Origin of the sequence: Streptomyces sp. NPDC048297, from assembly GCF_043201585.1 — a bacterium.
Classification (GTDB): domain Bacteria; phylum Actinomycetota; class Actinomycetes; order Streptomycetales; family Streptomycetaceae; genus Streptomyces.
Genome location: NZ_JBICZA010000013.1, coordinates 140,905 through 197,504, shown reverse-complemented (window position 1 = coordinate 197,504; position 56,600 = coordinate 140,905). Strand labels below are relative to the sequence as shown.

Here is a 56,600-nt window from a genome sequence, read left to right as displayed (position 1 = left end):
CGTTCGAGCTCCCGCACCTCCTCCTCGGCGTACTCCTCCAGCTCGCGTCGCCAGCGTCGTACCGCGATGCCGATGCGGTGCTCGGCGCTCTCCAGGGAGGGATCCCGTTCGGAGAGTCCCGGGGCGCCGGCGGCCGGTTCGCGCCGCCAGGCCTCGTCGATCCGCTCGTCGGCGGCGGTGACGGCGCACAGCAGCAGCGCGGCCAGGCTCCCCACGAGGGCGTCGAGCAGTTCGCCCGCGCTGCAGTCCAGCGGATAGGCGCGCCAGCGTTTGAGGGCGTCCCCGGCGAGCACGGCCCCGGACTGCAGCCGGCCTCGTACGCGCGCGTGCTCGCTGTCGTAGGCGCCGTCGACGGCGGAGGTGAGGCGGAGGGCGGCCGCGTACTGGGCGGCGGCTGCGCTGGCCAGCTCGGGCATGCGGGTTTTCAGCGAGTCCAGGATGCCGTACGCGGTCCGGGCCATGACGTGCTGGCGGGACGCGGGGTCCTGGGCGTGCTGCACGAGCCAGGTGCGCAGGGGTGCCACGGCGGTCAAGGGGAGCAGGCCGCCGCCCCAGGCCGACTCGGGCAGCTCGGGCACGGTGAAGCGGGGCAGGTCGCCGAGGCCCGCCTTGGTGAGCAGGGCGGCGTACTGGCGCGAGACCTCCGAGACGACCTGGTGGGGCACCCGGTCGAGGACGGTCACCAGGGTGGCCCGGTACTCCTTGGCGGTGCGCAGCATGTACCAGGGCACGGCGTCGGCGTAGCGGGAGGCCGTCGTCACCATGACCCAGATGTCGGCGGCGCCGAGCAGCTGGGCGGCGAGGACACGGTTCTCGGCGACCAGGGAGTCGATGTCGGGGGCGTCGAGCAGGGCGAGCCCGCGCGGCACGCTGTCGGCGGTCTCGACGCGCAGCACGCGCGCGGGATCCTCACCGGGGAGCGGAAGGTCGTCGCCGCGCTCCCGGTGGGGCACCCAGGCGCGGGTGAGGTCCGGGAGCACGCGCATGCCGCTGAACCAGTGATGATCCTCCGGATGGCAGACCAGCACCGGCGTCCGGGTCGTCGGACGGAGCACGCCCGCCTCGCTGACCCGCCGTCCCACCAGGGAGTTCACCAGGGTCGACTTCCCGGCGCCGGTGGATCCGCCCACGACGGCCAGCAGCGGGGCCTCGGGCGAGCGCAGCCTGGGGACCAGGTAGTCGTCGAGCTGAGCGAGCAGTTCGTCGCGGTTGGCACGCGCGCGCGGGGCTCCCGCGAGCGGCAGCGGAAAGCGTGCGGCGGCGACACGGTCGCGCAGCGCGGAGAGTGTGTCGAGCAGCTGAGGCCGTACGTCCAAGGTCACCACATGCGAAGAATGCCCAATTTTAGGGGAATTCTGAAGCATATAGACATGTCTGCGCGCCGACGGAACAGAAGGGATGGAAGGGACGACCGGGACGCGGGCACAGCTCAGGCATAACGAGTGCACAACACCCGGTGCGTCGGACGCCAAAAGCGGTGCGCGATTCGTACCTGCCTGCGATTATCGGGACCGCTTCACCGAACCTCCACACCGAGCCACGGAGGCGAAGCGACCGGGCCAGGGAACGGTGAGCTTTATCCTTGTCCCGCACCAGGCCCCCGTAGCTCAGTGGATAGAGCAGGTGCCTTCTAAGCACTTGGCCGCAGGTTCGAGTCCTGCCGGGGGCGCCCACTCCTCATCCTCCTTCGGGAGGGCTTTTTTGCTGCTCAGGGCAGGTGCGGCAGCACGCGGCAGAGCGCCGGACTCCCCCGACGATCATGGGGAGGCTCCGCAGGCCCGGATCGGGCCGCCTCGTCGCCATGGAAGCAGCCCTGGCCGTCCACCACCCCGCGCCCAACCCCGCCGGATCGCCGCCGATCGCAGCGGGTCCCCCGAACAGAGGCCGCGCATCGTTACCGAAGGCATTGGGCCGTTCGAAGGAGTCGGGGCGGCGAGATCGCCGAGCGTGCCACGGGGCGTCAGCCGCTTCGTTTCCTGCTCGCGGCATGGTTCGGAGCCTGGGCGGGCGGGCGCCAGGGCCGCTCCCCCGGTGTCGATGGCCCATACAAGGGAGAGTTACGGATATATCCGTCCTTTGTAACGCGAATCCTTTCGCGGGCCTGGTGCCGTGGCGGAGGGCCACAGTGTGGGGCCTCGGCACCCAGCCGGGAAATCAGGATCACGCGCCCGGCCTCAACCAGGGGCGGGGCGCACGAACGTGAGGTGACAGATTCATGTCTGTTTCTCGTACGACGGTCCGTCTGATCGCCGCCTTTGTGGCTTCGGGCGCCCTCGTCGGCGCGGCCGCCATGCCGGCCCTGGCAGCCGGAGGCGACCATGACCGTGACAACGGGAGGAGTTACTCACACAGCCGCTGGGACGGCCACCGCCACGACAGTCACTTCGGCGACTGGGATCGGGACCGGGGTCGGGACCGGGACCGCGACCGGGACCGGGACCGCGGCTGGTACCGGGATCGGGACCAGGACCGGCGCCACGGCTGGTACAGCGACCGGTACCGGGACGACCACCGCTACCCCGGCCACCGCCACCTCGGCCACCGCTAGTCCGCCTCGGCGGCTGGGCCGTCACGCGGAGGGCGACCAGACCCTCTGCCACCCGTCGCCATAGTCGGCACAGCCGTCTCACCCCGCCGGAGGGCCGAAGACCATTGCTCGTGGTCTTCGGCCCTCCGGCCATGTGACGCGATCAGGCGGAGAGAACCGGTCTGACATGCCATTCGAGGGCCCGCATCGAAGACACCATGCTCGCTCAGGCGGTCACGCGTGAGGTCAGCCGAACCCCTGCCGATACGCGTGCCGGTCGGGGAGGGATCCCGGCAGTGGACGAGCCGAACCGTCCAGCGCCGGGTGCTGCTGGTGATCCACAACGTCACCTCGGCCGGGCGCCTGCTGGATCTACTGCCGCTGTTCCACGACGGCTTTCGCGTCCAACTGCTGGTCACATCGACCGGGTCCTCCGCGTTCCAGGACGGCGTGCGCGAGCTCATTGCCGAGCTGGAGCTTCCCGAGTCGCCATGGGAGCAGGCACTTTCGAAACTTCCCTTCCTGGCACGAAACATGCGGTGGGTGACCCGGGCGCGGCCCTCACTACAGTCACCCCCAGGTGGGACAGGTGGGCCAGGTGGAACAGGTGGGCCAGGTGAGGCAGGAGGGAGACGACGTGCGGCTTCGTTGTGTGGTGCTGGACGACTTCCAGGGGGTGGCCACCGAGGTGGCCGACTGGACGGTGCTCGGGGACCGGGTGGAGGTCGTCGCGCTGCGCGGGCACCTCGACGGCGAGGACGCCCTCGCCGCGGCGCTCGCCGACTACGACATCGTCGTCACCCTGCGCGAACGCGTCCCCTTCCCGGGCTCGTTGATCGCCCGGCTCCCCCGGCTGAAGCTGCTGATCGCCTCCGGGACGCGCAACAGCGTCATCGACTACGACGCCGCCGAGGCGCACGGCGTCACCGTGTGCGGTACGGCGAGCGCGTCGACGCCTCCGGTGGAGCTGACCTGGGCGCTGCTGCTGGGCCTGGCCCGGGGGATCGTCGAGGAGAGCAACGCGCTGCGCTCCGGCGGGCCCTGGCAGTCCACCGTCGGCGCCGACCTGCACGGCCGCCGGCTCGGTCTGCTCGGGCTCGGGAAGATCGGCAGCCGGGTGGCGCGGGTCGGGCTCGCCTTCGGCATGCGCGTCAGCGCCTGGAGCCGGAACCTCACCGAGGAGCGGGCGCGGGAGGTGGGCGTGGAACTCGCCCGCAGCAAGGAGGAGTTGCTGGCCGGCAGTGACTTCGTCTCCGTCCACCTGGCCCTCGGCGACCGCACCCGGGGCCTCGTCGGCGCCGCCGAACTCGCCCTGATGAAGCCGACCGCCTACCTGGTCAACACCTCCCGGGCCGCGATCGTGGATCAGGACGCCCTGCTGGCCGCGCTGCGCGAGGGCCGCATCGCGGGCGCCGGCGTCGACGTCTTCGACACCGAGCCGCTGCCCGCCGGCGACCCCGTGCGCACCGCACCGCGCCTGCTCGCCACACCCCACCTCGGCTATGTCTCACGCGGCAACTACGCGACGTACTACGGCCAGGCGGTGGAGGACATCCAGGCCTGGCTCGCGGGCTCCCCGGTACGACGGCTGCCCTGAACCGTTGCCCTGGCCCGTTGCCCTGATCCTCCGCCCGATCCGCTGGGCCCTGCCCGCCGCCCCGGTCCGTGCGCGTACGGCCAGGTGGGGGACCCGATCCGGTGTGCCGCGCGTGGAAAGGGTGATCCGGGCGCGATCACCGTGACCAGCCCCGTACTGCGCCGTTGAACGGGAAGTGCGGCGAGCGGGTCCTGCCGCCGGTACGTCCCGAGCAACAAGCAAGAAGGAGAACGTGATGTCTCGCATCGCGAAGGCAGCCGTCGTCGCCCTCGGCACGGGCGCCGTGGTGATCGGTGGGGCCGGGCTGGCCCTGGCCGACAGCGGCGCCGCGGGTGTGGCCGCCGGTTCGCCCGGCGTGCTGTCCGGCAACCTGCTCGAGGTCCCGGTCCACGTCCCCGTCAACGTGTGCGGGAACACCGTCGACGTGATCGGCCTGCTGAACCCGGCCTTCGGCGAGCAGTGCGCCAACCAGGGCGACGGCCTGAGCACCCCCGGCACTCCCGGTACCCCCGGCACCACCGACAACCCGGGTACCCCGGGCGGCTACGGCGACAGCGGCTTCAGCGGGTACGGCAACTGAACAGCCCCGCGGACGTGGGAAGGGCCCCGGCACCTCGTGGTGCCGGGGCCTTCCCACGTCCACCGGCCACGCCCAGGGTCCGCCGGCCGCGTCCGGCGGACCGGGCGTACCGGATCGGCCGTACCGGATCGGGCGTACCGGCTCAGGCCTACCGGCTCAGGCGTACCGGTAGATCCCGCTCACGTTCTCCAGCGAGTCCGGGGTGACGCCCCACGGTGGCAGCTTCTCGTGGCGGGCGACGACCCGCCGGTGCTGCGCGTCGCCGGGCCCGGGGGGCTCGGCGGGCAGGTAGCGGTGGCTGCTGTGGGCGCGCTGCCACCGGGACCACTGCAGGTCGAGGAAGGCGTGATGCAGCCAGAACACCGGGTCGTTGACAGACGCTCCGCCGAGCATCACGCCACCGACCCAGCGGTGCACCCGGTTGTGGTTGCGCCAGGAGGCGCTGCCGCTGCCCGTGCCCCAGCCCTCCAGCTTGTTGCGGAAGCCGCGCGTGACCGTGGAGTTCCAGGGGGCGACGTCGTAGACGGGATCGTCCAGGGCCCCTTGCAGTTCGCTCCTGGTGGGCAGGGCGAGGGGGGCGGCGGCGCGGCCCAGGTCGCGGGTGAGGAACCTGCCGTCCGTGATCCCGGTCTTGATGGGCCAGTGCCCGGCCGCGTAGGCGAACGGACCGGTCGTCACCTGCCGGTCGGAGCGACGCCCGTTGCCGCCGAGCAGGTCCTTCGTCCAGGGCACGGACGTCGTCCTGCGGTCCCGGGTCCAGTCCCAGTACGGCACCGTCACCGAGGAGTCCACGCGCCGCAGGGCCCGCTCCAGCTCCAGCACGAAACGGCGGTGCCAGGGCAGGAAGGAGGGGGTCATATGGGCGGTGCGCAGGCCGTTCTCGCCGTCGGCGGTGTAGTAGTCGATGTGCATGCGCACGAACTCGTCGTACTCACCGCGCCGTTTCAGCTCCAGCAGAGCGTTCACGAACCGCCGGCGCTCGGAGGCGGTGAGCGTGCTGACGTTCTTACGCACGTACGCCATACCCACCCCCCGCGCTCCCGGTCACGGACTCGTCCATGCGCATGCCGGCGTGCCCGCCCATCGGCTGTCCGTCCATCGGTTGCCCGTCCATCGGCTGGCCACCCATCGGCTCCCCGCCGACCGGGCCGGGCGCGAGGTCGAGCAGCCGCTGGCCGGGGCCGATCTCGTCGACGGCCGCCCGTGTCGCCTCCAGCGGCGTCCGGTACGACGTGTAGTGGTCGATCATGCTCATCCAGCTGCCGTCCGCCCGGCGCATCAGGTGCAGCAGGCGGCCGTCGACGGTGATCTCCCAGTCGCCGTCGACCCGCTTGCGGCCCGCGACCGGCACCAGGTAGCCCTGGATACGGCGGCCCCGGTAGACCTCGTCGAAGGAGGTGCCCCCCGGTCCGTACGACGACACGGGCAGGGGGCGGGAGGCGGCGACGACCGGCGCGAGCGCCAGGGCCGCGACGGAGGCCAGCAGCCCTCGCGCCACCTCCCTCCGTGACACCGACGCTCTCCCGAGCCCCGCTCTGACCTGCCGCTTCGCGCCCACCGCCACACCATCGGCACCGACGACCATCACTCACTCCTCGTCCGGGATCAGATGTCCGTACCGGTAACCGCCGCACCGCGGTCGGGGTCACCACCGGGAGGGCCATCCGGTGGTACGACGGCTCTGTGCGCGAGGTCCGCTAGAGGCCCGGCCCCATGACCAGGTCGGCGGCCGGGACCGTCCGCAGGACGGGGGCGATGACGCCGGCCTGGGGGAGCTTGAGGTCCGGGAGTCCGAAGTTGTCGCCCCTCGGCCGGGTGAGCGGGGCGTCCACGGCCAGTCCCGGGGCGAGGGCGTGCAGGTCGGAGGCGGGGGCGTCGAAGCCGACGTGGTCGAAGCCGTCCCCGAGGACGTGCGGCAGCGGTGCCCGCAGATGGGCGCCCGGCAGCGCACCGTTCAGCGGCACCTGGGGCAGCGTGCGGTCGGGAAGGAGCCGGCCGGTGACGAAGCGGGGGCCTTCGGGGGCGCCCGGCGACAGCAGCGGCACCTCCAGACCGGCCTCGGGCACCTCCATGTGCAGGGACCGGGAGACGCCCTCCAGCGGCACGGGAACGGGGACCGTGCCGACCGCGGCTGCGGGGGTGGCTGCGGCACCCACGGCGGCCGCGACGCCCGTGACGACGGCGGCAAGGGTTCCTCGGGTGGTCGACTTCATGTCAGGTACGGTCCCTTTCAGGATGCGGGAATTCGACGTCCGTACCGCGTAACGAGCCGGAAAACGCCGTCAGCACACAATTCGCCCGACTGCAGCAATAGTCAGCTCACCGAAAGCCTGATCTTCGGCGGTCGGCTCGTCCAGAAGTCCCACCAGCGGGTGAGCACCAGCAGCAGCCCGAACTCCCTGCCGCCGGCCAGGGCTCCGGGCATCAGCCGCGCAGGCTGCGGGCCGGCAGGATCACGTGCGCGGCGGCGGTCAGGGTCTCCTCGGCCCCCGCGAAGTCGGCGAGGGCGGCTGCCTCGACGGGGCGGCCGGGGGCGGCCTCGGGCCAGGCGCGGGTGGTGAAGACGAGGTAGGCGTAGCCGCGTCGGGCGACCGCGGCGAGCCACTCCGGCGGCGCGTCGGCCTGCGCGACGAACTGCGGCATGTTGACGACGGCCTGGCCGGCCTCGACGAGCAGGGTGACGGGCAGGCTGGGCCTGGCGGTGCCGTCGACCGGGTTGCCGCCGACCGGCAGCCCGTTGTCCGCCAGCATCTGGTGGACCGCGGCCGCGGTGGCCTCGGGCCCGCCCTCGGTGTCCCCGAGGGAGTAGGCGAGCAGATACGGCATGTCGGTGCCGTCGGGGGCCTCGCCGCTCCAGGCCAGGACGACGAGGGTGCCCAGGGAGGCGGCGCGGACGGCGGGGCGGGCTTCGCTTGAGGTTGAGGTCACCGCGCGACCCTATCGACGGGCCGTGCCGCGACCGGGGGGCTTCTCACCCTTCCGGACGAGTGCCGGGGGGCGCTCCACACGATCGAGCGAAGCGGGGTCGAACACGCCGGGGGCCGGTGCCGCGGTGTGCGGGGGCGACGGTGCGCGGGCCGCAGTGCGCGGGGACGGCGGTGTGCGAGGACGGCGGTGTGCGAGGACGGCGGTGTGCGAGGACGGCGGTGTGCGGGGCCGCGATGTACGGGGCCGCGGTGTCAGCTCTGCAGGGGCAGGCCGCCGAGCAGCGGGTTGTGCTGGTTCAGGGCGGTGGTGGCGCCCTTGACCGTGCTGAGGACGGAGTCCTTGTTCTCGGTGTCGAGCGCGTCGGACTGGTGCTGCAGCGGCATCACGTCGCGCACGGTGAGGCCACCCGAGGTGAGGCGGTTGACGCCTCCGTTGAGGCTCATCGGCGCCACGTCGGTGGTGTTGTAGGCGAACGCGGGCGCGGCGACGCCGGCGAGGGCCACGGAACCGGCAACGACAGCGGCGGCCTTCAGGGACTTCATCATGTTCCTTTCTTCGGCAACTCACGTCACCCCAGAGATTTCTGACGCCCCGTTCAACGACTTTCCGCCGGGCCGGAAACCCCGGCCGGGAGAAGACATATGAGATCCCTTCGGGTGAGCGGTTTCTCCGCGCCGGGCAAGCGAACCGGCCGCCCGCCCGCTGACGAAGCGCGGGCGGACGGCCGGCCGAAGGGTTGCGTCCCGAGGTCAGTCGGTGACGCAGGTGCTGCCGAACCCCGGGTTCAGCAGACCGATGACGTCCACGGTGTCGCCGCAGAGGTTGATCGGAACGTGCACCGGGATCTGAACGGCGTTGCCCGACAGCACGCCCGGCGAGTGGGTGGCGAGGCCGGAGGCGCCGGAGTCGGCGGAGGCCATACCGGCACCGCCGGCGACGGCCGCGACGGCGGCGGAGGTCAGGACCAGACCCTTCGCGAAACGCGACATGGAGAGGTGCTCCTTGGAATCGACACAAACATCGGGCGAATGCCCGGCGTTGTTGTCAACGCGGCGTTCTCCCCGGGGTTGTGCGGCCAATGGAGTGATCTCCCCGGGGGCGACCTTCACATTTCCGACACACTTGCGCCGAATCCACCCATTGGTACATCTGGTCACTAATGTTGCCGACCTCTCCCGTACGTGCGAAAGGCACCGCCGGCCATGCGCAATTCCCTGGACCCGCTGCCACGTACGACGGTGAGCGCCGGCCTCGCCACCGGTCCCGCCGGGCTCTGCGCCCCCGGCGGCGACCGGGGCGGCGGCCGGAACCGGGACCGGAACCGGGATCGGGACCGGAACCGGGACCGGAACCGGGACCGGGATCGGGACCGGAACCGGGACCGGGATCGGGACCGGGGCCGCGCGGGCGATCCGCGCACGCTCCGGCCCGCACACGGCGACCGCACCCCTCTCGCACCGGGCGCCACCCCCCGTCCCACGGACGGCGTACGCCCCACCACGATCGGTGCGGCGGAGCGCGTAGGGGCCCGGCGGATTCCGGGCTACGTCCATGCGTCCGGCCGGGTCCCGGATATGTCCGATCTTCGTCCGGGCCGGCGAGGCGGCGGTGACCAGCCGGGCTCGCGGCTCGTTTCCCACGCGGACCCGGCAGGGCCCGGCGCACCCCGCGCCGTCGCGGACGCCGCGAGCATCGCGGACATCACGAACGTCGCGGACGCCGTGGACGCCGCCGCGCAGTGAGGCGCGTTCCCGGCCGCCGCGCCGAGCGGCCCCTGCCGGTCCCGCGCGCCCCCTGTCGTCCCGAGCGCCCCGTGAGCGAGGTAACCCGCGAATGCACCAGCCAGTACCCGAATTCCGGCCACGGGTCCTGCACCTCGCGCAGCCCGTCGACGGCGGAGTCGCCCGGGTCGTACTGGATCTCGCGCGGGCCCAGCTGGCGGCCGGTCTGCGGGTGACGGCCGGCTGCCCAGGCGGCGAACTGGCCGCAGGCCTGCGTGAGTTGGGAGCCGACGTACGGGAATGGCGGGCCGACCGTTCGCCGGGTCCCGGTCTGCCGGGCGAGGTACGGCGGCTCGCGCGTCTGGTCGACGCGGTACGGCCCGAACTGGTGCACGCGCACAGCGCCAAGGCCGGGCTGGCGGCCCGGCTCGCCGTGCGCGGACGGATCCCGACCGTGTTCCAGCCGCACGCGTGGTCGTTCGAGGCGGTCGACGGGACCACGGCCGCACTCGCCCTGCGCTGGGAGCGGTGGGGGGCGCGCTGGGCGCACCGGGTGGTGTGCGTCAGCGAGGCCGAGCGCGCGACGGGTCTGCGCGCCGGTGTGCGCGCCTCGTACACCGTCGTCCCCAACGGAATCGACCTCACCCGCTTCCCCCCCTTCTCGCCCTTCTCGCCCTTCTCGCCCTTCTCGCCCTTCTCGCCCTTCTCCCCCGCCCCCGTCCGCCGCTGCCTCCCACCGGAGTTCGCCGCCGCCCCGCTGGTCGTGTGTGTCGGGCGGCTGTGCCGGCAGAAGGGGCAGGACGTGCTGCTGCGGGCCTGGGAGCAGGTGTTGCGCACGGTTCCGGACGCGCGGCTCGTGCTGGTCGGCGACGGGCCCGACCGGGACGCGCTGCGCCGACAGGCCCACCCCGACGTGCTGTTCACCGGCGCGGTCGCCGATCCGCTGCCCTGGTACCGGGCCGCCGACCTGGTGGCGCTGCCCTCGCGCTGGGAGGGCATGGCGCTCGCCCCGCTGGAGGCGCTGGCCTGTGGACGGCCCGTCGTCCTCAGCGATGTGGGCGGCGCCCGCGAGAGTCTGCCGCCGGCCCTCGCGGCGCGCTGCCTGGTCCCGCCGCAGGACGCCGCGGCGCTGGCCGGGGTGGTCGCCGCCCTGCTGTCCGACGCACCGCTGCGCGCGGCCCTCGGCGAACAAGGCCGCCGGTACGTCCTGTCCACGCACGACGTGCGGCACACCGCCGCGAGGATCGCGGACCTCTACCGCGAACTCCTCGCCGCCCGGCCCTCCGTGCCAACGCCCGCGCCCGTACCCGTACCCATGCCCGCGCCCATGCCCACGCCCGCGCCCATGCCCTCCGAGTGCAGGGAGTCCACCGAGTGCAGGGAGTCCACCCCCTCGTGACCGCGGAAAGCACCGCCCCCTCCCCCGGCGCGCAGCCCCTGGATCCCGGATTCCCGCCCGTCTCGGTCCTGCCGGCCCGCCCCGAACGCGGCTTCCGGTTCCCGCTGCGCCGGCCGCCCGCGCGGCCCGCCTCGCCGTTGCCGCTGCTCGCCGCCGACCTGGGCGCCGCGCTGGTCGGCGCCACGGCCCTGGACGAGGCCGCGCACCGCCCGCTCCAGGTCGCCGCGCTGCTGGGCGTGGCGCTGGTGCTGCGTCCGCGGGCCGGGCGGGCGCTGCCCGGTGTGCTCGACGAACTGCCCGCCGTCTGCGGCCGGACCGCGGTCGCCTGGCTGGCGCTCGCCGCGCTGCTCGCCGCCCACGATCCGGCCGTCGCCCTGTCCGCCGGCACCCTGTTGCTCGGCTGGGCGCTGCACGCGGCGGCGGCCTGCGCGGGCCGCGGTGCCGTGCGCCGGCACCGCCGGGCCACGCAGGTGCGGCGCCCCCGCACGGCGCTGGTCGTGGGCCCGGCGGCGACCGCCCAGCGGGTGGCGGCGGCGCTGCTCAGGGATCCGCGCTGCGGGGTGCGTCCGGTGGGCGTGGTCACGGACCGCCCGGTCGGCAGCGGCGGGCTGCCCGTGCTCACCACCGGCGAGGAGGTGGAGCGGGCGCTCATCCAGAACGGGGTGCGGGCGGTGCTCACCGTCACCTCCGACGTACGCGCCGAGAAGGGGCCGCTGCTGCGGGCGCTCGTCGAGTCGGGCTGCACGGTGTGGGAGGTGGACGCGGACTGTCCGGCGTACGAGATGCGCGACCAGCTCGCCGGGTTCTCCGTCCGGCATCTCGATCTGGGCTCCGGGCGGCGCGGCGGCCTCGGTAAGCGGCTGCTGGACGTGGTGGTGTCCGGGATCCTGCTCGTCCTGGCGAGTCCGGTGCTGCTGGTGTGCGCGGTGGTGCTCCGGCTCACCGGCGGGCCGGGGGTCGTCTTCCGGCAGGAGCGCATCGGCGAGGGCGGGCGCCCCTTCACGCTGCTGAAGTTCCGCACCCACCGCCCGGTCGACGAGCACGAGGCGGCGACCCGGTGGAGCGTGGCGGGCGAGCGGGAGATGAGCCGCTTCTGCCGCCTCCTGCGCACGGCCTCGCTGGACGAACTGCCCCAGCTGTGGAACGTCTTCCGGGGCGACATGAGCCTGGTCGGACCGCGCCCCGAACGCCCTTATTTTGTACGGCAGTTCAGCCAGGCCTATCCGGGATACGCGGCCCGGCACCGCATGCGGGCCGGCATCACCGGCCTCGCCCAGGTCAACGGACTGCGCGGCGACACCTCCATCGAGGACCGCGCCCGCTACGACAACGCCTACATCGACACCTGGTCGCTGTGGCAGGACGTCTGCATCCTGCTGCGCACGGCGGCCGCGCTCGTACGGTCCACGGGGAGCTGACCGATGAGCCTGCCCCTGCCCCTGCCCCTGCACCTGCCCCTGGACCGGCACCGGCCGTTCAGGCCGTCCCCGGTACTGGCCGTGGTCGCGGTGGTCGCGCTTCTGGCGCTGCCCGTCTCCCCCGCCGGGGACGGCGGCGCGGGCCCGGCCGACGCGATGTCCGCCCTGGTCGTCGTGTTCTGCGTGGTACGACTGCTGCGCGCGCGCCGGCGTCCGCTGACCCCGGCCGCCGCCGTGATCCTCGGCCTGCCCGTGGCCGGGTTCGCGCTCGCCGCGATGGGCGCGGTGTCGCCGGCCGAGGGGATCGCGGGCCTCGGCCGCTATCTGCAGGTCTTCGTCCTGGTGCCGGGCGCGGTGCTGCTCCTGGTCCGCGACCGGCGTGACTTCCGGCTGCTGGCCTGGTCGTTCGTGGGGCTCGCGCTGTGGCAGGGGGCGATCGGCGTCGAGCAGTACCTCACGCGCACCGGGGCGTCGTACCAGGGTGAGGACATCCGCGCGGTCGGCACGTTCGGCGCGCAGGACGTGATGGGCATGGCGACGGTGGTGTCGCTCGGGCTGCTCTGTGCGACGGGGCTGGCGCTTGGCCGCTCCGCGAAAGCCGCTCCCGAAAATTCCGGGGAGTCAGGGAAGACCGGGGAGTCAGAGAAGACCGGGGAGTCAGAGAAGACCGGGGAGTCAGAGAAGACCGGGGAGTCAGAGAAGACCGGGGAGTCAGAGAAGACCGGGGAGTCAGAGAAGTCCGGGGAGTCAGGGAAGTTCGGGAAGTCGCCGGCCCGGGAGCGCGCGGTCGCGACCGCCTGCGCACTCGCCCTTCTGCTGCCGCTGGCCCTGTCGTTCAGCCGGGGCGCCTGGATCGCCACCGCCGTCGCCCTCGTCCTGCAACTGGCGCTGTCCGGACCGCGCCGGGCGCTGAAGGTGGGCGCGGCCGTGGTGGCGGCGGGTGTGGTCCTGGTGGGGGGTCTCGGGGTGGGTACGGCGATGCTTCAGGAGCGGATCGACAGCATCACCCGGGTCGCCGACGCCCCCGACCAGTCCGTCACCGACCGGTACACCATGTGGGCGGCGGCCACCGACATGTGGCGGCAGCACCCGCTCACCGGCGTCGGATTGAAGGGCTTCCCCGAGTACCGGGACGGGCACGCCTCGCTCGCGCTGTCCTCGGGCAGCGACACCGAGGGCGCCGGCGCGGCCTTCCGCAGGCAGCCGTTGCTGTCCCCGCACAACATGTACCTGCTGGTCCTCAGCGAGCAGGGGCTGATCGGACTGCTGTGCCTCGCGGGCGGCTGGCTCGCGCTGCTCGTGTGCGCGCTGCGGGGGCTTCGGCGGGGCCGCCGCTCGGGCCGGGGCCGGGAGTGCGCCCTGGTCGGCTGCGGCCTGCTGGTCTGGCTGCTGGTCGACTTCGCCTACGCCGACATCGGCGGCCCGTCGACGGTCCTGACGGGGGTCGCCCTCGGGCTGGTGGCGTGGTGGTCCCTGGTGGGCACCGAGGAGGCCGCGGCCCGATGACACTGCCCCCCACCCCCCGCCACGCCACCGGCCCGGACACCGAAACGGCCACCGGCCCGAGCCCCGGCCTGGATACCGGCACCGACACCGCTACTGGAACCGGTGCCAGTACCAGTGCCGGCACCACCCCCCGCCGGGCGGACGACACCGCCGAGCACACCCCCCTCACCCCCCGCTTCCTCGCCAGGGCCACCCTCCTCACCGCCTCCCTGACCGTCGCGGGGGCGCTGCTCGGGCTGGTCCGGGACCAGTCGCTGGCGCGGCTGTTCGGGGCCGGACGGGACACCGACGCGTTCCTGGTCGCCTGGACCGTGCCGGAGTTCGCGGCCACGCTGCTGATCGAGGAAGGGCTGGCGTTCGCGCTGATCCCGGCGTTCAGCAAGGCCCTGGCCCGCCGTTCCCAGGGCGCGTCCGGCGACCCCGTACGGTCCCTGGTGGCCGTCACCCTGCCCCGGCTGGCGCTGGCGTTCACCGCCGTGGGCGCGCTGGTCGCCGTGGCCGCGCCGCGGCTCGTCGGGGTGCTCGCACCCGGTCTGCCGGATCCCGCGCTCGCCGTGGACTGCACCCGGCTCACCGCGACCTGCGTGCTCAGCTTCGGTCTCGCCGGATACGGCAGCGCGGCCCTGCGCGCCCACCGCCGCTATCTGGCACCGGCCGCGATCTACGTCGTCTACAACGTCGGCATCGTCACGGCGATGTTCGCCCTGGGCGGCGCCTGGGGTGTGCGGTCGGCCGCGTTCGGGGTCGCGGCGGGCGGGATCCTGATGGTCCTGACCCAGCTTCCGTCTCTCGTACGGCAGTTGTGCACCAGGCCACCGGCCGCTCCCACCCGGCCGACCACCGACACCGAGACCAATGCCAGCACCAGCTCGGACATCGGCACCAGCACCGGCACCGACACACAGCCGCTGAACATCCTCCTCATGGCGTCCGTGGTGCTGTTCGCGCTGTGCCGGCAGGCGCAGGTGCTCGTCGAGCGGTTCCTCGCCTCCAGCCTGCCCGCCGGGGCCATCTCGCACCTGAACTACGCCCAGAAGATCGCGCAGATCCCGATGACGCTGTCCACGATGCTGTGCACGGTCACCTTCCCGGTGGTGGCGCGGGCCCTGGCCGAGGGCGACACCGAGCGGGCCCGCGCCCGCGTGGAGCGGGACCTCGCGGTGGCCTCCGGTGTGGTGCTGCTCGGCACCGCGGCGGTCCTGGCCTGCGCCCCGCAGATCGTCGAACTCCTCTTTCAGCGGGGCGCGTTCACCGCACGAGACACCGCCGCGACGGCGGGCGTGATACGGGTGTACGCGCTCGGTCTGCTCGGCCAGACCCTGACCGGCGTCCTGGTCCGCTCCTACTTCTCGGCGGGCCGCGCCACCTGGTACCCGCTCGGCGCCATGGCCGCCGGCATCGTCGTGACCTGCTGGATCGGCGCCGGCACGGTCGGCTCCTGGGGAGTCACCGGGATCGCCGCCGCGAACGCCGCCGGCATCACGCTCACCGCCGCGCTGCTGCTGTGCGGCATGCGCTCGGCCCGGCACGGCAGGCCGCGCGGGGTGCCCGTCCGCACCGGGCACGTACTGCGCGAGCTGAGCCGCCCGCTGTGCGCGGCGGTGGCGGCCACGGCTGCCGGGACGCTCGCCGCGAGCGGGCCCGCCGCGCCCTCCGCGCCCGTCGCCTCTCTCGCCGCCGGAGGCCTCACCGTGACCGTCGTGTTCGTCCTGCTCGGCTGGGCCCTGGGCGCCCAGGGCTTCGCACCCGCTCTCCGTTCCGTACGCACCCGCACCCGGAGGCTCGCCCATGCCGTCTTCCGCTGAGCCGTTCAAACCCGCACAGCCGCCCGCACAACCGTCCGCACAACCGTCCGCACAACCGTCCGTACAGCCGTCCGTACAGCCATCCGTACAGCCGTCGGCGCAGCCCTCCGCGGAGTCGTCCGCGGTGCCCGGCCCCCGTACCGGCCCTCTCACCGCCCCCCGCACCGGCTCCCCCAGCCGCCCGCCCCGGCCCGGCCCCGCCCCGTGGATCGCCATGTACCACTCGGTCGGCGACTGCGCCGACGACCCGTACCGCGTCACGGTCTCCCCCGCCCGCCTGGAGCTGCAGTTGCGCTGGCTGCGCGGGCGGGGCCTGAGAGGGGTGTCCGTCGCGGAGCTGCTCGCCGCCCGCGCCCGGGGCGCGGGACGCCGTCTGGTGGGGCTCACCTTCGACGACGGCTACGCCGACTTCGTCACCGACGCCCTTCCCCTGCTGGCCCGTTGGGACTGCACGGCCACCCTGTTCGTCCTGCCCGGCCGGCTGGGCGGCGACAACGCCTGGGACCCGCTGGGCCCCCGCAAACCGCTGCTCACCGCCGACGGCATCCGGCGCGCCGCCCGCGCCGGCATGGAGATCGGCTCGCACGGCCTCACCCACGTCGACCTGACCCGAGCCGACGACACCGCGCTGCACGCCGAGACCGCCGGCAGCCGCGCCCTGCTGGAGGAGCTGACGGGCACCGCGGTCACCGGCTTCTGCTACCCGTACGGCACCGTCGACCGGCGCGCCCGGGACGCCGTACGGGCCGCCGGTTACGCCTACGCCTGCGCCATCGACCCCGGCGGGCTGAGCAGCCCGCACGTCCTGCCCCGTGTGTACGTCGGGCAGAACGACACCGCCGTACGCCTGCTCCTGAAGTACCGGCTGCACCGGCTGCGCCGCCGTCCCGTCGCGGGGCTGCGATGAGGGCCCTGCACGTCATCACCGGGCTCGGGGTGGGCGGCGCCGAGCAGCAACTGCGGCTGCTGCTGCGGCATCTGCCCCTGACGTGCGACGTGGTGACGCTCACCGACCCCGGGCCGGTCGCCGACGGGCTGGCCGCCGACGGGGTACGGGTGACACACCTCGGCATGGCCGGCAACCGCGACCTGACCGCACTGCCCCGGCTGGCCCGGCTGATCCGGCGCGGCCACTACGACCTCGTGCACACCCACCTCTACCGGGCCTGCCTGTACGGCCGGATCGCGGCCCGGCTCGCCGGGGTCCGCGCGGTCGTCGCCACCGAACACTCCCTCGGCGACTTGCAGATGGAGGGCCGGCCGCTCGGCGCGGGCGTGCGCGCGCTGTACCTGGCCGGGGAGCGGCTGGGCCGGACCACGGTCGCGGTCTCGCCCACGGTCGCCGAGCGCCTCGCCCGCTGGGGCGTGCCCGGCCCGCGCATCACGGTCGTACCGAACGGCATCGACCTCGCCCGGTTCCGCTTCGATCCGGCGCTGCGGCTGCGCACGCGGGCCGTACTCGGGCTGCCCGAGGACGCGTTCGTCATCGGCGGTGTCGGCCGGCTGGCCCCCGGCAAGCGCTTCGACGTCCTGCTCGACGCGCTCGCCCGCCTCCCGCGCGAGTGCCGGCTGCTGCTGGTCGGCGGGGGCCCCGAGGAGAGCGCGCTGCGGCGTGGCGCGGTGGCGGCCGGGGTCGCCGACCGGGTGGTGTTCGCCGGCGAGCGGCCGTACGCCGGCGACGGCTCGTCCGGCCCCGACCTGCCCGCGCTGACGTCCGCGATGGACGTGCTCGCCTCGCCGTCGCCTGAGGAGGCCTTCGGCCTGGCCGTCGTCGAGGCGCTGGCCGCCGGGCTTCCGGTGCGCTACACCTCCTGCCCCGCCCTCCAGGACCTGCCGCCCGAGGCCGCCCCGGACAACCCGGCAGCCCCGGACGCCCTGCGCGTCCCGTGCGACCCCGGCGCGTACGCCGCCGCGCTGGCCGGGGTCCGGGCCGCCGGGCCCGGCCCGCGCGCCGCCCCGCAGGCGGCCCGTCACTACTGCATCACCCGTAGCGCCGCCCGGCTCATGGACGTCTACGCCACGGCGCTGGCCCATCCGGCTCCTTCGTCCCGTTCCCCGCAGAAAGCCGTCCCGTCATGACCGACAACACCAACCGGCGCCGCCGCACCTCCCGTCTCGCGGGCGTCCGAGCCCTCCCTCCCTGGTCGCTGGTGGCGGCCGGCGTCCTCGCGGGCGGAGTGCTGGGCTGCGCGTACGGCGTGCTGACACCGCCGACGTACACGGCCACCAGCTATGTCATCGCCGTACCCACCGACCGGTCCGACACCGCCTCCGCGCTCGGCTTCGCACAGGCCTACGGCCGGGTCGCCACCGACCTGGCGGTGCTCGGCGACGCCCAGGCGCGGGCGGGCGTACCGGTGGCCACCCTGCGCGACAGCGTCCGCACGGCCACCTCGCCGGACGCCCCGATGGTCGCCGTCTCCGCCACCTCCGCGCACCCCGGCCGGGCCGCCGACATGGCCAACGCGGTCGCCGGTTCCCTGACCCGGCGCGCCGACGCCGCCAAGGCCGGCACCCGCGTCGAACTCCTGTCGTTCTCGCCCGCCGTGCGGCCGACCACGCCGACGTCGGCCTCGGCGGGCGTGACCACCCTGGTCGGGGCGAGCGCGGGCGGGCTGCTCGGCGCTCTGGTGCTGCTGGTACGGCCGGGACGCCGCCCGCAGGACGAGCCCGTGCGCGCGGCCTCGGTACCGGGCCCCACCCTCGCCGCCGACGCACACCGTTCGCGGTGACCGCCACGTACGCGGCGCGCACCAGGGCGCGCACCGGACAGTCCGCGCCGTCCGCACCCGCCGGCCGGCACGGCACCGGACTCGGCACCGGGCTCGGCACAGGACTCGTCACCGGACTCGTCACCGAATGCGTCACCGACGAGGCGGCCTTCGCCGCGCTGGCCCCGGCCTGGGGCCGGCTGTACCGGCGGTGCGCCTCGGCGACCCCGTTCCAGACTCACGCCTGGCTGCACTCGTGGTGGCAGTCGTACGGCGAGCGGGGGCGGCTGCGGCTGCTCCTGGTGCGCTCGGGCGGCGACCTGGTCGCGGCGGCCCCGCTGATGCGGGCGCGCGGCCCGCTGCCCGCGCTGGTGCCGCTGGGCGGCCCGATCTCCGACTACGGCGACGTCCTGCTGGACGACGCCGACGACGGGCGCGCCGCCACCGCCCTCACCGCCGCCCTCGCGCACGCGGCGCGCACGGCGCTGATCGACCTGCGCGAGGTGCGGCCGGGCGGCGCGGCGGAGAAGGTCTACGACCGCTGGTGCGGGCCCCGCCGACGGGTGCGGGACTCGCTGTGCCTGGAGCTGCCCGCCGTGCCCATGGACGGGCTGCTCGCCCGGCTGCCGTCGGGCAAGGCCCAGCGGGTGCGCGCCAAACTCCGCAAGCTGGCCGCGCTCGACGTGACCCGGCAGGTGGCCGGCCCCGCGGACGTGGACGCGGCACTGCGCCGGCTGCTGGAACTGCACCGGCTGCAGTGGCAGGACCGCAAGGTGACGACCGAACATCTGCGACCCCGCTTCCACGAGCACCTGGTGCGCGCGGTGGGACCGATGGTCCGCTCCGGGGACGCCGTCGTCACCGAGTTCCGGATCGGCGCGGACGTGGTCGCCGTGGACCTGACGCTGCTGTCCCGGAGCCTGGCCGGCGGCTATCTCTACGGCGCCCATCCGGGGCTGCGCGAACGCAAGGCGGACGTGGCCGTGATGCTGCTGGACGCGTGCGGCGAACTCGCGGCGAACGCCGGTGCGGGCGCACGCGGCGCGCTCAGCCTGCTGCGCGGCGACGAGCCGTACAAGCACCACTGGCGCCCCGAACCGGTCGCCAACCAGCGGCTCCTGCTGGCCCGCCGGCGCACCGCGCCGCTGCTGTCCGCCGCCCTCGCCGACGCCGCCGCCCGGCAGCGGGGCAGGGACGTGCTGCACCAGTGGCGGGAACGCCCCGTGTCCGGCTAGCGGGTGGGTGACCACCAGGCGAGGCGGACGCAGAGCCTGCCGCCGATCCAGTACTCCACCCAGTCGCTCAGGTCCAGCGGCGAGCAGCCGGCCGGATGCCGCGGGACGGACTCCGGCGCGGGCACCGGCGTGGCGGGCGCGACCGGGGTCGGCGTCGCGGTGGGGGCCGTGGTCGGCGTAGACGTGGGGGTGGGCGTGGAGGTGGGGGTCTCGGGTGCCGGGGCCGGGGACGGCTGGTCGGTGAGGCGGCCGTACAGCGCGGAGCGGTAGACCTGGGACGACCGGGGGTTGGCGGAGCACTGCCACACGCCGTGCGGGCAGTAGTCGGTCAGCGTGTTGTACAGCGGCCGGTGCGCGTCGATCCAGTCGAGCATGCGCCGCATGTAGTCGGCGTTGTCGCCGTTGCGGAAGAGTCCCCATTCCGGGTAGGAGAGGGGCTTGCCGTGGGCCTTCGCGAAGTCCACCTGCTGCTGGAGGCCGTAGGGCTCCGTCACCTGCTCGTCGAACGTCACTCCCGCCGGCTGGTCGTAGGAGTCCATGCCGACGATGTCGACCATGTCGTCGCCCGGATAGCACTCGGTCCAGGGGACGGCGTCCCGGCCGCGGCTCGGCGCGAAGTCGAACCGGAACCGCTGGCCCGGCACCGACCGCATGGTGGTGACGATCCGTCTCCAGTACGTCTTCCAGGCCTGCGGGTCCGGTCCGCAGCGATGTGTGTAGGTGATGCCGTTCATCTCCCAGCCGAGCACGATCACCGTGTCCGGCACCCGCAGCTGCACCAGCCGCCGGGCCAGCGCGCGGAAGTGCCCGTCGAACTGCCCGGCGGCGCCCTGCCGCAGCAGCGCCGACACCTCGGGGTCGGGCAGGTTGTCCTCGTTGCGCTCCTGCATGGGCACGTTGAGGACAAGCGTGCGGTCCGGCTTCTCGCGCCGCCAGTACGCCCACGCGTCCAGGAACCCGGGCTCGCCCTCGATGTCCCGCCAGCGGTCGCCGGGCAGATAGGTGTGCGCGACCTTCAGCTCGGTCCCGCCGAGCCACCGGCTCAGCTCGGCCATGCGGGCGATGCCCATGGGCCCGGAGTCGAGAAAGGCACCGAAGGGGGGCAGCGCCTTCGGTGCCGGGGGCGAGACGGTGGCCGAGGGGACGGGCGGGTCGCCGGCCCGCGACGCTCCCGCCGCGAATCCGGAACCGGTGGCCAGCGCGACGGACACGGTGAACGCCACCGCGGCCATGGTCAGCCGCCAGGGCCGGGGCCTTCGCCTCTGTGGAGCCATGACCGCTCCTCTCATGCCTCGAACCGCCTTCCCGCCGCACGGTTCCCGTGATGGACACCCAGTCATATCTGTACGGGAACGGCCAGCGCGGTTAGGGCTTTCAGGTGGCCCGGCCCCCCGCACGGGTGAGGTTTGTTGCTCGCCGGAACGGCGTGGCGAGGTGCCGGACGCGGTGCGGGGCTGGAGGATGCGTTCGGCGCCGTGGGCAGCACGGCGCCGAAGTGCCGCCCGTGAGGGCGGAGTCGTATGGAGGACGGGGTGCCGGACCCTGGGTCCGGCACCCCGCACGGCACGTTACCGGTGGGCTCCGGCTCGGCCGCGCCGGTAGAGCAGGGCGCCGGCCGCGATCAGCGCGGCACTGGCGGCCGAGGTCGCGATCATGGCCTCCGCGTTACCACCGGTGTGCGGAAGGGTGGGCGGCGTCGTGTGCTCGCCCCCACCGGGAGGCGGGGTGGTCTCCTCGCCGCCGTAGGGAGGCGGGGTGGACGTATGAGTCGGGGGCGGAGTCGTCTCCTCACCACCGTACGGAGGCGGGGTGGACGTATGAGTCGGAGGCCGGGTGGTCTCCTCCCCGCCATACGGAGGCGGGGTGGACGTATGAGTCGGAGGCCGGGTGGTCTCCTCCCCGCCATACGGAGGCGGAGTGGACGTATGACTCGGAGGCCGGGTGGTCTCCTCCCCGCCGTACGGAGGCGGAGTGGACGTATGACTCGGAGGCCGGGTGGTCTCCTCCCCGCCGTACGGAGGCGGAGTGGACGTATGAGTCGGAGGCCGGGTGGTCTCCTCCCCGCCGTACGGAGGCGGAGTGGACGTATGACTCGGAGGCGGGGTCGTCTCCTCGCCACCGTACGGGGGCGGGAGTTCGTCGCCGTAGCCGGAGTCGCCGTACGTGTCGTCGTGGTGCGGCTTCGGCTTCGAACCGTGGACGTGCGCACAGGCGTTGCCGAACGCCGGGTTCAGCGCTGCCGCCGCGTCGACGGAGTTGCCGCAGACGTTGACCGGGACGTCCACCGGAACCTGGACGGAGTTACCGGACAACACACCGGGGGATCCCTGTGCGGCACCGTGCGCGCCCGAGTCGGCCAGCGCCTGGCTGCCGTACAAGGACAGCACGCTCGTCGCGGCGGCGGCCACGACGATGCCCTTGCTGAGGGTCTGTCGCAATTCGAGTTGTCTTCCTGCTCGAAGAAGTGGGAAGGCCGGCCTCGGAACGCTGAATCGAAGGATCGGCGATCCGAGGCCGGCCAGAACACAGCCGGTGGGCTGGTGCGTTGTGCTACACGGTCAGCTGCTGGCGCAACCGCCGCCGAACGCCGGGTTCAGCAGAGCGATGACGTCCACCGTGTCGCCGCAGGCGTTGACCGGAACGTGGATCGGGGCCTGGACGGTGTTGCCGGAGAGGACACCCGGGGAACCGACAGCGGCACCCTCGGCGCCGGAGTCGGCGAAGGCCGGGGCGGCAACGCCCAGGGCCATGATCGCGCCGGCGACGACAGCAGCGCTCTTCTTCATGAACTTTCCCTTCTCTGCGGTCATGTCCATTTGTCGGCCGCAACCGAGCGAGCACAGCTTGAACGGCTCGCACCATGACCAGCAGGCTGTAAAACGAGGGATAGACGGAAGAAGAAACTACGGAACACGCGTCGCCGGTCAATTCACTCGAACGCCTACATAGAATTGACACGTTGGCGCAATCGGCGGGCTCTGCGGGATCCGGCGGGATCCGGCGGGATTCGACAGGATCCGGCGGGATTCGGTGGAGAAGCGCTTCTTCGAGGATTCTGGACAGACTCCGGCGGACGGCCCCGCAAGACGACGAAGACCGCTCGGGCGGCGCGGATGACCCGCACGTCGCCCGAACGGTCTTCGGCCGGCCAGGACCGCCTGCCGCTCTAGCGGTTGGTGGACAGGACCGAGGCGTCGGACAGCAGGCCCGAGAGCGTCTCGTCGCCCTTGGCCTGCGTCGAGTCCTCGGCGCACTGCTGGTTCTGCGGGTTGGACAGGACCGGGATGTCCTGGACGCCGACGTTGACCGCCGCCAGGATCGACTGGGCCTGGGCCTTGGCCGGCAGACCGACACAGAGCTTGTTCAGCGAGCCCTGGACCAGCGACAGCTGCGGGCTCATGTTCCCGCCGGTCACGCTGTTGCCGAAGGCCTCCGTGGCTCCATTGCCGCTCGCCGAGGTGGTGCCCGTGTCGTTGTTGACGGCAAGCGCCTGCGGGGCCGCCGCCGCCGACATACCGACGAGGGACGCGGCGACCGCAGCCGCGGCCATTGCCTTCTTCAGCATTTCGCTTTCCTTTCCTGGCTTCTCACCAAGACTCATGTTCCTGCCCTGGCATCAACCCTGTCGGCACCGATTGGTTGCGGGGCGTCACTCGATCGGATCCTTCCGCGTCACGGAATCGACGGAATTCCCGAGCACCCCTCCGGCACTCCTGCGGCACTCCTTCGGCACTCCTTCGGCACTCCTTCGGCACTCCTCCGGGCGCGCCGCACGCCCCCGCGTGGGCCATTGGAGTGAACGGGAGCAACTCATCAGGGACATCGGCAGTTGATCCAGGACGCTCCGGTGGACGGGGTTTCTCCTGAAGGGAATTGCAAGTGATCAAGAAGGTTCTGGCCTCCGCCGCGGTCGCAGTCGCCGCTGTCGGCGCCTCCGCCGCCGTCGCGTCGCCCGCCCTGGCCGTCGACAACACCAACGGCACCACGACGTCCAGCGGCAACAACGCCTCGCAGGCGTTCGGCAACTCCGCCACGTACGGCAACATGAGCCCGCAGATCGGCCTCATCCAGGGCTCGTTCAACAAGCCCTGCATCGGCCTGCCGGCGAAGCTCAACGCCCAGTCGATCCTGGCCCTGGTCAACGTCGGCGTGCAGGACATCCCGGTCCTGTCGAACCCGCAGAACCAGCAGTGCACCGAGAACTCGACGCAGGCCAAGGGCGACGAGTCGCTCTCGCACCTGCTCGACCACCTCTCCGCGCTCTCCAGCAACGGCTGATCCAAAGATCCCCGGGCCCTTCGGGTCCCGTCCGACGGGCCGCCGTTTCCCGGCGGCCCGTCGGCGTGTCCGGGCGGCCCGTCGGCGTGTCCGGGCGGCACGTCGGCGTGTCCGGGCGCGCTCGCACGACGTCGGCGTTCGCACGACGGCCGGACGGGTGCTTGTGCGGTTGTCCGACCACGCTGACCCAAACGGGGTAAAGGCCGCAACCCCGGCGGCGTTTCGACCGTTGACGATCATGCAACTCCTCCCCGGAGTCCGCCTTTCGAAAGGGAAACAACAATGAAGAAGCTGTGGGCAACTGCGGCTGTCGCCGCCTCCGTCGCCGGTTTCGCTGGCATCGCCGCCCCCCAGGCGCTTGCCGTCAACAACGACACCGGCACGACCTCCCTCAGCGGCAATGACGCCACGCAGTCGTTCGGCAACTCGGCCACGAGTGGCGACCAGAGCCCGCAGCTGTCGCTGGTCCAGGGGTCGCTGAACAAGCCCTGTGTCGGTCTGCCCGCCAAGGTCCAGGCCCAGTCGATCGCCGCGCTCATCGCGAACGTCGGCGTCCAGGACATCCCGGTCCTGTCCAACCCGCAGAACCAGCAGTGCACCGAGAACTCGACGCAGGCCAAGGGCGACGAGACGCTCTCGCACCTCCTGTCGAACCTCTCCGCGCTGTCCAGCAACGGCTGAGCGAGTACCCCCGCGGCGGCGGGTCACCGGTTCTTCCGGTGACCCGCCGCCGTGTTTTCCTACCTCCGGTAGAGCCGTTCGATCTCCTCGGCGTACGCCGCCGTCACCGCGTGCCGTCTGACCTTCAGCGAGGGGGTCGGCAGCCCGTTCTCCTCGGTGAACTCCCCCTCCACCAGCGCGAAGGCGCGGATGGACTCGGCGCGGGAGACGGCCCGGTTGGCGTGGTCGACCGCCTTTCGCACCTCGGCGCGCAGTTCGTCGTCGCCGAGCAGCTCGGCCGACGGGGTGTCCAGGGGCCGCCCCCGCACCGTCAGCCAGTGGGCGACCGCCTCCGGGTCGAGGGTGATCAGCGCGGCGACGACGGGCCGGTTGTCGCCGACGACGACGCACTGGCCGACCGGCGCCCGGCTGCGCAGCCGGTCCTCCGGGACCGCCGGGGAGACGTTCTTGCCGCCGGAGGTGACGATGAGGTCCTTCTTGCGGCCGGTGATGGTGAGGTAGCCGTCCTCGTCGAGGGCGCCGAGGTCGCCGGTGGCCAACCAGTCGTCCGCCAGGACCGCGTCGGTCGCGGCCGGGTTGTTCCAGTACGCGCCGAAGACCACACCGCCCTTGATCAGCACCTCGCCGTCGTCGGCGATGCGGACGGACACGCCCGGGATCGGCAGGCCGACCGTGCCGGGGCGCGGGCGCAGCGGGGGTACGACGGTGGCGGCGGCGCTGGTCTCGGTCAGGCCGTAGCCCTCGTAGACGACGATGCCGGCCGCGAGGAAGAACAGGTTGAGGTCGGCGAAGGCGGCGGCCGTGACCGGCCGTCAGTCGCCCGCTTCGGTACGGCGGCGGCCGTGACCGGCCGTCAGTCGCCCGCTTCGGTACGGCGGCGGACGAGGACGGCGTCGGGGGTCTCGGCCGCGTGCGTGAAGGGCAGGTCGGCGAGGGAGCCGTGGGCGAGCGGGGGCGCGAGGGGGGCCGCCCGCACCTCGCTGACGGTGCCCTCCGCGTCCCTGACGATCTCCACCTCGGCACGCGCCGCCAGGTCGGTGCGCCGCCGTGCCCGCTTCAGATCCCTGCGTACGCCCATGACGGCTCCCGGTCGCGGATCGTGCCGACGTGCCGAACCTGTTTACAGGAGCGTCAACTTACTCAGAGGCAGGGAAAGGTCAATGGGGTGTGCCCGGTCCGCTCCTGGCCTGGTCGACCGGCGCGTCAGTCGGCGGAACGGGTGCCGCTCGCCTGCCGGACCGCGTCCGCGAGTGCCCGTACGTCCCGGTCCTCGGTGAGGTCGGCCAGGGTGGACGCGCGGGTGGCGAGGCGGGCCGGGCCCGGGGCGCCGGGCAGGGCGGGGCCGTGGTCCTCGCCGGTGCGGCGCAGGGCGTCGGCGAAGTAGGCGGCGACCGCGGTGACCTGGAAGCGGGGGCTCGTCTCCCACACGGAGTCGTGCAGGGCGCCGATCTCCAGTGCGCCGGACTCCTCGTGCGGGGCGCGGGTGGTGGGGTCGAGCCAGCGGACGGTGGCGGTGGCGAGGTGGCCGTCGGCGCCGGGCTTCGTGCGGACCGCGTACAGAGCGGTGACGGTGTGGCCGGGACCCACCTCGCCGCCGTCGACGTGGTCGTTGCGGAAGTCGTCGTCGGCGACCTTGCGGTCGTCGTAGCCGACGAGGCGGAAGTCGGCGACGGTGTGCGGGTCGAAGGCGACCTGGGCCTTGGCGTCGCGTGCGGTCAGCTCGATGTTGCGCGGGAGCTGCTCGCAGAAGACCGTGCGGGCCTGGCCGGTGTCGGAGACGTAGACGGCGTGGCCGTCGCCCTTGTCGGCGAGGCGTTCCATGAGGGCGCCGCCGTAGTCGCTGCCCACGCCGACGCCGAAGAGGGTGATGCCGTGCTCGCGGCGGGCGGTGTCGATGCGGTCGAGGATGGCGTCGGGGTCGGTCTCGCCGTCGTTGGCGAGGGCGTCGGAGACGAGGACGACCCGGTTGGTGGCGCCTTTGCGCAGGCCGTCGACGGCGGTGGCGTATCCCCGCTCGACGCCCTGGCCGAGGTTGGTGGAGCTCTGCGTCTCAAGGCTGTCGACGGCGTCGTGCACCTCGGCGCGGTGGCCGCCGAGCCGGGTCATGGGCAGCACGGTCTCGGCGCGGTCGCTGAAGGTGACGACGGCCACCGAGTCGTCGTCGCGCAGCCGGTCGGTCATGGTGTCCAGGGACCGCTTGGCGAGGTCGAGCCGGCCGGGTTCGGCCATGGAGCCGGAGACGTCGATGACGAAGGTGAGCGCGGCGGGCGGGCGTTCGTCGTCCGGCTGGGCGGCCCGGGTGGCGAGGCCGACGCGGACCAGCGACCAGTCCTTCCCGGTGGTGCGGGCGCCGTCCACGGTGACGGTGAAGCCGTCGCCGTCGGGCCGGCGGTAGTCCTGGCGGAAGCTGTTGACGAACTCCTCGGGCCGGACGGCCGCGGGGTCGGGGGTGCGGCCGTCGGCGAGGGTGCGCAGGGCGTAGGTGTAGGAGGCGGTGTCGACGTCGAGGGCGAAGGTGGACAGGTCGCTGCGCGGCGCGGCCGACGGCGAGTCCTGGCCGGTGCTCCCGCCGCGCTTGTCGCCGGGGGCGGGGGCCGGCGCGGGCAGACCGTGACGCTCGGCGCTGTCGCTGTGATCCGCCGTGCCACTCCCCGAGCAGGCCGTGAGCAGCAGGCCGCCCGTGGCCGTGAGGGCGAGCAGCGCCGCCCTCACCCGCCGTGCTCGCTGTGTCCCGTCCCGCTCCATCTCGCTGTCCCCCCAAGCCAGTTGGGGCCGCCTTCCGCGACCTCTCTGCCGACTGTGACGGCGCGGGGGTCCGGAACGTGCGCCCCGGGGTGTTGCGGATGCGTCTCGAACCGGCCACGGCGGCGGCCCGCCGAGACAGGTAGGTGATCCTCCGGTGACCTACGAGACGATGTCCTTGCGGGCGAAACCCCGGAAGGCCAGGGCGAACAGCACCAGGGCGTACGTCACGGAGATCGCGGTGCCCTGGATCATGCCGGACCACTCCAGCTGTGGCTGGACGGCGTCGGCCCAGGCGAACTGCCAGTGCGCGGGCAGGAAGTCGCGCCAGTGGCCGAGGGCGGTGACGGCGTCCAGGACGTTGCCGACGATGGTCAGGCCGACCGCGCCGCCGACCGCGCCGAGCGGGGCGTCTGTCCTGGTCGACAGCCAGAACGCCAGTCCTGCGGTGACCAGTTGGGACACGAAGATGTAGGCGACCACGACGGCCAGGCGCTGTGCGGCGGTGCCCGCGTCCAGTGCGCCGCCGGTCGGTATCTGCAGCGGGCCCCAGCCGTAGGCGGCCGTGCCGACCGCGAGGGCGACGACCGGCAGCAGCACCATCGCGGCGAGGCTCAGGGCGAGGCCCACGACGAGCTTGGACCACAGCAGCCGGGCTCTGGGCACGGGTGCGGCGAGCAGATAGCGCAGGGAGGACCAGCCGGCCTCGGAGGCGACCGTGTCCCCGCAGAACAGGGCGACCGGGATCACCAGCAGGAAGCCCGCCGAGACGAACAGGTTGACCGCGGCGAAGTTGGCGCCGGACGCGGTGGCCGTGTCCATCAGCGTCACCCGTCCGTCGCGCCCGGACGGGCTGCCGCCGATGGCGAACGCGATCAGCAGGACGAAGGGCAGCACGGCGAGGATCGCGCCCATGACCAGCGTGCGGCGCCGCCCCAGCTGGCGGACCAACTCCACGCGCAGCGGCAGGGTGCGGGCCGCGCGGTAGCCGCAGGCGGTCTCCATGGGCTCCGTGCGCTCGGCCAGCGTGCTCATGCGGAACCTCCGATCAGGGTGAGGAAGGCGTCTTCCAGGCGCCGGTGGGGGCCGACCGAGGCGACCGGCACCGCGAGCCGCACCAGTTCCACGACCAGCCCCTCGGCGGTGCCGCCGGGGTCGAGGCGGACCAGCAGCCCGTCCTCGGTGCGGACGGCGGAGGCGACGCCGGGCAGCGCGGCCACCTTGTCCACGACCGGCTCCTCCACAGGTGTGCCGGTGCCGACCAGCAGCGTGTCGCCGGAGCCCACGATGTCCTGGACCGGGCCCGCCTGGACCAGCCGGCCGCGGTCCATCACCACGAGGTGGGTGCAGGACTGCTCGACCTCGGCGAGGAGGTGGCTGGAGACGATGACCGTGCGGCCGGCGGCCGCGTACCGGATCATCACCTCGCGCATCTCGCGGATCTGGGGCGGGTCGAGACCGTTGGTGGGCTCGTCCAGGATGAGCAGGTCGGGCAGGCCGAGCATGGCCTGGGCGATGGCCAGGCGCTGGCGCATGCCCTGGGAGTAGGTGCGCACCGCGCGGGCGAGGGCGTCGCCGAGCCCGGCGATCTCCAGGGCCTCGTCCAGGTGGGCGTCCTCGGGCGGGCGGCCGGTGGCCCGCCAGTACAGCTCCAGGTTCTCCCTCCCGGACAGGTGCGGCAGGAAGCCCGCGCCCTCCACGAAGGCGCCGACCCTCGACAGTACGGGCGCGCCGGGCCGGACGGCGTGGCCGAAGACGCGGATCTCGCCGCCGTCGGGCGTGATCAGGCCCATCAGCATGCGCAGGGTGGTGGTCTTGCCCGCGCCGTTGGGGCCGAGCAGTCCGAGGACCTGGCCCTTCTCGACGCGGAAGGACAGCTCGCGCACCGCGTACCGGTCGGCGGACCGGGCGTACCGCTTGGTCAGGTCGCTGATCTGCAGCGGGACGTCGGCGAGGGCGGGGTCGGGCGCGGGGGCGGTGGTGCGGCGCCGGGCGGTGAGCAGCAGGGCGAGGGCGACGGCGGCACCGGCCAGGGGCAGCCACCACACCCAGGCGGGCAGCGGGGTCGCGGCGGTGGTGACGGCGGGGGCGGTCGGCACGCTGAGGTCGGACGTCAGGGAGACGGTGTACGTCGCCGGGGCGGCCGGTGAGGCGTAGCCGAGGTCGGTGGAGGCGAGGACCAGGCGGAGCCGGTGGCCCTTCTGCACCTCGTGGTCGATCGCCGGAAGGCTGATGGTGACGTCCTTGCCGGCCTCGGCGCCGGTGACGCGCAGGGGTGCGACGAGCTGGGAGGGGAGGACCTGCCGGGTGCCGTCGGGGCCGACGTCGTACACCTTGGCGAACAGGACGGCGTCCGCGCGCGTGGAGGTGATGCGGGCGGTCACGGTCGGGGAGCCGGTGATACGCAGGGCGGTGCGCAGGGGTGCGGAGTCGAACTTGGCGTACTGGCCGGGGAAGTCGAGGGAGACGCCGACGCCGAGCGCGGACAGCTGGGAGAGGCCACCGGCGCCGCCGAGGCCGGGCAGCGCGGAGACGCCGGGCGGGCTGGCGCCGGCCGGGTTGGCGAGGTGCTGCTCGCCGCCGGTGAGGGCCACGGCCTTCTGGTGGTCGTGCAGGCCGGGGTAGGCCGGGGCGCTCGCGCCGCGCAGCAGGGCGGCGCCGTCGGTGGAGTCGACGCCTCCGGTGCGGGTGACGCGGAAGGCGTGGCCGGTGCCGGTGGACCGGTCGCCCTTGAGGTAGCGGTCGAACCAGGCCTGTACCCGGTGCTCCACGCGGCCGGTCTCCATGTCGCCGCCGTCGTGTCCGCCCGCGATCCAGTCGACGTCGACGGGGGCGCCGTTCGCCCTGATCGCCTTCTGGGCGGCGTCGGACTGGGCGAGGGTGAACAGGGAGTCGGTCTGGCCCTGCACCAGCAGGGTGGGCACCTTGATGCGGTCGGCGACGGCGGACGGCGAGCGCTCCTGAAGGAGTTCGCGGGCGGCCTGGTCCGGGGTGCCGGACTCGGCGACCCGGTCGTACATCCGGCACAGCTCCGCCTCGAACCGGGCGCAGCCGCCGCCGCTGTTGAAGAAGACGCCGGCCCACAGCTTCTTGAACACGCCGTCCGGGAACAGGGCGTCGGCGAGGTTCCAGTAGGTGAGGGCGGGGGCGATGGCGTCGACCCGCCGGTCGTGTCCGGCGGCGAGCAGGGAGATCGCGCCGCCGTAGGAGCCGCCGGCCACGCCGACGCGCGGGTCGCCGGGCCGGTCGAGCCGGACCTGCGGCTGCTTCGCCAGCCAGTCGATGAGCCGGGAGACGTCGGCGACCTCGTGCTTCGGGTCGTTCAGGCCGATCTTTCCGGTGGAGTGGCCGAAGCCGCGCGCGGACCAGGTGAGCACCGCGTATCCGCCGCGGGCGAGGTCCTCGGCCTGCCGGCGCATGTCGTCCTTGCTGCCGCCGAAGCCGTGTCCCAGCAGGACGGCGGGGCGGCGGCCGGTGGCGGCGCCGGTGAAGTAGGAGGTGTCGATGCGGGTGCCGTCGGCCATGGTCATGATCCGGTCGCTGCGGTGCACCGGCGGCGCGTCGTCGGAGGCGACGGCCGTCCAGGTGCCCGCACCGGCGAGCACCACGACAGCGGCCGCGGCGGCGATCAGCCGGCGCGGCCCCTTCAGCAGCCCGCGCAGCGCGGGCCTTCGAAGATCCATGCCCTCAACGGTACGGGCCGCCACCGACAACGGATGCGGCCACCGGTCTGAACCCGCCCCATCCCTGGGTACTACGGCTCCCGCGCCACGTACTTCGGACGCGGTACGCGGTACGCGGCAGGTGGTACGCGAGGCGCCCGGAACGACATCGCCCTTGCCACCTGTGACAGGCGGCAAGGGCGACGGGGATCAAGACCGGGACGGTCAGGCGTCCGTGTCCTCCGGGACGGAGACCAGCCAGCGGGTCTCGCGGCGCGGGCGGAGGTAGAAGAACCAGTAGAGGGTGGCGACGGCGGTGATGCCGCCGGTCCACACCAGGTAGACCGTCTCCTGCTGGGTGAGGATGTAGGCGAGGACCACGATCAGCAGGATCGGCATCGCGGGCCACAGCGGCATCCGCCAGGCCGGGGTGTGCTTGTGGGAGCCGCGGCGGGACAGCAGGGCGGCGACCGCGACCAGCAGGTACATGCCGGTCACCGAGACGCCGGTGACGCCGTAGAGGGTGTCCAGGTTGACGAAGCAGAGCAGGGCGCCGGGGACGCCGACCGCGAGCGTGGCGACCCAGGGGGAGCCGAAGCGGCCGAGCTTGGAGAAGACGTTGTTGACCGGGCCGGGCCAGGCCTTGTCGCGGGCGGAGGCGAACAGGACGCGGGAGTTCTGGATGACCATGACGATGCCCGCGTTGATGATCGCGAGGGCCACGCACAGGCTCACGAAGGTGCCGACGGCGGAGTTGGACCAGGCGATCACCATCGAGCTGAGGTCACCGCCGGTCAGCGCCTTGAGGTCGGAGGCGCCCAGGGTGATGGCGACGACCGGCACCAGGATGATCACCGAGGAGATCGCGAGGGTGGCGAGGACCGTGCGGGCGACGTTGCGGCGCGGGTTCTCCAGTTCCTCGGAGAGGTAGACGGCGGTCGAGAAGCCCTGGGTGGCGAAGAGGGCGATGGCGAGTCCGGAGATGACGAGCATGGCCGTCACGGAGTCGGTGTGACCGGCCGAGTCGGCCACCTGCATGGAGACGAGGCTGCCCATCCCGCGCTGGCTGTGCGTGAAGCCCAGCATCGCGACGACGCCGGCGGCGATGACCTCCAGGACCAGGAAGATGCCGGTGATCCAGGCGTTGGCGCGCAGGTCGAGCAGGCCGGCGAGAGTGGCCAGCAGCATCACTCCCGCGCCGGTCATCGCGGGGTCGAGGTGCACGACGGGTGCCAGGTAGTCCGCCGTGCCCATCGCGATCACCGGGGGCACGATCATGACGACCAGCAGGGAGAGCACGAAGACCAGCCAGCCCGCGAGCCGTCCGGCCATCGTCGACACCATGGCGTACTCGCCGCCCGCGCTGGGGATGAGGGTGCCCAGCTCGGAGTAGCAGAACGCCACGGCGATGCACAGGAGGGAGCCGATGGCGATCGTCAGGGCGGTGGCGGTGCCGAGGGAACCGAAGAGGTCGGGGACGACCACGAAGAGCGTGGAGGCGGGCGTGACGCACGAGAGCGTCAGCAGAGTGCCTCCGACGACGCCGATGGAACGCTTGAGCTTCCGAGGGCCGTCAGAGCCCGCGGGGGCATCGATGACGGCTGTTTCGACAGGGCGGAGCGTGTCGGTCATGCGGCGGTGTTCCGATCGACTGGTGCGTGAGGGTGGTGGTCGGGAGCGCTATCGCCTCCGGCGGATCGTCGTACGTCGTCTCGTCGGCTCCCGGCGCTGCCTAGAGAACCCCGACGAAAACCATTGCGTCAATGGCCATTTACCTTCGGAATCCGCACCCGCGATACGACCTACGTCACATAACTTTCCCAGGCCATGAAGCCCTATTGGTGCATCCATCAAGCCCGTACCAGATGTGACCTTGTTTTCAAAGGTCATCTAGCGGTAACCCCTTCGTCACCCGTTTCATCCCGCCGAAACGAGAACCGAAGGTAAGGCGTCAAAAAAATGTCAGGCCGTCCGGAATCCGAACGGCCTGACAAGGACGGTGGGTGAGGCTCAGATCACCGTCAGTGGTTGCGCGGGAAGCCGAGGTCCACGCCCGCGGGGGCCTCGGACGGGTCGGGCCAGCGGGTGGTGACGACCTTGCCGCGGGTGTAGAAGTGCGTGCCGTCGTTGCCGTAGATGTGGTGGTCGCCGAAGAGCGAGTCCTTCCAGCCACCGAAGGAGTGGTAGCCCACGGGCACCGGGATCGGCACGTTCACGCCGACCATGCCGGCCTCGATCTCCAGCTGGAAGCGGCGGGCGGCGCCGCCGTCCCGGGTGAAGATCGCGGTGCCGTTGCCGAACGGCGAGGCGTTGATGAGGGCGACACCCTCCTCGTACGTGTCGACGCGCAGGACGCACAGCACCGGGCCGAAGATCTCGTCCTGGTAGGCCTTCGCGCTGGTCGGCACCTTGTCGAGCAGGGAGATGCCGACCCAGTGGCCGTCCTCGAAGCCCTCGACCGTGTAGCCGGTGCCGTCCAGGACGACCTCGCAGCCCTCGGCCGCCGCGCCCTCGACGTAGGAGGCCACCTTGTCGCGGTGGACCTTCGTGATGAGCGGGCCCATCTCGGACGTCGGGTCGTTGCCGGGGCCGATCTTGATCTTCTCGGCGCGCTCGCGGATCTTCTCCACCAGCTCGTCGCCGATGGCGCCGACCGCGACGACCGCGGAGATGGCCATGCAGCGCTCGCCCGCGGAGCCGTAGGCGGCCGAGACGGCGGCGTCGGCGGCGGCGTCCAGGTCGGCGTCCGGCAGGACCAGCATGTGGTTCTTGGCGCCGCCGAGGGCCTGCACGCGCTTGCCGTGCGCGGAGGCGGTGGTGTGGATGTAGCGCGCGATCGGGGTCGAGCCGACGAAGGAGACGGCCTTGACGTCCGGGTGCTCCAGGAGGCGGTCGACGGCCACCTTGTCGCCGTGGACCACGTTGAAGACGCCGTCGGGCAGGCCGGCCTCGGCGAGCAGCTCGGCGATCCTCATCGCCGCCGACGGGTCCTTCTCGGACGGCTTCAGGACGAAGGTGTTGCCGGTCGCGATGGCGATCGGGAACATCCACATCGGGACCATCGCCGGGAAGTTGAACGGCGTGATGCCGGCGACCACACCGAGCGGCTGGCGGATGGACGCCACGTCGACGCGGTTCGCGACCTGCGTGGACAGCTCGCCCTTCAGCTGGACGTTGATGCCGCAGGCCAGGTCGACGATCTCCAGGCCGCGCGCGACCTCGCCGAGCGCGTCGGAGTGCACCTTGCCGTGCTCGGCGGTGATCAGCTCGGCGATCTCGTCGCGGTGGGCGTCGAGCAGCGCGCGGAACTTGAACAGGATGGTCGTGCGCTGGGCCAGCGAGGACTGGCCCCAGGTCAGGTAGGCGTCCTTGGCCGCGGCGACGGCCGCGTCCACCTCGTCGGCCGACGCGAACGCGACCTTGGTGGTGACCGCGCCGGTCGCCGGGTCCGTGACCGGCCCGTACGTGCCCGACGCGCCGTCGACGGCCTTGCCGCCGATCCAGTGGTTGACGATCTTCGTCATGCCCTGAGACTCCTTAACTACAGATGGCGGCGTCGGGTCGAGACGTGCCGTTCGTACAGCTCACGGGCCTTGACCGCCGACGGTCGGGTCGCGGTCTCGGCCACAGGAACATCCCACCAGGCCTGCGCGACGGGCGCGCCCGACACAGTGTCGGACGTTTCGGTCTCCACGTAGACACATGTGGGAGTCGTGGCGGCGCGCGCCTCGGCGAGCGCCGCGCGCAGTTCGTCCACGGTCGCCGCGCGCAGCACCCGCATGCCGAGGCTGGCCGCGTTGGCGGCGAGGTCGACGGGCAGCGGGGCGCCGGTGAGGGTGCCGTCGGCGGCGGGGTAGCGGTAGGCGGTGCCGAACCGCTCGCCGCCCACCGACTCCGACAGTCCGCCGATCGAGGCGTACCCGTGGTTCTGCACCAGCAGGACCTTGATGGCGACGCCCTCCTGGACGGCGGTCACGATCTCCGTCGGCATCATCAGGTACGTGCCGTCGCCGACCAGCGCCCACACGTTCCGCTCGGGCGCGGCGAGCTTCACGCCGATCGCGGCGGGGATCTCGTAGCCCATGCAGGAGTAGCCGTACTCCAGGTGGTACTGGTCGGCGGACCGGGTCCGCCACAGTTTGTGCAGGTCGCCGGGGAGCGAGCCGGCCGCGTTGACGATGATGTCGGACTCGTCCACCAGGGCGTCGAGGGCGCCGACGACCTGCGGCTGGGTCGGCCGTGCGCCGCCGTCGAGCGCCTCGTAGGCGGCGTCGACGCGCCGCTCCCAGCGCTCCTTGCCCTCGGTGTACCCGGTGACGTACGTGTCGGCGACCCGGTGCCCGTGCATCACCAGCGCCTCGGTCAGCTCGCCCAGGGCGCTGCGGGCGTCGGCGACCAGCGGGAGGCCGGCCAGTTTGTGGCCGTCGAAGGGCGCGATGTTGAGGTTGAGGAAGCGGACGTCCGGGTTCCCGAAGAGGGTGCCGGAGGCGGTGGTGAAGTCGGTGTAGCGGGTGCCCACCCCGATCACCAGGTCCGCGGTGCGGGCCAGCTCGTCGGCGGTCGCGGTGCCGGTGTGGCCGATGCCGCCGACGTCCTGCGGATGGTCGTGGCGCAGGGAGCCCTTGCCGGCCTGGGTGGAGGCGACGGGGATCCCGGTGGCGCGGGCGAACTCGGCGAGGGCCTCCTCGGCGCGGCTGTGGTGGACCCCGCCGCCCGCGACGACCAGCGGCCGGCGCGCGGCCCTGACCGCCCGGACGGCCTCGGCCAGTTCCGCGGGGTCCGCGCCCGGCCTGCGTACGGTCCACACGCGCCCGGCGAAGAACTCCTCGGGCCAGTCGTACGCCTCGGCCTGCACGTCCTGCGGCAGGGCGAGGGTCACCGCGCCGGTCTCCACCGGGTCGGTGAGGACCCGCATGGCCTGGAGGGCGGCGGGGATCAGGGCTTCCGGGCGGGTGATCCGGTCGAAGTAGCGGGAGACCGGGCGCAGGGTGTCGTTGACCGAGATGTCGCCGGCGTAGGGCACCTCCAGCTGCTGGAGGACCGGGTCGGCGGGGCGGGTGGCGAAGACGTCGCCGGGCAGCAGCAGGACCGGGAGGTGGTTGACGGTCGCGAGGGCGGCGCCGGTGACGAGGTTGGTCGCGCCGGGGCCGATGGAGGTCGTCACGGCGTGCGTGGACAGGCGGTGGGACTGGCGGGCGTGGCCGACGGCCGCGTGCACCATGGCCTGTTCGTTGCGGCCCTGGTGATACGGCATCAGGTCGCCGTACTCGACCAGCGCCTGGCCGAGCCCGGCCACGTTGCCGTGCCCGAAGATGCCCCAGGTGGCGCCGATCAGCCGCTGCCGTACGCCGTCGCGTTCCGTGTACTGGGCGGCGAGGAAGCGGACGAGCGCCTGTGCGACGGTGAGCCTCGTCGTCGAGGTCGTCATGAGTACCTCTCCGCGCTTTCGACGTGATCGGGGTGGAAGCGGATCCGCCACTCCCGGGTCTCCCCCGGGCCAGCCATGACGTTCAGGTAGTACATGTCGTGTCCGGGCTGGGCGATGGAGGGGCCGTGCCAGCCGTCGGGGACGAGCACGGTGTCGCCGGAGCGGACCTCGGCGAGGACGTCGGTGCCGCCCTCCCGCGAGGGGGACACCCGCTGGTAGCCGAGCCCGTGCGGGCCCTCGATCTCGAAGTGGTAGATCTCCTCCAGCTCGGACTCCTCGCCCGGCCGGTGCTCGTCGTGCTTGTGCGGCGGGTACGAGGACCAGTTGCCGCCGGGGGTGACGACCTCGACGGCGATGAGCCTGTCGCAGTCGAAGGCGTCGGCCGCGGCGAAGCCCCGCACCTGGCGGGCGCAGGTGCCGCTGCCGCGCTGTTCGACGGGGACCTCCGGCGCGGGGCCGTAGCGGGCGGGGAGTCGTCGCTCGCACTTCGCTCCTGCCAGGGCGAAGCGGCCTCCCGCGCCGGAGGCGATCTGGACCCGGGCGTCCCGGGGTGCGTACGCGAAGTCGGAGACCCCCGCGAACACGCTTTCCCTGCCCAGGAGTTGGAACTCGCTTCCCTCAGTTTGTACGGTACATCCGCCTTCCAGCGGAAGGACGATCCATTCACTGTCCCCGGTGGTGAACGTATGGCTGCCGCCGGGCACCAGCTCGACGACGCGCAGGCCGCAGTATGTCCAGCCGGCCAACTCGGGGTCGATGTCGACGGCGTACCGGGCGTTCGCGGTGGAGCCCTGCGGCAGGTACGGATCGGTGCTGGTCATGCGGCCCTCACAGCAGTCCTGCGGCGGTGTCCACGGCGGCGGCCACGTCGCCGTCCGCCGGGTACAGCAGCGAGCGGCCGACCACCAGGCCGCGCACGGTGGGGAGTCGGAGCGCGCCGCGCCACTTCTCGTAGGCGGCGGCCTGTTCCCCGGGGGAGTCGCCGATGTCACCGCCGAGCAGCACGGCGGGCAGCGTGGAGGTCTCCATGACCTGGGCCATGTCGTCGGGGTTCTCGGTGACGGGCACCTTCAGCCAGGTGTAGGCCGAGGAGCCGCCGAGGCCGGAGGCGATGGCGATGGACCGGGTGACCGCGTCGGCCGACAGGTCGTTGCGCAGGCCCCCGTCGGCGGTGCGGTGGCTGATGAACGGCTCCACGAAGACGGGCAGCCGGCGCGCGGCCATGTCGTCGATGGCGCGGGCGGTGGACTCCAGGGTGGTCAGGGAGCCCGGGTCGTCGTAGTCGATGCGCAGCAGCAGCTTGCCCGCGTCGAAGCCGAGCCGCTGGATGTCCTCGGGGCGGTGGCCGGTGAAGCGGTCGTCCAGTTCGAAGCGCGCCCCTTGCAGGCCGCCGCGGTTCATGGAGCCCATGACGACCTTGTGGTCGAGGGCGCCGAGCAGGAGCAGGTCGTCGAGGATGTCGGCGGTGGCGAGGACGCCGTCGACGCCGGGCCGCGACAGCGCGAGGCACAGCCGTTCCAGCAGGTCGGCGCGGTTGGCCATGGCGAGCCCCCGGTCGCCGACGCCGAGCGCGCCGCGGGCCGGGTGGTCGGCGGCGACGATCAGCAGCCGGCCCCTCTCGTCGAGCAGCGGGCGCCGGGCGCGGCGCGTGGCGGCCTCGGCGACGGCTTCGGGGTGCCGGGTGCGGATCCGGACCAGCTCGGTGACGTCCACGCGGGAGCGCCGGCCGGCGTCGCCGCCCTCGGTGTGCGTGCCCGCCACGCGCCCCGCCCTCACAGCACCGCTCCGGCGTCGAGCGCGGCGGCCACCTCGTCGGGGGTGGGCATCGCGGAGGAGCACTCCAGGCGGGAGGCGACGATGGCGCCCGCCGCGTTCGCGTACCGCATGATCGTCTCCAGGTCCCAGCCGGACAGCAGGCCGTGGCAGAGGGAGCCGCCGAAGGCGTCGCCGGCGCCGAGTCCGTTGAGGACCTTGACCGGGAGCGGCGGGACCTCGGCGGACTCGCCCGCGCTGTTCACGGCGAGGACGCCCTTGGGCCCCTGCTTGACGACGGCGAGTTCCACCCCGGCGTCGAGGAGGGCGCGGGCGGCGGCGTGGGGTTCGCGGATCCCGGTGGCGACCTCCACCTCGTCCAGGTTGCCGACGGCCACGGTGGCGTGGCGCAGGGCCTCGGCGTAGAGGGGGCGGGCGCGGTCGGTCCCGCGCCGGAAGCCGCTGCCGTCGCCGCGCCGGAAGCCGCTGCCGTCGCCGGGGCGGGAGCCACTGTCGTCGCCGGGGCGGGGGGCGTCGCCGGTCCAGAACATGGGGCGCCAGTCGAGGTCGAAGACCGTGGTGCCGGACCTGGCGCGGTGGGCGAGGGCGGCGAGGGTCGCCGTACGGCTCGGCTCCTCGCTCAGGCCGGTGCCGGTGACCCAGAAGACACGGGCGTCCCGGACGGCGTCCAGGTCCAGCTCGGCGGCGTCGATCTCCAGGTCGGGCGCCTTGGGCTGCCGGTAGAAGTAGAGCGGGAAGTCGTCCGGCGGGAAGATCTCGCAGAAGGTGACCGGCGTGGGCAGGCCGGGGACCGGGGTGACCCAGCGGTCGTCGACGCCGAAGCCGCTCAGGGCCTCGTGCAGATAGACGCCGAACGGGTCATCGCCCGTACGGGTGATCACGGCGGTGTTCCGGCCGAGCCGGGCCGCGGCGACCGCGACGTTCGTCGCCGACCCGCCGAGGAACTTGCCGAAGGACGTCACCCGGGCGAGCGGGACCCCCGTCTGCAGCGGATAGAGGTCAACTCCGATCCGCCCCATGGTGATCAGGTCGTACGCCATCGGCTTCCCTTCTGCGCTGTCCGGTTCGCCCCTCGGGGCGCGCGGCCCTCCCCGGAGTTCTAGTCCTGCCCGCGGACCCCTGTCAATATTTTGTCCGGACATTCGGACGAGACCTTGACACCGCTTTCCGGGGCGCCGCACGCTGACCGCCATGACCTCGTTGTCACCCTCCTCACTCTCCCGTATCCGGATCGGATCGGCGCCCGACTCCTGGGGCGTGTGGTTCCCCGACGACCCCCGGCAGGTCCCCTGGCAGCGCTTCCTCGACGAGGTGGCGGACTGCGGCTACGAGTGGATCGAGCTGGGCCCTTACGGCTATCTGCCGACCGACCCGGCCGTGCTCACCGAGGAGACCGCGCGGCGCGGCCTGAAGGTGTCGGCCGGCACGGTCTTCACCGGCCTGCACCACGGCAGCGCCGTCTGGGACGAGACCTGGGCGCACATCTCGGCCATCGCCGCCCTCACCCGCGCGACGGGCGCCCGCCACCTGGTCGTGATCCCCTCCTTCTGGCGGGACGACAAGACGGGCCGGGTGCTGGAGCCGTCCGGACTGACCGCCGGGCAGTGGCGCGACCTCACCTCGCTGACCGAGCGGCTCGGGCGGGAGGTGCGGGAGCGGTACGGCCTGACGATCGTCGTCCACCCGCACGCCGACACCCACATCGACAGCGAGGAGAACGTCACCCGCTTCCTGGACGGCACCGACCCCGACCTGGTGTCGCTGTGCCTGGACACCGGGCACTACGCCTACTGCGGCGGGGACAGCGTGAAGCTGATCGAGACCTACGGCGAGCGGATCGGCTATCTGCACCTCAAGCAGGTGGACCCGGAGATCCTGGCCGACGTGCGCGCCAAGGGCACGCCGTTCGGCCCGGCCGTCGCCCAGGGCGTGATGTGCGAGCCGCCATCCGGCGTGCCGGAGCTGGGGCCGGTACTGGAGGCGGCTCAGCGTCTGGGAGTCGATCTGTTCGGGATCGTCGAGCAGGACATGTACCCCTGTGAGCCGGACGCTCCGCTGCCGATCGCCCGGCGGACCCGGGCGTTTCTCCGCTCGTGCGGGGCGTAGGGGTGCCTTTCGGCAGGGGTGTCACAAAAGTGACTCTCTTGTCACAGATGTCACGCGTACGCGGCCTCTGTGTCACATCCGCTCGACAGCTGTAGTCCTGCGGTCACTCTGTGTCGTTTCACCGGGCACAGGCTTGGTGATCGCCAGCGCAGCGCCCGGCTCCCCCGACGGCCGTTCCCGGCCGCCCCCGCGGCGCTGCAGGGAGGTGCAGCGCATGACCGACCGCAGGCTCTGGTCCTACAAGGAGATCGCGGCGCACATCCGGGTGCAGCCCGACACCGTACGGTCCTACCGCAAGCACGGTTTGCTGCCGCCGCCCGACCACGTGGAGAGAGGAAAGCCCTACTGGTACGCGGACACCGTCCGTGCCTGGGTCGCCTCCCGGCCGGGCAACCGCGGCCGCAGGGACGACTGAACGCCGAAACGCCGGAACGCCCGAACGCCGGCGCTTCCGCTTCCGGCCGCGGAAAACCACCTGTGCCCCACCGTCCGCGTGGGGCACAGTGCTGTCCATGGCGACCATGGACTTCTCCGTCAAACCCGTTCTGACCGGCGAGCGGACGGTGCTGCGCCCCTTCACCGCGGCCGACGCCGAGCCGATGTGGGAGATCATCGGCGACCCCGAGGTCGTCCGCTTCACCTACGAGCCGGACACCGACCTCACCCCGGAGCGGGTGCGCGTCCACTACGCCGAGCGCACCGCCGGACCCGACCGGCTGGACCTCGCCGTCACCGATCCCGCGACCGGTGAACTCCTCGGTGAGGTCGTCCTGTACGAGGTCGACCGGGAGGCCCGCAGCTGCGTCTTCCGCACTCTGATCGGGCCGCGCGGCCGGGGCCGGGGCGTCGGTACCGAGGCGACCCGGCTGATCGTCGGATACGGCTTCGAGCAACTCGGCTTGCACCGCGTCGAGTTGCAGGTCTACGGCCACAACGCGCGGGCCCGGCGGGTCTACGAGAAGGCCGGGTTCGTGGTCGAGGGCGTACGGCGCGAGGTGTCGCGGCGGGACGGTGAGTGGGCGGACGAGGTGATCATGTCGATGCTGGACCGGGAGTGGGGTGCCCTCAGCTCCACGGCTCGATGACCGTGACCCCGGCGCCCGGTGCCGTACCCATCGCGGCGAGGGCCGCCGGGGCGGCGTCGAGCGTGATCGTCCGCGTCACGAGGAGGTCGGGGCGCAGGGCCCCGGAGCCGACCAGTTCCAGCATGCCCGGATAGGCGTGGGCGGCCATGCCGTGGCTGCCGAGGAGTTCGAGTTCCAGGGCGATGGCGCGGGCCATCGGGACGGGGGTGGTGCCGTCGGGCGAGGGCAGCAGGCCCACCTGGACGTGCCGGCCGCGGCGGCGCAGGGAGCCGACGGAGGCCGCGCAGGTGACGGGCGAGCCGAGGGCGTCGAGCGAGAGGTGGGCGCCACCGCCGGTCAGTTCGCGGACGGCCGCCGCGGTGTCGGGCACACCGCTGGCGTCCAGGCACTGCGCGGCGCCGAAGGTCCGGGCCAGTTCCAGAGCCCGGGGCGACACGTCGACGGCGACCACCCGGGCCCCGGAGGCCGCCGCGATCATCACGGCCGACAGTCCGACCCCGCCGCAGCCGTGCACCGCGACCCACTCCCCCGCCGCGACCCGGCCCTGCCGCACCACCGCGCGGAAGGCGGTGGCGAAGCGGCAGCCGAGGGCGGCGGCGGTGGCGTAGGCCATCTCGTCCGGGATCGCGACGAGGTTCACGTCGGCGTGGTCCAGGGCGACGAACTCGGCGAAGGAACCCCAGTGGTGGAAGCCGGGCTGGGTCTGGCGCTCGCACACCTGCTGGTCGCCGGCCGCGCAGGACGGGCAGCTGCCGCAGGCGCAGATGAAGGGCACGGTGACCCGGTCGCCGGGCCGCCATCCGCTCACCCGGTCGCCCACCGCCTCGACGACACCGGCGAGTTCGTGTCCGGGCACGTGCGGGAGGGTGATGTCCGGGTCGTGGCCCATCCAGCCGTGCCAGTCGCTGCGGCACAGCCCGGTCGCCTCGACCCTGACCACGACCCCGTGCCCGGCGGGCCCCGGGTCGGGCACCTCCCGCACCTCGGCGGGCTTCCCGTACCGCTCGAACACCACAGCTCTCATGATCCCCAGCTTCCCAGAAGAGACCGGCGCCCGCGGGACGGGTGAGCGGCTCGGAAACGCCCGGCCCCACGGGGTGCGCCAGACGGGCCCCGCGGCGTGCGCCGGACTGCGACAAAGGGTGTATCTGCATAGGGTGCGGGATGAATCGCCCACCAGGAGTCCGACGAGTCGAGGGGGACCCGACGTGACCCACTCCCCGCCGCCCGGCGCACCCAGGGCCCGCATCCCGGGCCCGCAGCAGCCTGCGCCGCCGTACCCGCGCATCGGCGCGGGCCTGTGGCGCCGCTGCCTGGGCGGCGGGCTCGCCCTGTGGGCGCTGACCGCGCTGGTGACGTACGCGACGGCGAGCACCACGCTGGTGCCGACCCTGATCCTGCTGGGCAGCTTCCTCGTCCCCGTCGTCTTCGTCCTGTGGGCGTACGAGCGACACGGCCGCGACCTGGGCGTCAGCGCGATCCTCGGCTGCTTCCTGACCGGCGGCACGCTCGGCGTGCTCGGCGCCTCGGTGATGGAGTCGTACCTGCTGCGCCCCTCCCCCGGCGTGTTCGTCGGCGTCGGACTGGTGGAGGAGGCGGCCAAGGCCGGCGCGCTGGTGTTCGTGCTGCGCCGGCAGCCGGCCATCCGCGGCAGGCGGGCCGGGCTGGTGCTGGGTGCGGCCGTCGGCCTCGGCTTCGCCGCGCTGGAGAGCGCCGGGTACGCCTTCGACGCGGCCGTGACCGTCGACGGCGTCGATCTGCGGGCCCTGCTGGAGACGGAGTTCCTGCGGGGGCTGCTCACCCCCTTCGGGCACGGCCTGTGGACGGCGATCACGGGCTGTGTCCTGCTGTCCCACCGCCGGCCGAGCGGGCGCTTCCGCTTCCCGCCGCCGGTGCTCGCCGCCGGTGTCGGCGTCGCCCTGCTGCACGCCCTGTGGGACTCCACGCACGGCATCGCGCTGTGGCTGGTGACCCGGCTGACCGAGCCGGGCGCGGCGGCGGAGCTGTTCGCGCAGGGGTACCTCACCCGGCCCAGCGTGCTGCAGGAACATCTCTTCACGCTCTTCTCGGTCGGCGGCCTGATGATCGTCGCCGTGCTCGGCATCGGCTGGACACGGTCGCTGGCACACCGGGACACCTCTTGGCGTAATACCCCCTAGGGGTATAGTGTCGGGAGCGTGGGGTTCCACCGTGGAATCTTTCGCCCCTTACGCCTCGACGAGGAGAACGACATGAGCACCCAGACCGACGCCCCGGGCTCCGTCACCGCCGTCTACCAGGTGAGCGGCATGAGCTGCGGCCACTGCGAGGGTTCCGTCAGTGCCGAGATCTCACAGATCCCCGGTGTCAGCTCGGTGAAGGCCGTCGCGTCGACCGGCGAGGTGACCGTCGTCTCCGCCGCCCCGCTCGACGACGAGGCCGTCCGCGCCGCCGTCGACGAGGCGGGCTACGAACTGACCGGCAAGGCCTGAGCACCGAAGCCGCACGACCGGGCCCGCCTTCGCGCGGGCCCGCACACCTTTCCCCGACCGGGCCACGCCGACCAGCTCATACTGGAATCCGCAGGGCCCGGTCCGATGTCTGGAGTCCGGACATGACCAGCACCACCACAGCACCCGGGACCGCCCCGGAGGCAGCTGCCGAGGCGACGGCGGCGGCCGGCCGCATATCCGAGGTCGAGCTGCTCATCGGCGGCATGACCTGCGCCTCCTGCGCGGCCCGCGTGGAGAAGAAGCTCAACCGCATGGACGGCGTGAGCGCCACCGTGAACTACGCGACGGAGAAGGCGAAGGTCAGCTACCCCGAGGGCCTCCAGGTCGCCGACCTGATCGCCACCGTGGTGACGACCGGCTACACCGCCGAGGAGCCCGCGCCGCCGCAACCCGTGGCACCGGCCGAGGACGGCGCGCAGACGTCCGCGCCCGACCCGGAACTGGCCGCCCTGCGGCACCGTCTGCTCGTCTCGGTCCTGCTCTCCGCCCCCGTGGTGCTGCTGGCGATGGTCCCGGCGCTGCAGTTCGACAACTGGCAGTGGCTCTCGCTGACGCTCGCCGCTCCGGTGGTCGTCTGGGGCGGGCTGCCCTTCCACCGGGCCGCCTGGACCAACGCCCGGCACGGCGCCGCCACGATGGACACGCTGGTCTCGGTCGGCACGCTGGCCGCGTTCGGCTGGTCGCTGTGGGCCCTGTTCTTCGGTGACGCGGGCATGCCCGGCATGCGGCACGGCTTCGACCTCATCGCCTCCCGCGCGGACGGCGCCTCCACGATCTACCTGGAGGTCGCCGCCGGAGTCGTCACGCTGATCCTGCTCGGCCGCTATCTGGAGGCCCGCTCCAAGCGCCGCGCGGGGGCCGCCCTGAAGGCGCTGATGGAACTGGGCGCCAAGGACGTCACCGTGCTGCGCGCGGGGCGCGAGGTGCGGGTGCCGGTGGCCTCGCTGGCGGTCGGCGACCGGTTCGTCGTACGGCCCGGAGAGAAGATCGCCACCGACGGGACCGTGATCGAGGGCACCTCCGCGGTGGACGCGTCCATGCTGACCGGCGAGTCGGTACCGGTGGACGTCGCCCCCGGCGACCGGGTCACCGGCGCGACCGTGAACGCCGGCGGCCGGCTGGTGGTCGAGGCGACCCGGGTCGGCACCGACACGCAGCTCGCCCGGATGGCGAAGCTCGTGGAGGACGCGCAGAACGGCAAGGCCGAGGTGCAGCGGCTCGCCGACCGCGTCTCCGCCGTCTTCGTCCCCGTCGTCATCCTCCTCGCGGCTGCCACGTTCGGCGCCTGGCTGGGCGTGAGCGGTGACGCGGTCGCCGCGTTCACCGCCGCCGTCGCCGTCCTGATCATCGCCTGCCCCTGCGCGCTGGGCCTCGCCACTCCGACCGCGCTCATGGTCGGCACCGGCCGGGGCGCCCAGCTCGGCATCCTGATCAAGGGTCCCGAGGTGCTGGAGTCCACGCGCCGTGTCGACACCGTCGTCCTCGACAAGACCGGCACCGTCACCACCGGCCGGATGACCCTCCAGGACGTCCACGTCGCCGGCGGCGAGGACCTGCGGGAGGTGCTGCGCCTCGCCGGCGCCCTGGAGCACGCCTCCGAGCACCCGATCGCCCGCGCGATCGCCGCGGGCGCCGAGGAACGCTTGGAAGGGGCGAGCGCGCAGCGCTCTCCGGCAAGGGCGGTGGTGGGCGACGGGTGGGCACTGCCGCCCGTAGAGCACTTCGAGAACGTCCCCGGGCGGGGCGTGCGCGGGCGCGTGGAGGGCCGCGAGGTGGCCGCCGGGCGGCTCTACGACACCCTGCCCGAGGAACTGGCCGCGGCCCGCTCCCGGGCCGAACAGGAGGGCCGTACCGCGGTCGTGGTCGGCTGGGACGGCAGGGCCCGCGGGGTCCTCACGGTCGCCGACGCGGTCAAGGAGACCAGCGCCGAGGCCGTGCGCGAGCTGCGCGCGCTGGGGCTCACGCCGGTGCTGCTGACCGGGGACAACCGGACCGTCGCCGAGACGGTCGCACGGGCCGTAGGCATCGACGAGGTGATCGCCGAGGTGCTCCCCGAGGACAAGGTGGACGTCGTACGACGGCTGCAGCGCGAGGGGCGCACGGTGGCGATGGTCGGCGACGGCGTGAACGACGCTGCCGCGCTCGCCACCGCCGATCTGGGCCTGGCCATGGGCACCGGCACCGACGCGGCGATCGAGGCCGGCGACCTGACGCTGGTGCGCGGGGACCTGAGGGTGGCCGCGGACGCCATCCGGCTCTCCCGGCGCACCCTCGCCACCATCAAGGGCAACCTGGTGTGGGCGTTCGGCTACAACGTGGCGGCGCTGCCGCTGGCCGCGGCGGGCCTGCTGAACCCGATGATCGCGGGCGCGGCGATGGCCTTCTCGTCGGTGTTCGTGGTGACCAACAGCCTGCGACTGCGGCGCTTCCGCTGAAGTCGCCCAAGGTTACCGGGGGGTTCGACCCAGACGAAGTAAGAGTCCCTCTAGAGTCGGACGGGAGCCTCACATAAGCTCTTCACAAGGCTCGCGCATCTTCCTTACGCTTGAGCCCTGATCGCGGTATCGGGGCTCTTGCGCACGTAAAGGACATATGCAAGAGACGCAGATCACAGTGATGTGAACGTAACCATCGAAGGGCTCCGAAGGTCTAAGTTGGCGATGTCAGCACAGCGTCTTGGGGGGCGCTGACTGGCGTCTGAGGTCGTCTTGGGGGACTTCCTCAGAGATGCGTTGCCGGGGCACGTACACCGGGAAGCTTTGAGCGGCCCTCCCAGCGTGCGTTGTCCCGGCAGATCGCAGCATCACTGGAGCACGGCGGGCTCGTCCCGTCGTGCTCAGACAGCGAATTCAGGCGCTGTCCTCTCCGAGCGCCCGGCCGGATCCCGTGGGGGGAATCCGTACCGGGACATGGGAAGGCGCCCTGGTCGTCGGCCCGTGGGGGGACTGGCGTCAGGGCGCCTTCTGCTGCCTTTTTACGGCTATGCCGCTTGTCGGCGGTCGGCTGCCTTGTGCGGCTCTGCCGCTTTTTCACGGCTCGGCCGCCGTGTGCGGCTCGGCCGCCTGTTTGCGGCTGCCGCTCTTCCGCGGCTCGGCCGCCTGTTTGCGGCTGCCGCTCTTCCGCGGCTCGGTTCGCCACCGGGGCGCCGCCGTGCCGGATGTGCGGCTGCCGCCGCGTGGCGGTGCCGAGACCGCGACCGCGCTCAGCCCCTCGGGCCTCCGCACGCACGCACCCTCGACACCGGCGCGCCCCCTCGGCTCACTCGCCGCCGCGGTGGACGCGCCTCACCGACGGACGCCGCAGGCGTCAGCGGCCCTCGACCGGCACGAAGTCGCGCTCCACGACGCCCGTGTAGATCTGACGCGGGCGCCCGATGCGGGAGCCGGGCTCCTTGATCATCTCGGTCCACTGGGCGATCCAGCCCGGCAGCCGGCCGAGGGCGAACAGGACCGTGAACATCTCGGTCGGGAAGCCCATGGCCCGGTAGATCAGACCGGTGTAGAAGTCGACGTTCGGGTAGAGGTTGCGCGAGACGAAGTAGTCGTCGGAGAGCGCGTGCTCCTCCAGCTTCAGCGCGATGTCCAGCAGCTCGTCGGACTTGCCGAGCGCGGAGAGGACGTCGTGCGCGGCGGCCTTGATGATCTTGGCGCGCGGGTCGAAGCTCTTGTAGACCCGGTGGCCGAAGCCCATCAGACGGACGCCGTCCTCCTTGTTCTTCACCTTGCGGATGAAGGAGTCGACGTCGCCGCCGTCGGCCTGGATGCCTTCGAGCATCTCCAGCACCGACTGGTTGGCGCCACCGTGCAGGGGGCCCCACAGGGCGCTGATGCCGGCCGAGATCGAGGCGAACATGTTCGCCTGCGAGGAGCCGACCAGGCGGACCGTGGAGGTCGAGCAGTTCTGCTCGTGGTCGGCGTGCAGGATCAGCAGCTTGTCCAGCGCGGAGACGACGACCGGGTCGAGGTCGTACTCCTGCGCCGGCACCGAGAACGTCATGCGCAGGAAGTTCTCGACGTAGCCGAGGTCGTTGCGCGGGTAGACGAACGGGTGGCCGATCGACTTCTTGTACGCGTACGCGGCGATCGTCGGAAGCTTGGCGAGCAGGCGGATCGTGGAGAGGTCGCGCTGGCGCTCGTCGAAGGGGTTGTGGCTGTCCTGGTAGAAGGTGGACAGCGCCGAGACCACCGAGGACAGCATGGCCATCGGGTGGGCGTCGCGCGGGAAGCCCTTGTAGAAGTTCTTGACGTCCTCGTGCAGCAGGGTGTGCCGCGTGATCTCGCCCTTGAACGTCGTCAGTTCGTCGACGGTCGGCAGCTCGCCGTTGATCAGCAGGTAGGCCACCTCGAGGAAGGTGGAGCGCTCCGCCAGCTGCTCGATGGGGTAGCCGCGGTACCGGAGGATGCCCGCCTCGCCATCGAGGTAGGTGATCGCGGATTTATAGGCGGCCGTGTTCCCGTACCCGCTGTCCAGTGTCACCAGGCCGGTCTGGGCGCGGAGCTTCCCGATGTCGAAGCCCTTGTCGCCGACGGTGCTGTCGGCCACCGGGTAGGTGTACTCGCCGTCGCCGTACCGCAGTACTACAGAGTTGTCGCTCACGTCTTCCCTCACCGACGTAGTGCCTCATCTTCGAGGTGCCCTGACTGTCTCTACCATCCCCCATTTGGCTCAGGAGAGTGCACTCGGGGTCGACCATTGGGCCTAATGGCGGCACTCAGTGCCGCCAACCTCCTCATCCTGCCCCCTCCAAGGGGCAACCGGAAGGGCTCTGTGACCTTCACGACTCATTTGATCGATCATTTTTCGCTACCGGGGGCGACGGCCGAGGTCAGCGGCCGGCGAGCCTGAAGTCCAGGGCCGTGCACCGCCGTCCGGCCGACACCGTGCGCACCGCCTGCCCGATCGCCTTGCGTGAACCGACGAGGACGACCAGTCGTTTCGCCCGCGTCACCGCCGTGTACAGAAGGTTCCGCTGGAGCATCATCCACGCTCCGGTGGTGACGGGGATCACGACCGCGGGATATTCACTTCCCTGCGAGCGGTGGATCGTCACCGCGTAGGCATGGGCCAGTTCGTCCAGTTCGTCGAAGTCGTACGGCACCTCCTCGTCCTCGTCGGTGACCACCGTGAGCCGCTGCTCGACCGGATCGAGGGAGGTGACGACGCCCACCGTGCCGTTGAAGACGCCGTTCTCCCCCTTCTCGTAGTTGTTGCGGATCTGGGTGACCTTGTCGCCGACGCGGAAGACCCGGCCGCCGAACCGCTTCTCCGGCAGATCGGGGCGGCCGGGCGTGACGGCCTGCTGGAGCAGGCCGTTGAGGGCGCCGGCACCGGCCGGGCCTCGGTGCATGGGCGCGAGCACCTGCACGTCCCGGCGCGGGTCGAGCCCGAACTTGGCCGGAATGCGCCGCGCGGCCACGTCCACGGTGAGCCGGCCGGCCTCCTCGGTGTCGTCCTCCACGAACAGGAAGAAGTCCTTCATGCCGTCGGTGAGCGGGTGCTGCCCGGCGTTGATGCGGTGCGCGTTGGTGACCACGCCGGACTGCTGGGCCTGCCGGAAGACGCGGGTGAGCCGGACGGCGGGGATCGGGCCGCCGTCGGCCAGCAGATCGCGCAGCACCTCGCCGGCACCGACGCTGGGCAACTGGTCGACGTCCCCGACGAAGAGGAGGTGCGCGCCCGGGGGCACGGCCTTGACCAGCTTGTTCGCGAGGAGCAGGTCGAGCATGGACGCCTCGTCCACGACCACCAGGTCGGCGTCGAGCGGGCGGTCCCTGTCGTAGGCCGCGTCACCTCCGGGCTTCAGCTCCAGCAGCCGGTGCACGGTGGAGGCCTCGGCGCCGGTCAGCTCGGCCAGCCGCTTGGCGGCCCGCCCGGTCGGCGCGGCGAGCAGCACCTTGGCCGCTCTGGCGCGGGCCAGCTCCACGATCGAGCGGACCGTGAAGGACTTGCCGCAGCCGGGGCCGCCGGTGAGCACGGCGACCTTCTCGGTCAGCGCGAGGCGTACGGCGGCCTCCTGCTCGGGGGCGAGATCGGCGCCGGTGCGGGACTTCAGCCAGCCCAGTGCCTTGTCCCAGGCCACGTCCCGAAAGCCCGGCATCCGGTCCTCGTCGGTGCGCAGCAGGCGCAGCAGCTGGGCGGAGAGGGATAGCTCGGCGCGGTGGAACGGGACGAGGTAGACGGCGGTCACGGGCTCGTCGTCGCCCTCGGGGCCGGGCACCTTCTCCCGTACGACGCCCGGTTCCTCGCCGTCCTCCCCCGGCCCGGCCAGCTCGGCGAGGCACTCGATGACGAGGCCGGTGTCGACCTGGAGGAGTTTGACCGCGTCGGCGATCAGCCGCTCCTCGGGGAGGAAGCAGTGGCCCTGGTCGGCGGACTGGGACAGCGCGTACTGCAGACCCGCCTTGACCCGCTCCGGGCTGTCGTGCGGTATGCCGACGGACTGGGCGATCTTGTCGGCGGTGAGGAAGCCGATGCCCCAGACGTCGGCGGCCAGGCGGTAGGGGTGGTCCTTGACGACGGAGATCGACGCGTCGCCGTACTTCTTGTAGATCCGGACGGCGATCGAGGTGGACACCTCGACGGTCTGGAGGAAGAGCATGACCTCCTTGATCGCCTTCTGCTCCTCCCAGGCGTCGGCGATCTTCTTCGTCCGCTTGGGCCCGAGCCCCGGCACCTCGATGAGCCGCTTCGGCTCCTCCTCGATGATCTTGAGGGTGTCCACCCCGAAGTGCTGCGTGATGCGGTCGGCGAAGACCGGCCCGATGCCCTTGACCAGGCCGGATCCCAGGTAGCGCCGGATGCCCTGGACGGTGGCGGGCAGGACGGTCGTGTAGTTCTCGACGTGGAACTGCTTGCCGTACTGGGGGTGCGAGCCCCAGCGGCCCTCCATGCGCAGCGACTCCCCGGCCTGGGCGCCGAGCAGCGCGCCGACGACGGTGAGGAGGTCGCCGGCGCCGCGGCCGGTGTCGACCCGGGCGACCGTGTACCCGTTCTCCTCGTTGGCGTACGTGATCCGTTCCAGCACGCCTTCGAGGACGGCGAGCTGCCGCTCGCCGGTCCGCGTCCCCACCTCTTGAGCCATGCTCCGACGGTACAGGCGGGGTGTGACAGTGGGTCACCGCACGGAGGTGTCACCGCACGGAGGTCTCAGCGCACCACGTGCCTCAGGAACCTCTCCGTCGTCTCCGCCAGGACCTCACGGCCGTCGCGGGCCCACAGCCCCTCGTTGAACAGTTCGACCTCCATCGGCCCGTGGTAGCCGGCCGCCTCCACATACCCCTTCCACTCCCGCATGTCGATCGAGCCGTCCCCGATCTGGCCGCGGCCGTCGAGGACGCCCGCGGGCAGGGGGGTGGTCCAGTCGGCCAGCTGGAAGGTGTGGATGCGGCCGGCCGCGCCCGCGCGGGCGATCTCGGCCGGGGCCCGGTCGTCCCACCAGACGTGATACGTGTCCACGGCCACCCCGACCTGGTGCGCGGGGAAGCGTTCGGCGAGGTCGAGGGCCTGGGCGAGGGTGGAGACCACGCAGCGGTCGGAGGCGTACATGGGGTGGAGGGGCTCGATGGCCAGTCTCACCCCGTGCCGCTCGGCGTAGGGGCCGAGGACGGACAGGGCGTCGGCGACGCGTTCGCGGGCGCCGCGCAGGTCCTTGGAGCCGGCGGGCAGGCCGCCGGACACCAGGACCAGTACCTCGGCGCCGAGCGCGGCGGCCTCCTCGACGGCCGCGTGGTTGTCGCCGAGCGCCTCGGCCCGCTCGACCGGGTCGCCCGCCGTGAGGAAGCCGCCCCGGCACAGGGTGCTCACCGTGAGACCGGCGTCGCGTACGAGCCTGGCGGCGGCCTCGACCCCGTACGCCCGCACGGGTTCCCGCCACAGGCCGACGCTGCCGACTCCCGACCGGCCGCAGGCGTCGGCCAGTTCGGGCAGCGACAGCTGTTTGACCGTCATCTGGTTGATCGAGAAGCGTTCGAGACCGGTCACTGGACGATTCACTCGGCGACTCACTGGACGACCCCGTACAGGGCGAGCAGGTTCTTCATCCGTTCCTCGGCGAGTCTGGGGTCCGGGAACAGGCCCAGGCCGTCGGCGAGTTCGTAGGCGCGGGCGAGGTGGGGCAGGGAGCGGGCCGACTGGAGGCCTCCGACCATCGTGAAGTGGGACTGGTGGCCCGCGAGCCAGGCGAGGAGGACGACTCCCGTCTTGTAGAAGCGGGTCGGGGCCTGGAAGAGGTGGCGGGACAGTTCGACCGTGGGGTTCAGCAGCCGGCGGAATCCTCCGGTGTCCCCCGTGTCCAGGACCCGTACCGCCTCGGCGGCCAGCGGTCCCAGGGGGTCGAAGATGCCGAGCAGGGCGTGACTGAAGCCCTGTTCGTCGCCCGCGATCAGCTCGGGGTAGTGGAAGTCGTCGCCCGTGTAGCAGCGGACGCCCTCCGGGAGCCTGCGGCGCAGGCCGATCTCGCGCCCGGCGTCCAGCAGGGAGACCTTGATGCCGTCGACCTTGTCGGGGTGGGCGGCGACGACCTCCAGGAAGGTGTCCGTCGCCGCGTCCAGGTCGGACGAGCCCCAGTGGCCCGCGAGCGCCGGGTCGAACATCGGGCCCAGCCAGTGCAGGATCACCGGCTCGGCGGCCTGGCGCAGGAGGTGGCCGTAGACCTCCAGGTAGTCCTCGGGGCCCGACGCGGCGGCGGCGAGCGCCCTGGACGCCATCAGGATCGCCTGCGCGCCCGTCTCCTCGACGAGCGCGAGCTGCTCCTCGTAGGCCGCTCTCACCTCGGCGAGCGTGCCCGCGGCGATCTGGTCGGTGCCGACGCCGCAGGCGATACGGCCGCCCTCGCCGCGCGCCTCCGCCGCGGACCGGCGGATCAGTTCGGCGGCGCCCGCCCAGTCCATGCCCACCCCGCGCTGGGCGGTGTCCATCGCCTCGGCGACGCCGAGCCCGTGCGACCACAGGTGGCGGCGGAAGGCGAGGGTGGCGTCCCAGTCGACGGCGGCGGGCGCGTCGGGGTTCGTGTCCGCGCGGGGGTCGGCGACGACGTGCGCCGCGGAGAAGACCGTACGGGAGGTGAAGGGGGTGCCCGGGGCGAGGCCGAGGGGCTCGGTGCGGGGCTCGTACGTCCTCACGTCGCCCTGGGCGTCGGGCAGTCGGATGGTCACAGGGAGATCTCCGGTACCTCGACGCGGCGGCCCTCGGCCGAGGACCTCAGGCCCAGTTCGGCGAGCTGGACGCCGCGGGCGCCGGCCAGCAGGTCCCAGCGGTAGGGGGCGCCGGCGTACACGTGCCTGAGGAACAGCTCCCACTGGGCCTTGAAGCCGTTGTCGAACCCGGTGTTGTCCGGGACCTCCTGCCACTGGTCGCGGAAGACCTCGGGGGCGGGGACGTCCGGGTTCCAGACGGGCTTGGGGGTGGCCGAGCGGTGCTGGGCACGGCACCGGCGCAGCCCGGCGACGGCGGATCCCTCGGTGCCGTCCACCTGGAACTCGACGAGTTCGTCGCGGTTGACCCGGACCGTCCAGGAGGAGTTGATCTGGGCGATCGCGCCGCCGTCGAGTTCGAAGATGCCGTAGGCGGCGTCGTCGGCGGTGGCGTCGTAGGGCTTGCCGTTCTCGTCCCAGCGCTGGGGGACGTGGGTGGTGGCCAGGGCCTGGACGGAGGTCACGCGGCCGAAGAGTTCGTGGAGCACGTACTCCCAGTGCGGGAACATGTCGACGACGATGCCGCCGCCGTCCTCGGCACGGTAGTTCCAGGAAGGGCGCTGGGCCTCCTGCCAGTCGCCCTCGAAGACCCAGTAGCCGAACTCGCCGCGCACGGACAGGATCCGGCCGAAGAAGCCGCCGTCGACGAGCCGCTTCAGCTTGAGGAGGCCGGGCAGGAAGATCTTGTCCTGGACGACGCCGTTCCGGACGCCCTTCTCCCGTGCCAGGCGGGCGAGTTCGAGGGCGCCGTCGAGGCCGGTGGCGGTGGGCTTCTCGGTGTAGACGTGCTTCCCGGCGGCGATCGCCTTCCTGATCGCCTCCTCGCGGGCGGACGTCACCTGGGCGTCGAAGTAGATGTCGACGCTGTCGTCGGCGAGGACGGCGTCGACGTCCGTCGACCAGTGCTCAAGGCCGTGCCGGGCGGCCCGCTCCCGCAGGGCGTGCTCGCGGCGGCCGACCAGGACCGGTTCGGGCCACAGCACGGTGCCGTCGCCGAGGCCGAGGCCGCCCTGCTCGCGCAGGGCGAGGATCGACCGGACGAGGTGCTGGCGATAGCCCATGCGTCCGGTCACGCCGTTCATGGCGATACGCACCGTCTTGCGTGTCACGTGGGTCCTCTCCCGTCACTTGTGCGGCAAGCGCGCGGCAATCGCGTAGCAAGCGCTTTCTATCCCTGTGAAGCTAGCCTCTTCCTCGTGGCCCCGACAAGGTCTGCGCGGCTTCGAGCCGTATTGCGGATCACCGGTCACGTTGGGCGAAGGGGCGAACAAACCGGTTGGTTGGCCCTAAAGTCGGCTCGACACCGTAGGGAACCGAGGCCGCGTGCGCCCTGTCTTACGAGGACGGACGGCGACGTACCGACGTCCGGCGACGTACGAGGACGTGCGGGGCGAGGGCGTACGGGTCGAGGACGTACGACACCAGAACGACGAGAACGACACGCGCGGCCCGATGCGCGCGACCGGAGGACGACGAGATGACGGTGACCCTGGCGGACGTGGCGGCCCGCGCCCAGGTCTCCCCCGCGACGGTGTCGCGCGTGCTGAACGGCAACTACCCGGTGGCCGCCTCCACACGCGAGCGGGTGCTGCGGGCGGTGGACGAGCTGGACTACGTCCTCAACGGACCCGCGAGCTCTCTCGCCGCGGCCACCTCCGACCTCGTCGGCATCCTCGTCAACGACATCGCCGACCCCTTCTTCGGGATCATGGCCGGCGCCATCCAGTCCGAGATCGGGGGGCCGGGCGGCCGGGCGGGCGGCGAGCGCCTGGCCGTCGTCTGCAACACGGGCGGCTCCCCCGAGCGCGAGCTGACCTACCTCACCCTGCTCCAGCGGCAGCGGGCCGCGGCCGTGGTGCTGACCGGCGGGGCCGTGGACGACGCGCCGCACGCGGCGAAGGTCGCGGCGAAACTGCGCAAGCTGGCGGAGGCGGGGACACGGGTCGTGCTGTGCGGGCGCCCGCAGGCTGCCGGCACCGAGGCCGTCGCCCTGACCTTCGACAACCGGGGCGGGGCACGGGAGCTGACCGAGCACCTGATCGGCCTCGGCCACCGCAGGCTCGGCTACGTCGCCGGCCCGCGGGACCGCACGACCACCCGTCACCGGCTGGAGGGCCATCGCGCCGCGCTGGAGGCCGCCGGCATCGCGGAGGACCCCGGCTGGACGGTCTACGGCCGCTACGACCGCCGCTCCGGTTACGAGGCCACCGTCGAACTCCTGCGCCGCGACCCCGGCCTGAGCGCCGTCGTCGCCGCCAACGACACCATCGCCCTCGGCGCGTGCGCCGCCCTGCGCGACGCCGGCCTGCGCATCCCCGAGGACGTCTCGGTCGCCGGCTTCGACGACCTCCCCTTCAGCATCGACGCGGTACCCGCCCTCACGACCGTCCGGCTGCCCCTCGCCGAGGCCGGCGCCAGGGCGGGCCGCATCGCCATGAACCGCGAGGAGGCTCCGCCCGGGGGGATCGCCACGGTGCGGGGGGAGCTGATGGTGCGGGGGTCGACGGGGGTGCCGCGGGTGGTGTGAGGGGGGGGCATGCGGGGGGTGGCTTGCCGGGGGCGGCCTGGGTGGTCGGTCTGGGTGGTATGGGTGGTCTGGGTGGGTGGTCGGTCTGGGTGGGTGGTCGGTCTGGGTGGGTGTCCTGTGCGGCCGGCTCGGGTGACTGTTTCGGGTGGGGCGCGGGTGGAGCGGGCCTGCGGCGAGTAGGGTCCGAAGCCATGAAGCTGGCGTTCTCCACTCTCGGTGTCCCCGGCATGTCCGTACCCGGGGTTCTCGCGCTCGCGAACGAGCACGGTTACCACGGCGTCGAACTCCGCACGCATCCCGAGGAGCCGGTGCACACCGGCCTCTCCCCCGCCGAGCGCGCCGAGACGGCCGCGCTGTTCAAGGCGGAAGGGGTGGAGGTGCTGGGCCTCGCCGGATACGCGCGGGTCGCCGCGCCCGGCGACGACGCCCCCGTCCTCGACGAGATCCGCGGCCTCCTCCAGCTGGCACACGACCTGGGCGCCCCCTTCATCCGGGTCTTCCCCGGAGCCGACCCGGACCGTCCCCGTACGGAGTCCGACGCCCTCGCCGCCCGCCGGCTGGGAACCGCGGCCGAGGACGCCTCCGCGCTCGGCGTCCGGATCCTGCTGGAGACCCACGACTCGCACCGCACCGGCGCCGACGCGATCCGCGTCCTCGGGCCGGTCGGGCATCGGCAGGTGGGCGCGCTGTGGGACGTCATGCACACCTGGCTGGGCGGCGAGCAGCCCGACGAGAGTTACGCCGCGCTCGCTCCCCACCTCGGCTACGTCCAGGTCAAGGACATCGCCTCCGCCGACGACACCACCCCGCTCCCGCTCGGCGCGGGCGTCCTCCCGCTCACCGAGTGCGTGGACGTGCTGTGCCGTCACGGGTGGGACGGCTGGCTGTGCTGGGAGTACGAGAAGCGGTGGTACGACTCCGCGGCCCCGCTCCCGGCCCTGCTGGGCGCTGGCCGCGGGCATCTGGGGCGGCTGCTCGGCGAGGCCGCGTAGCGGTTCTGCGGGGCGCGGTTTCGGGTGCGGGTGGCTGGCGCCGTGTTTCGGTGCGGGTGCGTTGTGGTTGGTCGCGCAGTTCCCCGCGCCCCTTCGGAGGGCGCTACGCGCCCTGTTTGGGTGCGGTTTCGGGTGCGGCGCCGTCGTGGCTGGGCGCGCCCGCGCGGCGGAGCCGCATATCGATACAGACCCGCGCCCCCTGAGGGGCGCTAGCGT

The 56,600-nt window shown here is 72.7% G+C and carries 49 protein-coding genes, 1 tRNA gene and 1 pseudogene (1 of these 51 running past the window's edge); 23 read left to right on the top strand and 28 right to left on the bottom strand.

The genetic code is table 11. The features are described from left to right. Positions 1-1,325 carry the 5' portion of a dynamin family protein gene (locus ACGFYV_RS17215; protein WP_393879193.1) on the bottom strand. Its footprint begins 283 nt before the window's first position, so 1,325 of the gene's 1,608 nt are visible here — the first part of the coding sequence; it begins with the start codon at positions 1,323-1,325; its stop codon lies off the left edge, out of view. Positions 1,326-1,596: 271 nt separating this feature from the next. Between ACGFYV_RS17215 and ACGFYV_RS17210 the strand changes: the two genes are divergently transcribed. The 4 genes from ACGFYV_RS17210 (at position 1,597) to ACGFYV_RS17195 (ending at position 4,704) form a co-directional block, all read left to right on the top strand. Next, positions 1,597-1,669, top strand: a tRNA-Arg gene (locus tag ACGFYV_RS17210). 546 nt (positions 1,670-2,215) lie between these two features. Next, complete coding sequence (locus tag ACGFYV_RS17205; protein ID WP_393879192.1) at positions 2,216-2,548, top strand: hypothetical protein; 333 nt, start codon at positions 2,216-2,218, stop codon at positions 2,546-2,548. A gap of 616 nt (positions 2,549-3,164) precedes the next feature. Then, positions 3,165-4,124 (top strand): D-2-hydroxyacid dehydrogenase family protein, encoded by a 960-nt coding sequence (locus ACGFYV_RS17200; protein ID WP_393879232.1) that lies wholly within the window; start codon positions 3,165-3,167, stop codon positions 4,122-4,124. Positions 4,125-4,359: 235 nt separating this feature from the next. Next, complete coding sequence (locus ACGFYV_RS17195) at positions 4,360-4,704, top strand: chaplin (protein ID WP_393879191.1); 345 nt, start codon at positions 4,360-4,362, stop codon at positions 4,702-4,704. 156 nt (positions 4,705-4,860) lie between these two features. On the opposite strand, the gene ACGFYV_RS17190 is transcribed toward ACGFYV_RS17195, so the two are convergent. The 6 genes from ACGFYV_RS17190 to ACGFYV_RS17165 form a co-directional block, all read right to left on the bottom strand. Next, positions 4,861-5,727 (bottom strand): tyrosinase family protein, encoded by an 867-nt coding sequence (locus ACGFYV_RS17190; RefSeq protein WP_393879190.1) that lies wholly within the window; start codon positions 5,725-5,727, stop codon positions 4,861-4,863. Further along, a complete protein-coding gene (locus ACGFYV_RS17185; protein ID WP_393879189.1) occupies positions 5,711-6,202 on the bottom strand; it encodes a tyrosinase family oxidase copper chaperone in 492 nt (163 codons plus the stop codon). The genes ACGFYV_RS17190 and ACGFYV_RS17185 overlap by 17 nt, the downstream gene beginning before the upstream one ends. Positions 6,203-6,401: 199 nt before the next feature. Next, on the bottom strand, positions 6,402-6,917 hold the full coding sequence (locus ACGFYV_RS17180) for a hypothetical protein (protein ID WP_393879188.1): 516 nt from the start codon (positions 6,915-6,917) through the stop codon (positions 6,402-6,404). A gap of 211 nt (positions 6,918-7,128) precedes the next feature. Beyond that, positions 7,129-7,632: a DUF5949 family protein gene (locus tag ACGFYV_RS17175; RefSeq protein ID WP_393879187.1), complete on the bottom strand. Its 504-nt coding sequence runs from the start codon at positions 7,630-7,632 to the stop codon at positions 7,129-7,131. Between the two features lie 251 nt (positions 7,633-7,883). Beyond that, complete coding sequence (locus ACGFYV_RS17170; protein ID WP_393879231.1) at positions 7,884-8,174, bottom strand: hypothetical protein; 291 nt, start codon at positions 8,172-8,174, stop codon at positions 7,884-7,886. A gap of 207 nt (positions 8,175-8,381) precedes the next feature. Beyond that, on the bottom strand, positions 8,382-8,621 hold the full coding sequence (locus tag ACGFYV_RS17165; RefSeq protein WP_393879186.1) for a chaplin: 240 nt from the start codon (positions 8,619-8,621) through the stop codon (positions 8,382-8,384). 213 nt (positions 8,622-8,834) lie between these two features. Here ACGFYV_RS17165 and ACGFYV_RS17160 point away from each other — a divergent pair, with 213 nt between their 5' ends. The 9 genes from ACGFYV_RS17160 (at position 8,835) to ACGFYV_RS17120 (ending at position 19,427) form a co-directional block, all read left to right on the top strand. Beyond that, entirely contained in the window at positions 8,835-9,374 is a 540-nt protein-coding gene (locus ACGFYV_RS17160; RefSeq protein WP_393879185.1) for a hypothetical protein, read from the top strand. A gap of 91 nt (positions 9,375-9,465) precedes the next feature. Then, complete coding sequence (locus ACGFYV_RS17155) at positions 9,466-10,752, top strand: glycosyltransferase (protein ID WP_393879184.1); 1,287 nt, start codon at positions 9,466-9,468, stop codon at positions 10,750-10,752. Next, positions 10,749-12,170 carry an exopolysaccharide biosynthesis polyprenyl glycosylphosphotransferase gene (locus ACGFYV_RS17150; protein ID WP_393879183.1) on the top strand — a complete coding sequence of 474 codons (1,422 nt, stop codon included), beginning with the start codon at positions 10,749-10,751 and terminating at the stop codon, positions 12,168-12,170. Before ACGFYV_RS17155 ends, ACGFYV_RS17150 begins: the two co-directional genes overlap by 4 nt. A 3-nt stretch (positions 12,171-12,173) precedes the next feature. Then, positions 12,174-13,676: an O-antigen ligase family protein gene (locus tag ACGFYV_RS17145; RefSeq protein ID WP_393879182.1), complete on the top strand. Its 1,503-nt coding sequence runs from the start codon at positions 12,174-12,176 to the stop codon at positions 13,674-13,676. Next, on the top strand, positions 13,673-15,481 hold the full coding sequence (gene murJ, locus ACGFYV_RS17140; protein ID WP_393879181.1) for a murein biosynthesis integral membrane protein MurJ: 1,809 nt from the start codon (positions 13,673-13,675) through the stop codon (positions 15,479-15,481). The genes ACGFYV_RS17145 and murJ overlap by 4 nt, the downstream gene beginning before the upstream one ends. Then, complete coding sequence (locus tag ACGFYV_RS17135) at positions 15,465-16,388, top strand: polysaccharide deacetylase family protein (RefSeq protein ID WP_393879180.1); 924 nt, start codon at positions 15,465-15,467, stop codon at positions 16,386-16,388. The genes murJ and ACGFYV_RS17135 overlap by 17 nt, the downstream gene beginning before the upstream one ends. Further along, positions 16,385-17,560 carry a glycosyltransferase gene (locus tag ACGFYV_RS17130; protein WP_393879179.1) on the top strand — a complete coding sequence of 392 codons (1,176 nt, stop codon included), beginning with the start codon at positions 16,385-16,387 and terminating at the stop codon, positions 17,558-17,560. Before ACGFYV_RS17135 ends, ACGFYV_RS17130 begins: the two co-directional genes overlap by 4 nt. Further along, entirely contained in the window at positions 17,557-18,213 is a 657-nt protein-coding gene (locus ACGFYV_RS17125) for a lipopolysaccharide biosynthesis protein (protein ID WP_393879178.1), read from the top strand. Before ACGFYV_RS17130 ends, ACGFYV_RS17125 begins: the two co-directional genes overlap by 4 nt. Next, positions 18,210-19,427 carry a GNAT family N-acetyltransferase gene (locus tag ACGFYV_RS17120; protein ID WP_393879177.1) on the top strand — a complete coding sequence of 406 codons (1,218 nt, stop codon included), beginning with the start codon at positions 18,210-18,212 and terminating at the stop codon, positions 19,425-19,427. Before ACGFYV_RS17125 ends, ACGFYV_RS17120 begins: the two co-directional genes overlap by 4 nt. Here ACGFYV_RS17120 and ACGFYV_RS17115 read toward each other — a convergent pair. The 4 genes from ACGFYV_RS17115 to ACGFYV_RS17100 form a co-directional block, all read right to left on the bottom strand. Then, the gene (locus ACGFYV_RS17115) at positions 19,424-20,701 is read right to left on the bottom strand and encodes a glycoside hydrolase family 26 protein (RefSeq protein ID WP_393879176.1); all 1,278 of its coding nucleotides are present in this window, start codon (positions 20,699-20,701) and stop codon (positions 19,424-19,426) included. The genes ACGFYV_RS17120 and ACGFYV_RS17115 overlap by 4 nt on opposite strands. A 294-nt stretch (positions 20,702-20,995) precedes the next feature. Then, positions 20,996-21,865, bottom strand: a complete 870-nt coding sequence (locus ACGFYV_RS17110) for a chaplin (RefSeq protein ID WP_393879175.1) — start codon at positions 21,863-21,865, stop codon at positions 20,996-20,998. Between the two features lie 120 nt (positions 21,866-21,985). After that, complete coding sequence (locus ACGFYV_RS17105) at positions 21,986-22,213, bottom strand: chaplin (RefSeq protein ID WP_393879230.1); 228 nt, start codon at positions 22,211-22,213, stop codon at positions 21,986-21,988. Positions 22,214-22,593: 380 nt separating this feature from the next. Continuing rightward, a complete protein-coding gene (locus ACGFYV_RS17100; RefSeq protein ID WP_393879174.1) occupies positions 22,594-22,992 on the bottom strand; it encodes a rodlin in 399 nt (132 codons plus the stop codon). Positions 22,993-23,306: 314 nt separating this feature from the next. Between ACGFYV_RS17100 and ACGFYV_RS17095 the strand changes: the two genes are divergently transcribed. Both ACGFYV_RS17095 and ACGFYV_RS17090 read left to right on the top strand, forming a co-directional pair. Then, positions 23,307-23,705, top strand: coding sequence for a rodlin (locus ACGFYV_RS17095; RefSeq protein ID WP_393879173.1), 399 nt, complete (start codon positions 23,307-23,309; stop codon positions 23,703-23,705). Between the two features lie 282 nt (positions 23,706-23,987). Next, a complete protein-coding gene (locus ACGFYV_RS17090; protein ID WP_393879172.1) occupies positions 23,988-24,386 on the top strand; it encodes a rodlin in 399 nt (132 codons plus the stop codon). 59 nt (positions 24,387-24,445) lie between these two features. Here the strand turns inward: ACGFYV_RS17090 and ACGFYV_RS17085 are convergent. The 11 genes and pseudogenes from ACGFYV_RS17085 to iolC all read right to left on the bottom strand — a co-directional run. Next, positions 24,446-25,171: pseudogene (locus ACGFYV_RS17085) on the bottom strand (AMP-binding protein); the annotation flags it as partial. A 68-nt stretch (positions 25,172-25,239) separates the two neighbouring features. Continuing rightward, entirely contained in the window at positions 25,240-25,464 is a 225-nt protein-coding gene (locus ACGFYV_RS17080) for a hypothetical protein (protein WP_393879171.1), read from the bottom strand. A gap of 125 nt (positions 25,465-25,589) precedes the next feature. Then, entirely contained in the window at positions 25,590-27,131 is a 1,542-nt protein-coding gene (locus ACGFYV_RS17075) for a von Willebrand factor type A domain-containing protein (protein WP_393879170.1), read from the bottom strand. Positions 27,132-27,290: 159 nt separating this feature from the next. After that, a complete protein-coding gene (locus ACGFYV_RS17070; RefSeq protein WP_393879169.1) occupies positions 27,291-28,163 on the bottom strand; it encodes an ABC transporter permease in 873 nt (290 codons plus the stop codon). Then, positions 28,160-30,811: a CocE/NonD family hydrolase gene (locus ACGFYV_RS17065; protein WP_393879168.1), complete on the bottom strand. Its 2,652-nt coding sequence runs from the start codon at positions 30,809-30,811 to the stop codon at positions 28,160-28,162. The genes ACGFYV_RS17070 and ACGFYV_RS17065 overlap by 4 nt, the downstream gene beginning before the upstream one ends. Before the next feature lie 204 nt (positions 30,812-31,015). After that, the gene (locus tag ACGFYV_RS17060; RefSeq protein ID WP_393879167.1) at positions 31,016-32,422 is read right to left on the bottom strand and encodes an APC family permease; all 1,407 of its coding nucleotides are present in this window, start codon (positions 32,420-32,422) and stop codon (positions 31,016-31,018) included. A 389-nt stretch (positions 32,423-32,811) separates the two neighbouring features. After that, positions 32,812-34,314, bottom strand: coding sequence for a CoA-acylating methylmalonate-semialdehyde dehydrogenase (gene mmsA, locus ACGFYV_RS17055; protein WP_393879166.1), 1,503 nt, complete (start codon positions 34,312-34,314; stop codon positions 32,812-32,814). Between the two features lie 17 nt (positions 34,315-34,331). Then, positions 34,332-36,218 carry a 3D-(3,5/4)-trihydroxycyclohexane-1,2-dione acylhydrolase (decyclizing) gene (iolD, locus tag ACGFYV_RS17050; protein WP_393879165.1) on the bottom strand — a complete coding sequence of 629 codons (1,887 nt, stop codon included), beginning with the start codon at positions 36,216-36,218 and terminating at the stop codon, positions 34,332-34,334. After that, positions 36,215-37,039 carry a 5-deoxy-glucuronate isomerase gene (gene iolB, locus ACGFYV_RS17045; RefSeq protein WP_393879164.1) on the bottom strand — a complete coding sequence of 275 codons (825 nt, stop codon included), beginning with the start codon at positions 37,037-37,039 and terminating at the stop codon, positions 36,215-36,217. Before iolB ends, iolD begins: the two co-directional genes overlap by 4 nt. A gap of 7 nt (positions 37,040-37,046) precedes the next feature. Further along, a complete protein-coding gene (locus tag ACGFYV_RS17040; RefSeq protein WP_393879163.1) occupies positions 37,047-37,979 on the bottom strand; it encodes a deoxyribose-phosphate aldolase in 933 nt (310 codons plus the stop codon). Between the two features lie 11 nt (positions 37,980-37,990). Next, on the bottom strand, positions 37,991-39,031 hold the full coding sequence (gene iolC / locus ACGFYV_RS17035; protein ID WP_393879162.1) for a 5-dehydro-2-deoxygluconokinase: 1,041 nt from the start codon (positions 39,029-39,031) through the stop codon (positions 37,991-37,993). Between the two features lie 151 nt (positions 39,032-39,182). Between iolC and ACGFYV_RS17030 the strand changes: the two genes are divergently transcribed. The 3 genes from ACGFYV_RS17030 to ACGFYV_RS17020 all read left to right on the top strand — a co-directional run bounded on the left by ACGFYV_RS17030 (position 39,183) and on the right by ACGFYV_RS17020 (position 41,182). Next, on the top strand, positions 39,183-40,097 hold the full coding sequence (locus ACGFYV_RS17030; protein WP_393879161.1) for a sugar phosphate isomerase/epimerase family protein: 915 nt from the start codon (positions 39,183-39,185) through the stop codon (positions 40,095-40,097). 214 nt (positions 40,098-40,311) lie between these two features. Continuing rightward, positions 40,312-40,512, top strand: coding sequence for a helix-turn-helix transcriptional regulator (locus ACGFYV_RS17025; protein ID WP_393879160.1), 201 nt, complete (start codon positions 40,312-40,314; stop codon positions 40,510-40,512). 97 nt (positions 40,513-40,609) lie between these two features. Next, the gene (locus tag ACGFYV_RS17020) at positions 40,610-41,182 is read left to right on the top strand and encodes a GNAT family N-acetyltransferase (RefSeq protein ID WP_393879159.1); all 573 of its coding nucleotides are present in this window, start codon (positions 40,610-40,612) and stop codon (positions 41,180-41,182) included. On the opposite strand, the gene ACGFYV_RS17015 is transcribed toward ACGFYV_RS17020, so the two are convergent. Next, on the bottom strand, positions 41,163-42,206 hold the full coding sequence (locus tag ACGFYV_RS17015) for a zinc-dependent alcohol dehydrogenase family protein (protein ID WP_393879158.1): 1,044 nt from the start codon (positions 42,204-42,206) through the stop codon (positions 41,163-41,165). The genes ACGFYV_RS17020 and ACGFYV_RS17015 overlap by 20 nt on opposite strands. Positions 42,207-42,390: 184 nt before the next feature. Between ACGFYV_RS17015 and ACGFYV_RS17010 the strand changes: the two genes are divergently transcribed. The 3 genes from ACGFYV_RS17010 (at position 42,391) to ACGFYV_RS17000 (ending at position 46,109) form a co-directional block, all read left to right on the top strand. Beyond that, complete coding sequence (locus tag ACGFYV_RS17010) at positions 42,391-43,341, top strand: PrsW family intramembrane metalloprotease (protein WP_393879157.1); 951 nt, start codon at positions 42,391-42,393, stop codon at positions 43,339-43,341. Positions 43,342-43,413: 72 nt separating this feature from the next. Beyond that, a complete protein-coding gene (locus ACGFYV_RS17005) occupies positions 43,414-43,653 on the top strand; it encodes a heavy-metal-associated domain-containing protein (RefSeq protein WP_393879156.1) in 240 nt (79 codons plus the stop codon). A gap of 122 nt (positions 43,654-43,775) precedes the next feature. Continuing rightward, on the top strand, positions 43,776-46,109 hold the full coding sequence (locus ACGFYV_RS17000; RefSeq protein WP_393879155.1) for a heavy metal translocating P-type ATPase: 2,334 nt from the start codon (positions 43,776-43,778) through the stop codon (positions 46,107-46,109). 871 nt (positions 46,110-46,980) lie between these two features. Here ACGFYV_RS17000 and ACGFYV_RS16995 read toward each other — a convergent pair. The 5 genes from ACGFYV_RS16995 to ACGFYV_RS16975 form a co-directional block, all read right to left on the bottom strand. Next, on the bottom strand, positions 46,981-48,270 hold the full coding sequence (locus ACGFYV_RS16995) for a citrate synthase (protein WP_393879154.1): 1,290 nt from the start codon (positions 48,268-48,270) through the stop codon (positions 46,981-46,983). Between the two features lie 229 nt (positions 48,271-48,499). Further along, a complete protein-coding gene (locus ACGFYV_RS16990) occupies positions 48,500-50,755 on the bottom strand; it encodes an ATP-dependent RecD-like DNA helicase (protein ID WP_393879153.1) in 2,256 nt (751 codons plus the stop codon). Positions 50,756-50,820: 65 nt separating this feature from the next. Continuing rightward, positions 50,821-51,621, bottom strand: a complete 801-nt coding sequence (locus ACGFYV_RS16985; RefSeq protein ID WP_393879229.1) for a sugar phosphate isomerase/epimerase family protein — start codon at positions 51,619-51,621, stop codon at positions 50,821-50,823. 53 nt (positions 51,622-51,674) lie between these two features. Continuing rightward, positions 51,675-52,826: a dihydrodipicolinate synthase family protein gene (locus ACGFYV_RS16980; RefSeq protein WP_393879152.1), complete on the bottom strand. Its 1,152-nt coding sequence runs from the start codon at positions 52,824-52,826 to the stop codon at positions 51,675-51,677. Next, positions 52,823-53,974, bottom strand: a complete 1,152-nt coding sequence (locus ACGFYV_RS16975) for a Gfo/Idh/MocA family protein (RefSeq protein ID WP_393879151.1) — start codon at positions 53,972-53,974, stop codon at positions 52,823-52,825. Before ACGFYV_RS16975 ends, ACGFYV_RS16980 begins: the two co-directional genes overlap by 4 nt. A 368-nt stretch (positions 53,975-54,342) precedes the next feature. Between ACGFYV_RS16975 and ACGFYV_RS16970 the strand changes: the two genes are divergently transcribed. Both ACGFYV_RS16970 and ACGFYV_RS16965 read left to right on the top strand, forming a co-directional pair. Continuing rightward, entirely contained in the window at positions 54,343-55,392 is a 1,050-nt protein-coding gene (locus tag ACGFYV_RS16970) for a LacI family DNA-binding transcriptional regulator (RefSeq protein ID WP_393879150.1), read from the top strand. Positions 55,393-55,583: 191 nt separating this feature from the next. Then, on the top strand, positions 55,584-56,384 hold the full coding sequence (locus tag ACGFYV_RS16965; RefSeq protein WP_393879149.1) for a sugar phosphate isomerase/epimerase family protein: 801 nt from the start codon (positions 55,584-55,586) through the stop codon (positions 56,382-56,384). The last annotated feature ends 216 nt before the right edge of the window (positions 56,385-56,600 follow it).

Coding starts and splice junctions, on each gene's coding strand:
- ACGFYV_RS17060 (WP_393879167.1), bottom strand. CDS start 32,422: ATGACCGACACGCTCCGCCCTGTCGAAACAGCCGTCATCGATGCCCCC.
- ACGFYV_RS17070 (WP_393879169.1), bottom strand. CDS start 28,163: ATGAGCACGCTGGCCGAGCGCACGGAGCCCATGGAGACCGCCTGCGGC.
- ACGFYV_RS17115 (WP_393879176.1), bottom strand. CDS start 20,701: ATGGCTCCACAGAGGCGAAGGCCCCGGCCCTGGCGGCTGACCATGGCC.
- ACGFYV_RS17020 (WP_393879159.1), top strand. CDS start 40,610: ATGGCGACCATGGACTTCTCCGTCAAACCCGTTCTGACCGGCGAGCGG.
- ACGFYV_RS16970 (WP_393879150.1), top strand. CDS start 54,343: ATGACGGTGACCCTGGCGGACGTGGCGGCCCGCGCCCAGGTCTCCCCC.
- ACGFYV_RS16985 (WP_393879229.1), bottom strand. CDS start 51,621: ATGACGGTCAAACAGCTGTCGCTGCCCGAACTGGCCGACGCCTGCGGC.
- ACGFYV_RS17145 (WP_393879182.1), top strand. CDS start 12,174: ATGAGCCTGCCCCTGCCCCTGCCCCTGCACCTGCCCCTGGACCGGCAC.
- ACGFYV_RS17065 (WP_393879168.1), bottom strand. CDS start 30,811: ATGGATCTTCGAAGGCCCGCGCTGCGCGGGCTGCTGAAGGGGCCGCGC.
- ACGFYV_RS17130 (WP_393879179.1), top strand. CDS start 16,385: ATGAGGGCCCTGCACGTCATCACCGGGCTCGGGGTGGGCGGCGCCGAG.
- ACGFYV_RS16965 (WP_393879149.1), top strand. CDS start 55,584: ATGAAGCTGGCGTTCTCCACTCTCGGTGTCCCCGGCATGTCCGTACCC.
- ACGFYV_RS17135 (WP_393879180.1), top strand. CDS start 15,465: ATGCCGTCTTCCGCTGAGCCGTTCAAACCCGCACAGCCGCCCGCACAA.
- ACGFYV_RS17125 (WP_393879178.1), top strand. CDS start 17,557: ATGACCGACAACACCAACCGGCGCCGCCGCACCTCCCGTCTCGCGGGC.
- ACGFYV_RS17105 (WP_393879230.1), bottom strand. CDS start 22,213: ATGAAGAAGAGCGCTGCTGTCGTCGCCGGCGCGATCATGGCCCTGGGC.
- ACGFYV_RS17000 (WP_393879155.1), top strand. CDS start 43,776: ATGACCAGCACCACCACAGCACCCGGGACCGCCCCGGAGGCAGCTGCC.
- ACGFYV_RS17090 (WP_393879172.1), top strand. CDS start 23,988: ATGAAGAAGCTGTGGGCAACTGCGGCTGTCGCCGCCTCCGTCGCCGGT.
- iolD (WP_393879165.1), bottom strand. CDS start 36,218: ATGACGACCTCGACGACGAGGCTCACCGTCGCACAGGCGCTCGTCCGC.
- ACGFYV_RS17025 (WP_393879160.1), top strand. CDS start 40,312: ATGACCGACCGCAGGCTCTGGTCCTACAAGGAGATCGCGGCGCACATC.
- ACGFYV_RS17015 (WP_393879158.1), bottom strand. CDS start 42,206: ATGAGAGCTGTGGTGTTCGAGCGGTACGGGAAGCCCGCCGAGGTGCGG.
- ACGFYV_RS17165 (WP_393879186.1), bottom strand. CDS start 8,621: ATGTCGCGTTTCGCGAAGGGTCTGGTCCTGACCTCCGCCGCCGTCGCG.
- ACGFYV_RS17195 (WP_393879191.1), top strand. CDS start 4,360: ATGTCTCGCATCGCGAAGGCAGCCGTCGTCGCCCTCGGCACGGGCGCC.
- ACGFYV_RS17155 (WP_393879184.1), top strand. CDS start 9,466: ATGCACCAGCCAGTACCCGAATTCCGGCCACGGGTCCTGCACCTCGCG.
- ACGFYV_RS17190 (WP_393879190.1), bottom strand. CDS start 5,727: ATGGCGTACGTGCGTAAGAACGTCAGCACGCTCACCGCCTCCGAGCGC.
- iolC (WP_393879162.1), bottom strand. CDS start 39,031: ATGGCGTACGACCTGATCACCATGGGGCGGATCGGAGTTGACCTCTAT.
- ACGFYV_RS17100 (WP_393879174.1), bottom strand. CDS start 22,992: ATGCTGAAGAAGGCAATGGCCGCGGCTGCGGTCGCCGCGTCCCTCGTC.
- ACGFYV_RS17080 (WP_393879171.1), bottom strand. CDS start 25,464: ATGGGCGTACGCAGGGATCTGAAGCGGGCACGGCGGCGCACCGACCTG.
- ACGFYV_RS17205 (WP_393879192.1), top strand. CDS start 2,216: ATGTCTGTTTCTCGTACGACGGTCCGTCTGATCGCCGCCTTTGTGGCT.
- iolB (WP_393879164.1), bottom strand. CDS start 37,039: ATGACCAGCACCGATCCGTACCTGCCGCAGGGCTCCACCGCGAACGCC.
- ACGFYV_RS17170 (WP_393879231.1), bottom strand. CDS start 8,174: ATGAAGTCCCTGAAGGCCGCCGCTGTCGTTGCCGGTTCCGTGGCCCTC.
- ACGFYV_RS17160 (WP_393879185.1), top strand. CDS start 8,835: ATGCGCAATTCCCTGGACCCGCTGCCACGTACGACGGTGAGCGCCGGC.
- ACGFYV_RS17030 (WP_393879161.1), top strand. CDS start 39,183: ATGACCTCGTTGTCACCCTCCTCACTCTCCCGTATCCGGATCGGATCG.
- ACGFYV_RS16990 (WP_393879153.1), bottom strand. CDS start 50,755: ATGGCTCAAGAGGTGGGGACGCGGACCGGCGAGCGGCAGCTCGCCGTC.
- murJ (WP_393879181.1), top strand. CDS start 13,673: ATGACACTGCCCCCCACCCCCCGCCACGCCACCGGCCCGGACACCGAA.
- ACGFYV_RS17005 (WP_393879156.1), top strand. CDS start 43,414: ATGAGCACCCAGACCGACGCCCCGGGCTCCGTCACCGCCGTCTACCAG.
- mmsA (WP_393879166.1), bottom strand. CDS start 34,314: ATGACGAAGATCGTCAACCACTGGATCGGCGGCAAGGCCGTCGACGGC.
- ACGFYV_RS17180 (WP_393879188.1), bottom strand. CDS start 6,917: ATGAAGTCGACCACCCGAGGAACCCTTGCCGCCGTCGTCACGGGCGTC.
- ACGFYV_RS17075 (WP_393879170.1), bottom strand. CDS start 27,131: ATGGAGCGGGACGGGACACAGCGAGCACGGCGGGTGAGGGCGGCGCTG.